49 protein-coding genes (2 of these 49 only partly in view) are annotated in these 57,671 nt (G+C 68.3%); 22 read left to right on the top strand and 27 right to left on the bottom strand.

Translation table 11 applies throughout. From position 1 onward, the window contains the following. On the bottom strand, nucleotides 1-529 hold the 5' portion of the coding sequence (locus OG474_RS27645) for a FadR/GntR family transcriptional regulator (RefSeq protein ID WP_405056499.1). It extends 173 nt beyond the left edge of the window; 529 of the gene's 702 nt are visible here — the first part of the coding sequence; its start codon is at nucleotides 527-529; the stop codon falls past the left edge of the window. A 76-nt stretch (nucleotides 530-605) separates the two neighbouring features. Between OG474_RS27645 and OG474_RS27640 the strand changes: the two genes are divergently transcribed. Together OG474_RS27640 and OG474_RS27635 are read left to right on the top strand one after the other, a co-directional pair. Continuing rightward, on the top strand, nucleotides 606-1,853 hold the full coding sequence (locus OG474_RS27640; RefSeq protein ID WP_405056498.1) for an SLC13 family permease: 1,248 nt from the start codon (nucleotides 606-608) through the stop codon (nucleotides 1,851-1,853). Next, nucleotides 1,850-3,235, top strand: coding sequence for a carboxyl transferase domain-containing protein (locus tag OG474_RS27635; RefSeq protein ID WP_405056497.1), 1,386 nt, complete (start codon nucleotides 1,850-1,852; stop codon nucleotides 3,233-3,235). Before OG474_RS27640 ends, OG474_RS27635 begins: the two co-directional genes overlap by 4 nt. On the opposite strand, the gene OG474_RS27630 is transcribed toward OG474_RS27635, so the two are convergent. Beyond that, nucleotides 3,216-3,893 (bottom strand): alpha/beta fold hydrolase, encoded by a 678-nt coding sequence (locus OG474_RS27630; RefSeq protein WP_405056496.1) that lies wholly within the window; start codon nucleotides 3,891-3,893, stop codon nucleotides 3,216-3,218. The genes OG474_RS27635 and OG474_RS27630 overlap by 20 nt on opposite strands. Before the next feature lie 114 nt (nucleotides 3,894-4,007). On the opposite strand from OG474_RS27630, the gene OG474_RS27625 reads away from it, so the two are divergent. The 5 genes from OG474_RS27625 (at nucleotide 4,008) to OG474_RS27605 (ending at nucleotide 18,955) form a co-directional block, all read left to right on the top strand. Beyond that, entirely contained in the window at nucleotides 4,008-6,980 is a 2,973-nt protein-coding gene (locus OG474_RS27625) for a BTAD domain-containing putative transcriptional regulator (RefSeq protein WP_405056495.1), read from the top strand. 98 nt (nucleotides 6,981-7,078) lie between these two features. Continuing rightward, on the top strand, nucleotides 7,079-10,018 hold the full coding sequence (locus OG474_RS27620) for a BTAD domain-containing putative transcriptional regulator (RefSeq protein ID WP_405056494.1): 2,940 nt from the start codon (nucleotides 7,079-7,081) through the stop codon (nucleotides 10,016-10,018). Beyond that, entirely contained in the window at nucleotides 10,015-12,981 is a 2,967-nt protein-coding gene (locus tag OG474_RS27615; protein WP_405056493.1) for a BTAD domain-containing putative transcriptional regulator, read from the top strand. Before OG474_RS27620 ends, OG474_RS27615 begins: the two co-directional genes overlap by 4 nt. Nucleotides 12,982-12,995: 14 nt before the next feature. Continuing rightward, nucleotides 12,996-15,968, top strand: coding sequence for a BTAD domain-containing putative transcriptional regulator (locus OG474_RS27610; RefSeq protein ID WP_405056492.1), 2,973 nt, complete (start codon nucleotides 12,996-12,998; stop codon nucleotides 15,966-15,968). Nucleotides 15,969-15,982: 14 nt separating this feature from the next. After that, nucleotides 15,983-18,955 carry a BTAD domain-containing putative transcriptional regulator gene (locus OG474_RS27605; protein WP_405056491.1) on the top strand — a complete coding sequence of 991 codons (2,973 nt, stop codon included), beginning with the start codon at nucleotides 15,983-15,985 and terminating at the stop codon, nucleotides 18,953-18,955. On the opposite strand, the gene OG474_RS27600 is transcribed toward OG474_RS27605, so the two are convergent. From OG474_RS27600 to OG474_RS27585, 4 genes are all read right to left on the bottom strand, one after another. Beyond that, nucleotides 18,945-19,511: a DUF3105 domain-containing protein gene (locus OG474_RS27600; protein WP_405056490.1), complete on the bottom strand. Its 567-nt coding sequence runs from the start codon at nucleotides 19,509-19,511 to the stop codon at nucleotides 18,945-18,947. The two genes, OG474_RS27605 and OG474_RS27600, sit on opposite strands and share 11 nt — an antisense overlap. Continuing rightward, nucleotides 19,508-20,677, bottom strand: a complete 1,170-nt coding sequence (locus OG474_RS27595; RefSeq protein ID WP_405056489.1) for a hypothetical protein — start codon at nucleotides 20,675-20,677, stop codon at nucleotides 19,508-19,510. Before OG474_RS27595 ends, OG474_RS27600 begins: the two co-directional genes overlap by 4 nt. Continuing rightward, entirely contained in the window at nucleotides 20,674-21,765 is a 1,092-nt protein-coding gene (locus OG474_RS27590) for a HesA/MoeB/ThiF family protein (protein WP_405056488.1), read from the bottom strand. Before OG474_RS27590 ends, OG474_RS27595 begins: the two co-directional genes overlap by 4 nt. A 333-nt stretch (nucleotides 21,766-22,098) precedes the next feature. Beyond that, complete coding sequence (locus OG474_RS27585; protein ID WP_405056487.1) at nucleotides 22,099-23,178, bottom strand: aldo/keto reductase; 1,080 nt, start codon at nucleotides 23,176-23,178, stop codon at nucleotides 22,099-22,101. A gap of 111 nt (nucleotides 23,179-23,289) precedes the next feature. On the opposite strand from OG474_RS27585, the gene OG474_RS27580 reads away from it, so the two are divergent. The 10 genes from OG474_RS27580 to OG474_RS27535 all read left to right on the top strand — a co-directional run bounded on the left by OG474_RS27580 (nucleotide 23,290) and on the right by OG474_RS27535 (nucleotide 32,456). Then, on the top strand, nucleotides 23,290-24,177 hold the full coding sequence (locus OG474_RS27580; RefSeq protein WP_405056486.1) for an AraC family transcriptional regulator N-terminal domain-containing protein: 888 nt from the start codon (nucleotides 23,290-23,292) through the stop codon (nucleotides 24,175-24,177). A gap of 128 nt (nucleotides 24,178-24,305) precedes the next feature. Next, nucleotides 24,306-25,430 (top strand): inositol-3-phosphate synthase, encoded by a 1,125-nt coding sequence (locus OG474_RS27575; protein WP_405056485.1) that lies wholly within the window; start codon nucleotides 24,306-24,308, stop codon nucleotides 25,428-25,430. Further along, entirely contained in the window at nucleotides 25,424-26,311 is an 888-nt protein-coding gene (locus tag OG474_RS27570; RefSeq protein WP_405056484.1) for an SCO3242 family prenyltransferase, read from the top strand. Before OG474_RS27575 ends, OG474_RS27570 begins: the two co-directional genes overlap by 7 nt. Further along, a complete protein-coding gene (locus tag OG474_RS27565) occupies nucleotides 26,308-27,132 on the top strand; it encodes a sugar phosphate isomerase/epimerase family protein (RefSeq protein WP_405056483.1) in 825 nt (274 codons plus the stop codon). Before OG474_RS27570 ends, OG474_RS27565 begins: the two co-directional genes overlap by 4 nt. Continuing rightward, nucleotides 27,129-27,680 (top strand): EboA domain-containing protein, encoded by a 552-nt coding sequence (locus OG474_RS27560; protein ID WP_405056482.1) that lies wholly within the window; start codon nucleotides 27,129-27,131, stop codon nucleotides 27,678-27,680. The genes OG474_RS27565 and OG474_RS27560 overlap by 4 nt, the downstream gene beginning before the upstream one ends. Before the next feature lie 8 nt (nucleotides 27,681-27,688). Beyond that, nucleotides 27,689-28,540 (top strand): TatD family hydrolase, encoded by an 852-nt coding sequence (locus tag OG474_RS27555; RefSeq protein WP_405056481.1) that lies wholly within the window; start codon nucleotides 27,689-27,691, stop codon nucleotides 28,538-28,540. Continuing rightward, entirely contained in the window at nucleotides 28,537-29,682 is a 1,146-nt protein-coding gene (gene eboE / locus OG474_RS27550; RefSeq protein ID WP_405056480.1) for a metabolite traffic protein EboE, read from the top strand. Before OG474_RS27555 ends, eboE begins: the two co-directional genes overlap by 4 nt. Further along, a complete protein-coding gene (locus OG474_RS27545) occupies nucleotides 29,679-31,046 on the top strand; it encodes an alkaline phosphatase family protein (RefSeq protein ID WP_405056479.1) in 1,368 nt (455 codons plus the stop codon). Before eboE ends, OG474_RS27545 begins: the two co-directional genes overlap by 4 nt. 152 nt (nucleotides 31,047-31,198) lie before the next feature. Beyond that, nucleotides 31,199-31,519, top strand: coding sequence for a hypothetical protein (locus tag OG474_RS27540; RefSeq protein ID WP_405056478.1), 321 nt, complete (start codon nucleotides 31,199-31,201; stop codon nucleotides 31,517-31,519). Nucleotides 31,520-31,634: 115 nt separating this feature from the next. Beyond that, nucleotides 31,635-32,456 carry a hypothetical protein gene (locus OG474_RS27535; RefSeq protein WP_405056477.1) on the top strand — a complete coding sequence of 274 codons (822 nt, stop codon included), beginning with the start codon at nucleotides 31,635-31,637 and terminating at the stop codon, nucleotides 32,454-32,456. Nucleotides 32,457-32,502: 46 nt separating this feature from the next. Here OG474_RS27535 and OG474_RS27530 read toward each other — a convergent pair whose 3' ends face one another. From OG474_RS27530 to OG474_RS27515, 4 genes are all read right to left on the bottom strand, one after another. Next, complete coding sequence (locus tag OG474_RS27530; protein ID WP_405056476.1) at nucleotides 32,503-33,567, bottom strand: hypothetical protein; 1,065 nt, start codon at nucleotides 33,565-33,567, stop codon at nucleotides 32,503-32,505. 156 nt (nucleotides 33,568-33,723) lie between these two features. Beyond that, a complete protein-coding gene (locus OG474_RS27525; RefSeq protein ID WP_405056475.1) occupies nucleotides 33,724-35,019 on the bottom strand; it encodes an FAD-binding oxidoreductase in 1,296 nt (431 codons plus the stop codon). 92 nt (nucleotides 35,020-35,111) lie between these two features. Beyond that, the gene (locus OG474_RS27520) at nucleotides 35,112-35,642 is read right to left on the bottom strand and encodes a HutD family protein (protein ID WP_405056474.1); all 531 of its coding nucleotides are present in this window, start codon (nucleotides 35,640-35,642) and stop codon (nucleotides 35,112-35,114) included. Nucleotides 35,643-35,659: 17 nt separating this feature from the next. After that, nucleotides 35,660-35,842, bottom strand: a complete 183-nt coding sequence (locus tag OG474_RS27515; protein ID WP_405056473.1) for a hypothetical protein — start codon at nucleotides 35,840-35,842, stop codon at nucleotides 35,660-35,662. A 108-nt stretch (nucleotides 35,843-35,950) separates the two neighbouring features. Between OG474_RS27515 and OG474_RS27510 the strand changes: the two genes are divergently transcribed. Then, nucleotides 35,951-37,423, top strand: a complete 1,473-nt coding sequence (locus OG474_RS27510; protein WP_405056472.1) for a hypothetical protein — start codon at nucleotides 35,951-35,953, stop codon at nucleotides 37,421-37,423. A gap of 74 nt (nucleotides 37,424-37,497) precedes the next feature. On the opposite strand, the gene OG474_RS27505 is transcribed toward OG474_RS27510, so the two are convergent. From OG474_RS27505 to OG474_RS27495, 3 genes are all read right to left on the bottom strand, one after another. Further along, on the bottom strand, nucleotides 37,498-38,955 hold the full coding sequence (locus OG474_RS27505) for a PQQ-binding-like beta-propeller repeat protein (protein WP_405056471.1): 1,458 nt from the start codon (nucleotides 38,953-38,955) through the stop codon (nucleotides 37,498-37,500). Beyond that, nucleotides 38,952-39,383 (bottom strand): hypothetical protein, encoded by a 432-nt coding sequence (locus OG474_RS27500; RefSeq protein WP_405056470.1) that lies wholly within the window; start codon nucleotides 39,381-39,383, stop codon nucleotides 38,952-38,954. The genes OG474_RS27505 and OG474_RS27500 overlap by 4 nt, the downstream gene beginning before the upstream one ends. 271 nt (nucleotides 39,384-39,654) lie before the next feature. Beyond that, nucleotides 39,655-40,767 carry a sugar phosphate isomerase/epimerase family protein gene (locus OG474_RS27495; RefSeq protein ID WP_405056469.1) on the bottom strand — a complete coding sequence of 371 codons (1,113 nt, stop codon included), beginning with the start codon at nucleotides 40,765-40,767 and terminating at the stop codon, nucleotides 39,655-39,657. Between the two features lie 174 nt (nucleotides 40,768-40,941). Here OG474_RS27495 and OG474_RS27490 point away from each other — a divergent pair, with 174 nt between their 5' ends. Both OG474_RS27490 and OG474_RS27485 read left to right on the top strand, forming a co-directional pair. Further along, entirely contained in the window at nucleotides 40,942-41,721 is a 780-nt protein-coding gene (locus tag OG474_RS27490; protein WP_405056468.1) for an SDR family NAD(P)-dependent oxidoreductase, read from the top strand. A 19-nt stretch (nucleotides 41,722-41,740) separates the two neighbouring features. After that, a complete protein-coding gene (locus tag OG474_RS27485; RefSeq protein ID WP_405056467.1) occupies nucleotides 41,741-42,319 on the top strand; it encodes a nicotinamidase in 579 nt (192 codons plus the stop codon). On the opposite strand, the gene OG474_RS27480 is transcribed toward OG474_RS27485, so the two are convergent. From OG474_RS27480 to OG474_RS27445, 8 genes are all read right to left on the bottom strand, one after another. Beyond that, nucleotides 42,312-43,844: an AbgT family transporter gene (locus OG474_RS27480; RefSeq protein WP_405056466.1), complete on the bottom strand. Its 1,533-nt coding sequence runs from the start codon at nucleotides 43,842-43,844 to the stop codon at nucleotides 42,312-42,314. The genes OG474_RS27485 and OG474_RS27480 overlap by 8 nt on opposite strands. Before the next feature lies 1 nt (nucleotide 43,845). Beyond that, entirely contained in the window at nucleotides 43,846-44,748 is a 903-nt protein-coding gene (locus OG474_RS27475) for an alpha/beta hydrolase family esterase (RefSeq protein ID WP_405056465.1), read from the bottom strand. Nucleotides 44,749-44,869: 121 nt separating this feature from the next. Continuing rightward, on the bottom strand, nucleotides 44,870-45,598 hold the full coding sequence (locus OG474_RS27470; protein WP_405056464.1) for a creatininase family protein: 729 nt from the start codon (nucleotides 45,596-45,598) through the stop codon (nucleotides 44,870-44,872). 11 nt (nucleotides 45,599-45,609) lie between these two features. Then, a complete protein-coding gene (locus OG474_RS27465; protein ID WP_405056463.1) occupies nucleotides 45,610-46,305 on the bottom strand; it encodes a FadR/GntR family transcriptional regulator in 696 nt (231 codons plus the stop codon). A gap of 47 nt (nucleotides 46,306-46,352) precedes the next feature. Beyond that, nucleotides 46,353-47,249 (bottom strand): DUF222 domain-containing protein, encoded by an 897-nt coding sequence (locus OG474_RS27460; RefSeq protein WP_405056462.1) that lies wholly within the window; start codon nucleotides 47,247-47,249, stop codon nucleotides 46,353-46,355. 107 nt (nucleotides 47,250-47,356) lie between these two features. Then, nucleotides 47,357-48,829: a M1 family metallopeptidase gene (locus OG474_RS27455; protein ID WP_405056461.1), complete on the bottom strand. Its 1,473-nt coding sequence runs from the start codon at nucleotides 48,827-48,829 to the stop codon at nucleotides 47,357-47,359. A 71-nt stretch (nucleotides 48,830-48,900) separates the two neighbouring features. Next, a complete protein-coding gene (locus tag OG474_RS27450; protein ID WP_405056460.1) occupies nucleotides 48,901-49,551 on the bottom strand; it encodes a response regulator in 651 nt (216 codons plus the stop codon). After that, nucleotides 49,548-50,660 carry a sensor histidine kinase gene (locus OG474_RS27445; protein ID WP_405056459.1) on the bottom strand — a complete coding sequence of 371 codons (1,113 nt, stop codon included), beginning with the start codon at nucleotides 50,658-50,660 and terminating at the stop codon, nucleotides 49,548-49,550. Before OG474_RS27445 ends, OG474_RS27450 begins: the two co-directional genes overlap by 4 nt. A 112-nt stretch (nucleotides 50,661-50,772) precedes the next feature. Here OG474_RS27445 and OG474_RS27440 point away from each other — a divergent pair, with 112 nt between their 5' ends. Beyond that, nucleotides 50,773-51,021, top strand: coding sequence for a PLD nuclease N-terminal domain-containing protein (locus OG474_RS27440; RefSeq protein ID WP_405056458.1), 249 nt, complete (start codon nucleotides 50,773-50,775; stop codon nucleotides 51,019-51,021). Here the strand turns inward: OG474_RS27440 and OG474_RS27435 are convergent. Genes OG474_RS27435 through OG474_RS27425 form a run of 3 tightly spaced genes read right to left on the bottom strand, consistent with a single transcriptional unit; the run spans nucleotide 51,018 to nucleotide 54,303 of the window. After that, the gene (locus OG474_RS27435; RefSeq protein WP_405056457.1) at nucleotides 51,018-51,857 is read right to left on the bottom strand and encodes a hypothetical protein; all 840 of its coding nucleotides are present in this window, start codon (nucleotides 51,855-51,857) and stop codon (nucleotides 51,018-51,020) included. The two genes, OG474_RS27440 and OG474_RS27435, sit on opposite strands and share 4 nt — an antisense overlap. Beyond that, complete coding sequence (locus OG474_RS27430; protein WP_405056456.1) at nucleotides 51,854-52,423, bottom strand: RNA polymerase sigma factor; 570 nt, start codon at nucleotides 52,421-52,423, stop codon at nucleotides 51,854-51,856. The genes OG474_RS27435 and OG474_RS27430 overlap by 4 nt, the downstream gene beginning before the upstream one ends. A 35-nt stretch (nucleotides 52,424-52,458) precedes the next feature. Then, nucleotides 52,459-54,303 (bottom strand): bifunctional metallophosphatase/5'-nucleotidase, encoded by a 1,845-nt coding sequence (locus OG474_RS27425; RefSeq protein ID WP_405056455.1) that lies wholly within the window; start codon nucleotides 54,301-54,303, stop codon nucleotides 52,459-52,461. Nucleotides 54,304-54,396: 93 nt separating this feature from the next. On the opposite strand from OG474_RS27425, the gene OG474_RS27420 reads away from it, so the two are divergent. Continuing rightward, entirely contained in the window at nucleotides 54,397-55,170 is a 774-nt protein-coding gene (locus tag OG474_RS27420; RefSeq protein WP_405056454.1) for a polysaccharide deacetylase family protein, read from the top strand. Here OG474_RS27420 and OG474_RS27415 read toward each other — a convergent pair. From OG474_RS27415 to OG474_RS27405, 3 genes are all read right to left on the bottom strand, one after another. Continuing rightward, nucleotides 55,167-55,769 carry a hypothetical protein gene (locus OG474_RS27415; protein ID WP_405056453.1) on the bottom strand — a complete coding sequence of 201 codons (603 nt, stop codon included), beginning with the start codon at nucleotides 55,767-55,769 and terminating at the stop codon, nucleotides 55,167-55,169. The two genes, OG474_RS27420 and OG474_RS27415, sit on opposite strands and share 4 nt — an antisense overlap. Before the next feature lie 37 nt (nucleotides 55,770-55,806). Then, nucleotides 55,807-56,424 carry a hypothetical protein gene (locus tag OG474_RS27410; RefSeq protein ID WP_405056452.1) on the bottom strand — a complete coding sequence of 206 codons (618 nt, stop codon included), beginning with the start codon at nucleotides 56,422-56,424 and terminating at the stop codon, nucleotides 55,807-55,809. A gap of 240 nt (nucleotides 56,425-56,664) precedes the next feature. Beyond that, nucleotides 56,665-57,671: the 3' portion of a homogentisate 1,2-dioxygenase gene (locus tag OG474_RS27405; RefSeq protein ID WP_405056451.1), read on the bottom strand. Its footprint extends 190 nt past the window's final position; only the last 1,007 of its 1,197 coding nucleotides appear in the window; the start codon falls outside the window, past its right edge; it ends in the stop codon at nucleotides 56,665-56,667.

Below are 57,671 nucleotides of genomic sequence, written 5' to 3'. Positions count from 1 at the left end.
GGATCAGGTCGTGGATCGTCGCCATCATCCGGGCCAGCAACGACGAGCGAGCCGCCGCGGTGACCGCGCCGTGGAACGCCTCGTCCGCCTCTACGCCGCGTCCGCCGGCGGCGATGTCGCGCTCCATCGCCACCAGTGCGGCGCGGATCGCGGCCAGGTCGGCATCGGTACGGCGGGTTGCGGCGAGCGCGGCCAGCTTCGACTCGAGCGCGTCGCGGGCGTCGATGATCTCCGGCAACCGATCGGTGTGCGCGCGGATCGCATCGATCACCGGACCGGTCCGGGCGCGCTCGGTCAGCACCGTCCCATCACCGTGCCGGACCACGACCGCGCCGATCACCTCCAGCGCCACCAGCGCCTGGCTCAACGTCGCCCGGCTCACCCCCAGCCGCTGCGCCAACTCACGCTCCGGCGGCAGCCGGTCCCCCGGCCGCAACCCGTTCTCACTGATCCACGTGCTGATCTGATCCGCCACCTGCTCGTACAGGCGGGAGCGCGGCACCGGACGGGGAGGTGGCGGCAAGTCCATGGAACCCACTGTATTGACAGATGGCTCATTGGACTATTGGCTAGGCCACTCAGCCAATACTACTGTGAGGTAGCTCATGGGACCTGAGTGGGTTGCGATCCTGGCGCTCATCGCGCTGTTCGTCGTGGGCACTGTGCTGCCGATCAATATGGGTGCCCTCGCGTACGTCGCCGCGTGGCTCGTCGGCATGTACTCGCTGCACCTGTCGGAGAAGGAGATCCTGGCCGGGATCAGTGGGGATCTCGTCCTCACGCTGATCGGCGTCACCTTCTTGTTCGCGATAGCGCGGAACAACGGCACCGTGGACCTGATAGTCGCGGGCGCCGTGCGAGCGGTCCGCGGCCGGGTCGCGCTGATCCCGTGGGTGATGTTCGCGGTGACCGCCATCCTGACCGCGATCGGGGCCGTCAGCCCGGCCGCGTGCGCGATCATCGGGCCGATCGCGCTCGGCTTCGCCGCGAAGTACAAGATCAACCCGCTGATGATGGGCATGCTCGTCGTCCACGGCGCGCAGGCCGGCGGCTTCTCGCCGATCAGCATCTACGGCACGATCACCAACTCGGTGATGGCCGACAACGGCCTCCCGAACAGTGAGCTGACGATCTTCTTCTCCAGCCTGGCGGTCAACCTGGCGCTGGCGGCGATCCTGTTCGTGGTCCTCGGCGGGCGCAAGCTCCTCGGCCGGCGGGCCGAACAGATCGAGCCCACGGACGGCGAGAAGAAGCGGGCGAGCCGCGACCAGATCCTGACGCTCGTGGCGTTCGTCGGGGTCGCGGTCGTCGCGCTCGCCTTCGACAAGAACATCGGCTTCGTCGCGATCACCGCCGCCGTCATCCTGGCGATCGTGTCCCCGGTCAAGAACAAGGACGCCGCCAAGCAGGTCGCCTGGCCGACCGTCCTCCTGGTCGCGGGTGTCAGCACGTACGCCGCGATCCTGACCGAAGCGGGATCGCCGCAGTTCGTCGGCAAGTGGGCCGCCGGGCTCGGCGCGGCCGTGCTCGGTGCGCTCGTGCTCTGCTACGTCGGTGGTGTGGTCTCCGCGTTCGCCTCGTCGGCCGCTCTGCTGCCGGTGATCATCCCGATCGCGTTGCCCCTGATCGCCCACGGGCATCTGAGCGCCGGCCTGTTCGTCGCCGCGCTCGCGGTCTCGTCGACCATCGTCGATGTCAGTCCGTTCTCCACGAACGGCGCTCTGATGCTCGCGAACCGGCCGGACACGATCGCGGAACCCGTGTACTACAAGCAGATCCTGACCTACAGCGTGATCGTCGTACTGGCCGGTCCGATGCTGGTCTGGGCCGCGCTCGTGGCTCCGGGATGGTGAGCGCTGCGCTTGGGCTGATCGATACGTTCCTGGATACCGACTCGTTCGAATCCTGGGACCAACCCGCGGTCCAGGTCGCCGATCCGGAGTACCAGGAGCAGTTACGCCGCGCGGCCGAACGAGCCGGTACGGACGAAGCCGTGCTGACCGGGCGTGGCAGCGTGCACGGACGGCCGGTCGTCGTACTGGTGAGCGAGTTCGCGTTCTTGGCCGGCTCGATCGGGCGCGTTGCGGCGGAACGCATCACGGCCGCGATCCGCCGGGCGACCGCGGAGCGACTCCCGATCGTGGCGTCGACCGCGTCCGGTGGGACGCGGGTCCAGGAAGGGGCACCGGCGTTCGTCGAGATGATCTCGATCTCGACGGCGTTGATGGCGCACAAGGCGGCCGGGCTGCCGTATCTCGTGCATCTGCGGCACCCGACGACCGGTGGCGTGTTCGCCTCGTGGGGTTCGCTCGGCCATGTGACCGTGGCCGAACCTGGTGCGCTGACTGGGTTTCTCGGGCCGAAGGTCTTCGAGGCTCTGAACGGCCGCCCGTTCCCTGAAGGCGTGCAGACCGCTGAGAATCTGGCTGCCCATGGGGTGATCGATGGAGTCGTGGCGACGGCCGAGTTGCCGGTGCTGCTCGACCGGGCACTCGCCGTACTGGTCGATCCCCCGGTCGCTCCGCAGCTCCCCCGCCGTACCGGGTCGATCGATCCTGGTGATGCCTGGACGTCGGTACTACGCACGCGCCGACCGGAACGCGCGGGCGTGCGCGACCTACTCAGGTACGGCGCCACCGGGACCGTGCGGTTGACCGAGCCGGACGCGAGTGTGCTGGTCGCGTTGACCCGGCTCGATGGTCAGCCGTGTGTCGTGGTCGGCCAGGATCGTTCGCAGTCCAAGCCGATGGGGCCTGCCGCGCTCCGGCAAGCTCGCCGCGGGATGAACCTCGCCGAGTCGCTCGGCCTGCCTCTGGTGACCGTGATCGACACCGCCGGCGCGGAGCTCTCCCCCGCTGCGGAGGAAGGCGGCTTGGCCGGTGAGATCGCGCAGTGCATCGCCACCTTGGCCACGCTGACCGTGCCGACCCTCGCGATCCTGCTTGGCCAAGGCACTGGTGGCGGCGCGCTCGCGCTGCTGCCGGCGAAGACCGTCATCGCCCCCGAACACGCCTGGCTCGCGCCGCTACCACCCGAGGGCGCCAGCCAGATCGTCCACCACGACCTCGATCACTCCGCGGCCATGGCCAGGCAGCAACGCATCACCGCGCTCGACCTGCACCTCAGCCGCACGATCCACCAGCTCATCCCCGAGAACGACTCCGACACTGCATCGGATCTGGCGATCGCGGTCGTCGCCGAGGCCGCCGTACAGCTCAGCCGATCGACTTCGTGATGATGGCGGCCAGCTCCTTCGGCCGCGACAGGAACGGCGAGTGCCCGGAGGCCAGTCGCTCGACGCGACCCGCGCGCTGCGCCATCGCCTCCTGCGCAAAGACCGGAATCGCGTTGTCCTGCTCACAAACGACGTACGTGCTGTCGATGTTGCGCCAGGCCGCCGCGCTCAGTGCTTCCGTCGCCACCGCATAGCTCTGCGTCTCCAGCTGCCGTACGGCGTCCGCGGGATCATCGATGTCGTTGAAGAACACGGTCTCCGGTGTCAGCGGCGTGAAGGTCTCGCCGTCGACCTGCCACCACGGCGGCGGCGTACCGCCGATGGCCGCCAGCAAGGACTCGCCCGCGTCCAGCAGGAACGCTGCCACGTAGACCAGCCCCTGCACCTCCGGCAGCCCCGCGGCGCCTTCCGTGGCCGGCTCACCGCCGTACGAGTGCGCGACCACAACCACCGGCCCGCCGATCGCGGTGATGGCCTCGCGCACGGCCTTCGCGTCATCGTGCAACCCGTACCTCGTCGCACCCTCCGGAGCCACGCTCGGCAGATCGACCGTCTCGACCCGCCAACCCTCGTCGGTCAGCAGCGCACGCAACGGCTCCCAACACCACGATCCATGCCAGGCGCCATGCACCAGCAACAAAGCAGGACGACCGGACATCACGCTCTCCATTCACCAGGTTGCCCCAGTGCACTCCCCCACCCACCCCACAGCAACCCTTCCCTTCCACTCAGCGAAATTGCCGCTGCTCCCACCGCAAGGCACACTGCTCCCGTGACCGGCCCGCTACGCATCGAGATCCTCGGCCCCCTCCGAGTCCTCCATCAGGGTGCCCCGATCACGGTGGGGCCGCATCGGCTGCAGGCGTTGCTAGCCGTTCTGGCCCTCCGCGCCAACCTGGTCTGTACGCCGGAAGACCTCCTCGATCTGGTCTGGCACGACAACCCGCCCGGCACGGGTCTCAAGGTTCTCCCGCCGTACATCTACCGCCTCCGCCGCGCCCTCCCTGAGGACGTCGTCCACCGCACGTCGAACGGCTACATCCTTCGTCTGCCGGCCGACGCGCTCGACATCACCGAGTTCGAAGCGATCGCCGAGCACGCGAGCCAACTGCGCGATCGGGGTGAGCTCGACGCGGCCGCATCGGCGTACAGCCAAGCTCTGGCTCTCTTTCGGGGTGAACCGCTGACGGGCCTCCCGGGCCAGTACCTCGCGACCCAACGCACCCGTCTCATCGAACGCCGGGACAAAGTGTTCGCCGACCGCCTCGACGTCGAACTGCATCGGGGGAACGGCGCCGACCTCATCGCCGAGCTGGTTCCCGCCGTCGCCGCCAGGCCCTTCGACGAACGGTTGGCCGGCCAGCTCATGCAGGCCCTCGCCGCCGACGGACGCCAGGCCGAGGCCCTCGACCTCTACACCGCCACCCGCCAGACCCTCATCGACCAACTCGGCGTCGAACCCGGCCACAATCTCCGCGAGATTCACCGATCCGTCCTCCGCAGCGAGTCGGCGGCCGGCACCCGCGACGAACTCCCCTACGCCGGCGCCGTCTTCGTCGGCCGTACCGCCGAGCTCGACCGGCTCACCAGTGCGCTCGGAAGCCGCAGTACGTCGGCGCCACCGGTCGTCGCCATCGACGGCATGGCCGGCGCCGGGAAGACGGCACTCGCCCTGCACGCCGCGCGACGTCTGGCGGATCAGTACCCCGACGGTCTCCTGTTCGCCGACCTGCACGGTCATACATCCGGGCGCCGCCCGCGCGACGTGAAGTCGGCGCTCGACCACCTGCTCGCCGGTGCCGGAGTCACGGCGACAGCTATCCCGCCCGGTCTCGAGGAGGCACAGGCCCTCTGGCGGACCACAGTGGCCGGCCGGCACCTGCTGATCGTGCTGGACAACGCCTGGGACAGCAGTGCCGTGACACCGTTGCTGCCCGGCTCGCCGACCTGCAGCGTGGTCATCACCAGCCGCGCTCAACTGACCGGACTGGACGTCCGCGAGCGGATGCATCTCGGTCTACTCACCCAGGTCGATGCGACTGCCCTGCTCACCCGGCTGGTCGGCAGCGAGCGCGCTTCCACTGATGTTGCCGCCAGCAATGGTCTGATCGAGCGCTGCGGCAACCTCCCGCTGGCACTCCGGATCGCCTGCGCCCGCCTGCGGTACCGACCGCTGTGGACCGTTGCCCATATCAATGACCGTCTGGACCAGGTCGGCCGCCGGCTGCCCGAGCTCAGCGCGGACGGCCTCGCCGTCTCGGCCGCGTTCGAGCTCTCCTACGAACAGCTGCCGCCGGACCAGCAGCGCTTCTTCCGCCTGCTCGGCCTGGTCCCGGGCGCCGACCTCGACCAGTACGGCGCCGCCGCGCTGACCGGGCTCGACCCGTCCGAGGCGTCGGATCTGGCCGAATCCCTGGTCGATGCCAACCTGCTGCTCCAGCACTCGCCCGGCCGTTACGAGTTTCACGACCTGCTCCGCGAATACGCCCAGCGCCTGGCTGTGGACGCCGACGCACCCTCGCTCCGCAACGCAGCCACGGACCGTCTCCTCGAGTACTACCTGCAGGCCAGCTTCCACTCCTTCGCCACGGAAGAAGGCCAGCGGTACTTCGACCCCGGTCTCCGCACAGCGCACGCCGTACCGCGGCACGCGACGCTCAAGGAGGCGAAAGCCTGGGGCGACGCGGAGGCTGACAACCTCGGTGCCGCAGTCGAGTATGCGGCAACGACCGACGACCACACCCGCACCTGGCAGCTCGCGCTGGCAGTCGTGGGTTACCTGGAACGCCGGGGCAAGATCCAGCAGCAGGATCGGATCCTGGCGATCGGGCTGGCCGCAGCGGAGACCCTTGGAGACAAAGAAGTCCAGGCCAGGGTTCTGCTGGCTACCGGCGCACTGAACCGGTCACGGCGCGGCGTCCAATTCGCTGCTGAGAAGCTCCGGCTCGCGCTCGAGACACTGCCCGCGGACGGCGACCTGCTCCTTCGCGGCCTCTTGCATTCCGCGCTCGGAGCGTCGCTGCGCCACCTCGATCCCCTCGGCGAAGCCTTGACGAACCTACAGGAGGCGACCCGGATCGGCCGGGAACTGAAGCACGAGCTACTCATCGCGCAGAGCCTCAGCAACACCGGAATGCTGTACACCAATGCCCCGGACCACGCAGCAGCCGTCGTGGCCTACGTGGAGGCCATCGAGATCCTCAACCGGATCCAGCGCGGCGGCATGATGTCCGAGGCACTCAGCGGGCTGACCAACAGCTACCTGGCGCTGGGCCGGATCCAGGACGCGGTCGTGACCGCGACCGCCGCTTACGACCTCTCCGTCGAGCTCGGCAACAAGATCAGCTTGCCGTGGGCGCTCGGCGCCCTGGGGAGCGCCCACCGGGCGAACGGCGATCTCGAACGCGCGGTCGCGATTCACCGGCAGGCCGTCGCAGCGGCCGCCGAGGTCAAGATGGTGCTGGCCACCTGGTCTATGCAGCAGTCTCTGGGCGAGAGTCTGCTGGCCATCGGCGACACCGACGGAGCGTTCGCCTGCTACCAGCCCGTCCTGACCGAGTCGATGGCCGCGAAGGACTACATCTACGTGGTGGAATCACTCGATCTCCTGGCGGACCATGCCCTGGCGGTTGCCGACCGGGAGGCCGCCGTCGGCTACCTCACCCAAGGTCTCGCGGTTGCTGACGAGCACACCCCGAGCCGAAGTCCAGGTCTCCGCGAGAGGCTTGCAGCGCTCACTGGGTGAGACGTCTTGCATGTTGATGCAGGTGCTTTGCCGGTGGACTCGTGGGCAGGCAGACTGCTGGGGTGACCGGGCAGCTACGCATTGAGATCCTCGGACCGATGCGAGTGCTCTGGAACGACCAACCGGTCGCGATCGGAGCTCAACGGCTGCAGACGCTCCTCGCCGTACTGGCGTTGCGCGCGAACCAGGTCTGTCTGCCCGAGGAACTGCTTGACCTCGTTTGGCATGACAGTCCACCCGGTACGGGTCTGAAGGTGCTGCCGCCGTACGTCTATCGTCTCCGCCACGCGCTGCCGGCCGACGTACTGGGCCGGACCTCCGACGGTTATGTCCTTCGGCTGCCGGCGGGAGCACTCGACAGTGGAGACTTCGAAACCGCCGCCACTGAAGCCACGCGACTCCGTGACGTCGGCGATCTCGACGCCGCCGCTGCCGAATACTCGCGAGCCCTCGCTCTCTTCCGCGGTGAGCCGCTGACCGGACTACCTGGCCCGTACGTCGCTGCGCAGCGACGCCGCCTGGTCGAACGTCGGGACCGTGTCTTCGGTGATCGCGTCGACGTCGAACTCGACCGTGGCCGGGCCGCCGAGCTCGTGACCGAACTGGTCGAAGCCGTCGCCACCAAGCCCTTCGACGAACGGCTCGCCGGTCAGCTCATGCGCGCCCTCGCCGCCGACGGCCGCCAGGCGGAAGCACTCGAGGTCTACACGCGCACCCGCGAAACCCTCATCGACGAGCTAGGCGTCGAGCCCGGCCCCGCACTCCGCGAGGTGCACCAGGCAGTCCTCCGCAACGAAGGTGCCGCCCGCGCCCGCGATGAACTGCCGTATGCAGGTGCTGTCTTCGTCGGGCGGGAGGCCGAGCTCGGTCGGCTGGCTCAGGCTCTCGGGGGCAGCGGCGCGTCTGCACCGCCGATCGCAGCCATCGACGGGATGGCGGGGACCGGGAAGACCGCACTGGCGGTACATACCGCGCGTCGACTGGCCGGGCGCTACCCCGATGGACTGCTGTTCGCCGATCTGCACGGTCACACGCCGGGGCACCGGCCGCGCGACGTCAAGTCGGCGCTGGACCACCTGCTCGTCGGCGCCGGTGTCGGTGCGACCGCGATCCCGCCGAGTCTTGAAGAAGCGCAATCATTGTGGCGAGCGACAGTCGCCGGCCGGCGGTTGCTCATCGTGCTGGACAACGCCCTCGACAGCAACGCGGTCACCGCGCTCCTGCCCGGCTCGCCGACGTGCGGCGTACTGATCACCAGTCGCAGTCAGCTGACCGGACTCGACGTCCACGAACGACTACATCTCGGGCTGCTGGACGCGACCGACGCGACCGCACTCCTGACCCAACTGGTCGGCAGCGACCGCGCGGCCGAAGATGTTGCCGCAAGCAACGGTCTCATCGACCGCTGCGGGCATCTCCCGCTCGCCCTGCGGATCGCCGGTGCCCGCCTGCGGCACCGGCCGACCTGGTCCGTCGCCCACATCAACGACCGGCTCGACCGCGTCGGCCGCCGGCTCACCGAACTGACCGCCGACGGGCTCGGCATCTCCACCGCCTTCGCCCTCTCCTACGAACAGCTGCCGACCGACCAGAAAGACTTCTTCCGGCTGCTCAGCCTGCTGCCCGGCCGCGACCTCGACCAGTACGGCGCCGCCGCGCTGACCGGCCTCGACCCGCTCGAGGCCTCGGACCTGGCCGAATCCCTCGTCGACGCCAACCTCCTGCTCCAACGGGCTCCTGGCCGCTACGAGTTCCACGACCTGATCCGTGAGTATGCCACCCAGCTGACCGAGTCCACCGATGCACCCGAGCTCCGGACGGCTGCCCGCGACCGCCTTCTGGAGTACTACCTCCAGGCCAGCTTCCATCCGTTCTACGAGCAGGAGGGGATGCGTTATCTCGATCCTGGCCCGCGCTCGCCACAGGCCGCTGTCCCACACCACGCCACGCGGAAGCAGGCCAAGGCCTGGGCCGACGCGGAGGCCGACAACTTCGCGGCAGCGGTCGAGTACACGGCCACGACCGACGATCACGACCGGACGTGGCAACTGGGACTGGCCGTGGTCAGCTACCTGGAGCGCCGCGGAAAGATCCAGCAGCAGGACCGGGTCTTCGACCTTGCCTTGGCGGCCGCGGAGACGCTGGGCGACCGCGAAGCCCAGGCACGGGTCCTGCACGCACGCGGCACCCTGATCCGTGCACAGCGTGGGGCTCGTCCGGCCGCCGAACAGTTGCGGCATGCTCTGGATCGCCTGCCCGAGGACGGTGACCTGCTGCTGCGGGCTCGCATCCTGTCCGCGCTGGGGACCGCATTGCGGACCCTCGACCCGTACGGCGAGGCGATAGCGGTCCTGGAGGAAGCAACCCGGCTGGCCCGGGAACTCCGGGCCGACCGGCTGCTGGCCGGCTGCCTGTCTTCCCTTGGCATGCTGCACGGCAACGCCTTCAACTTCGAGGCGGCAGTCGCAGCCCACGAGGAGTCTGTGGCCGCTTTTCGCCGCTTCGAACCCATTGGCCTGCTGGCCGACACGTTGAGCGCTCTCAGCGTCAACTACCTGGCCCTGGGCCGGGTCGACGATGCCATCGAGACCGGGACCGCGGCGTACGAGCTTGCCGTCGAGCTGGACAACGAGTTCAGCCTGCCCTGGGTTCTGGGCGCGCTGGGTGCGGCCTACCGTGACAGCGGACGCGATGTGAACCGTGCCGTCGATCTGCATCGGCAGGCCCACGCGGCGTCTCGGAAGACCGGCTCGAAGCTCACCATCTGGGCGATGGAGCTGCACCTGGGGAACAGCTTGCTGGCGGCCGGCGACACGGCCAGTGCACCGGGGTGGTTCGAACCGGTCCTCGAGGGAGCAATGGCGGACAAGGACCACGTATACGTGATCGCCGCGCACGAAGGCCTGGCCGATCATGCCGCGGCGACCGGCGATCCGCAGACCGCGATCGATCATCTCCGCCAGGCGCTCGCTCTGGCCGACGAGTACGTCGCGCCGCGAAGCCCCGGCCTCCGCGAGAAGCTGGCCAAGCTCACGTGACCGATCCGCTGCGGATCGAGATCCTTGGACCGCTGCGCGTCCTCGGGGACGGCGAACCGGTCGCGATCGGCGCTCATCGCCTGCACACCCTGCTCGCTGTTCTCGCGTTGCGGGCCAACCAAGTCTGTACGCCGGAAGAGCTGCTCGACCTCGTCTGGCACGACAACCCACCGGGTACCGGGCTGAAGGTCCTCCCGCCGTACATCTATCGCCTCCGTCGGGTGCTGCCCGACGGGGTCCTCGACCGCACCTCCAACGGGTATGTTCTCCGGCTGCCGGAGGGCGCGCTCGATACCGCTGACTTCGAGGCCGCAGCCACGCAGGCAGGTCGGCACCGGAAGAACGGCGATCTCGATGCCGCGGCCGCGGCGTACCGGCAAGCCCTGGGTCTCTTCCGCGGTGAACCGCTCGCAGGTCTCCCCGGCCCCTACCTCGCGGCCCAGCGACGCCGCTTGACCGAACGCCGCGACAAAGTCTTCGCCGACCGCGTCGACCTGGACCTCGACCGGGGGCGCGCGGCGGAGCTGATCGCCGAGCTCGTCCCAGCCGTCGACGCGAAACCCTTCGACGAACGCCTCACCGGTCAACTCGTCCGAGCCCTCGCCGCCGACGGCCGCCAAGCCGAAGCCCTCGACCTCTACACGCGCACCCGCCAAACCCTCATCGACCAACTAGGCGTCGAACCCGGCCCCGCGCTGCGCGAAATCCACCAGACGGTCCTCCGCAACGAAGAGGCCCCTCGCACCCGCGACGAACTCCCTTATGCAGGCGCGGCCTTCATCGGTCGTGCCAACGAGGTTGCCCAGCTGACGCAGGCCCTCAGCGAACCCGGTACGACGCTCCCGGTCGTCACGATCGACGGCATGGCCGGCGTCGGCAAGACGGCGCTGGCTGTCCACACAGCCCGCCAGCTCGCCCACCGCTACCCCGACGGTCTGCTCTTCGTCGACCTCCACGGCCACACAGCGGGTCAACCCCCACGCGATACCAAGGCCGCGCTAGACCACCTCCTCGGTGCCGTCGGGATCAGTGCGCGGGCGATCCCGCAGTCCCTGGACGATGCCCGAGCCCTGTGGCGTACGACGGCGACCGGCCAACGGCTGCTCGTCGTACTCGACAACGCGGCGGACAGCGACGCCGTCCTCCCGCTACTGCCAGCATCACCGACCTGCGCCGTCATCGTCACCAGCCGCAACCAACTGACCGGCCTGGGCGCGCGCAGCCGCCTGCACCTCGACCTGCTCGCCCACGCCGACGCGACCGCCCTGCTGTCCCAACTGGTCGGCGACCAGCGATCCACCGATGACGTTGCCGCCAGCAACGGCCTGATCGACCGCTGCGGCCGCCTCCCGCTCGCCCTCCGGATCGCCGGCGCCCGCCTCCGCCACCGCCCGACCTGGACCGTTGCCCACATCAACGACCGCCTGGACCGCGTCGGCCGCCGCCTCACCGAACTCACCACCGACGGCCTCGGCCTCGCCGCCGCCTTCGAACTCTCCTACCAGCAACTCCCGGAGAACCAGCAACGCCTCTTCCGCCTCCTCAGCCTCCTCCCCGGCCGAGACCTGGACCAGTACGGCGCTGCCGCCCTAGCCGACTGCCCGCCGGAAGAAGCCGCCGCCCTGGCCACGTCCCTCGTAGACGCCAACCTCCTCCTCCAGCCCACCCCCGGCCGCTACCAGTTCCACGACCTCATCCGCGACTACGCCACCGCGCTAGCCGCCACGGACCCGATCGACACCCGCAACGCCGCCACCGACCGCCTCCTCGAGTACTACCTCCAGGCGAGCATTCATCCGAGGCGATTCCAAGTCGGTGCGCGGTACTTCGAGCCAGGCCCTCGTCCCGCCCGCGCGCTGCCGGAGTTCACCAGCCAGGACGACGCCGTCGCCTGGGTCGATGCTGAGGCCGACAACTTGGCCGCCGCGATCGAGCACACGGCGACGGTCGGGAGTCCTGTGCGCACCTGGCAGCTCACGCTGGCCGCCGTCGGCCACCTGTACGTCAGAGGCAGACTCCAGCACCAGGAGCGCATTCTCGAGCTTGCCCTGACTGCCGCTGAACAGCTGGACGATCGCGAGGCGCAAGCCCGGGTTCTGTACGTTTCCGGACAGATCATTCGCGGCCGGCAGGGTTCGCGGGCGTCGGCGGATCAGCTGCAGCACGCCTTGGACCGTCTCCCGGCCGACGGCGACCTGCTGTTACGCGGCAACATCTACTCCGCCCTCGGCCACGCCCTGCAGACGATCGACCCGTACGGCGCCGCGCTGCCGGCACAGCGGGAAGCGACCCGACTGGGGCGCGAGTTGGAGGACGAGCGGCTGATTGCGAGGAGCCTTGCCTACACCGGAATGCTTCTGACCAATCAGTTCGAGTACGAGGCTGCCATCCAGGCCTTGGTGGAATCCGTCACGACGTTTCACCGGTTCGGCCCGACCGGCCTGACCGCAGACGCCCTCAGCGCCTTGTGTACCTGCTACATGCGGACCGGAGAGCTCGACGCCGCGATCGAGGCTGCCACCGCGGCCTTCGACCTCGCCACCGAACTGCAGAACATCCTCAGCATCCCCTTCGCCTTGCACTCGCTCGGCATCGCCCATCGGGAGCGCGGCGAACGGAAGCTCGCCGTCAGCATCCACCGGCAGGCGCTGGCTGCCGCCCAGACCAGTGGAATGCGCTCCGCCCAATGGACGACCAGGCAGGATCTGGGCGACAGCCTGTTGGCGGCCGGTGAGCTCGACGAGGCAGGCGACTGTTTCGCGAAGGTGCTCGAGGAAGCATCGATCGACAAGGATGTCGGCTACATGGTGGACGCCTGGGAGGGGCTCGCCAACCACGCGGGCGCGACCGGCGATCCGGAAGCGGCCATCGGCTACCTCACCCAGGCCGTGCAAGCCGCCGAGGAGTTCTACCCCGGCCGAGCCCCTTCCTTGCGTGCGCAGCTCGATGTGCTGACTGGGTGAGGCAGACTGGGGTGGTGACTGGGGCGCTGCGGGTTGAGGTGCTTGGGCCGCTGCGGGTTTTGTGGGAGGGCGAGCCGGTTGGGGTCGGTGCGCATCAGATGCAGACTTTGCTGGCTGTGCTGGCGTTGCGGGCAAATCAGGTCTGTCCGTCGGAGGAGCTGCTGGACCTCGTTTGGCATGACAAGCCACCGGGTTCCGGGCTGAAGGTGCTGCCTCCCTACATCTATCGCCTCCGGCGTTCGCTGCCGATCGACATCCTCGACCGGACGTCCGACGGGTACATCCTTCGGCTGCCGCCGGGCTCCCTCGACGTCACCGAGTTCGAGACGTTGGCCGCCCGCGCGAGCGCCCTCCGCGACAACGGCGAGCTGGACGCGGCGGCGTCGGCGTACAACCAAGCTTTGACGCTCTGCCGGGGTGAGCCGCTCAGCGGCCTCCCCGGCCCCTACCTCGCCGCCCAGCGCCGGCGACTCACCGAACGCCGCGACAAGGTTTTCGCGGACCGGGTGGATGTGGATCTGGACCGCGACCGTGCCGCCGACCTCGTCGCCGAGCTCGTCCCCGCCGTCGCTGCCAGGCCCTTCGACGAACGTCTCGCCGGGCAGTTGATGCGGGCCCTGTCCGCGGACGGCCGACAGGCTGAAGCTCTCGAGGTCTACACCCGCGCCCGCGACACCCTGATCGACCAGCTGGGTGTGGAGCCGGGACCGGCCTTACGCGAGGTGCACCGGACCATTCTGCGCAACGAGGCCACCGAGTCGGTTCGAGACGAGCTCCCGTATGCCGGTGCGGTCTTCGTGGGACGGCAGGTCGAACTCGAGCGACTGGACCGGGCACTGATCACGACCGGAGCAACCGCACCACCGGTCGTCACCATCGACGGAATGCCCGGCACCGGGAAGACCGCGCTCGCGGTGTACGCCGCACGCCGGCTCGCGGGGCGGTACCCGGACGGGATCCTGTTCGTCGACCTGCACGGCCACACACCGGGCCGGCAACCACGCGCTACGAAGTCGGCACTGGACCATCTGCTCGTCGGCGCGGGCGTCGGGGCCGGCTCGATTCCGCACAGTCTCGAAGAGGCACAGATCCTGTGGCGTACGACGGTCGCGGGGCAGCGCCTGCTCGTCGTCCTCGACAATGCCGCGACCAGCACCACCGTGGCCAGACTCCTGCCCGGGTCGCCGACCTGCGGAGTGCTCGTCACCAGCCGCAACCAGCTCACCGGCCTGGACACCGGCCACCGCCTGCACCTCGGCCTGCTCCGGTCCGAGGACGCGGCCGCATTGCTGGCTCGGCTCGTGGGTGCGGAGCGCACTGCCGCAGATGTTGCTGGCAGCAACCACTTGGTCGACGCCTGCGGCCGGCTCCCGCTGGCGATCCGGATCGCCGGCGCACGCCTCCGCCACCGGCCGACCTGGAGCATCGCCCACATCAACAAGCGCCTCGACCGGACCGGCCGTCGCCTGGCGGAACTCACCGCCGACGGGCTGGGAGTCATCACCGCATTCCAGCTCTCCTACGGCCAGCTGGACGCCGACCAGCAACAGCTCTTCCGCCTGCTCAGCCTGCTACCCGGCCGAGACCTCGACCAGTACGGCGCCGCAGCCCTGCTCGACCGATCTCCGGACGACGCGTCCGACCTGGCCGAGTCCCTCGTCGACGCCAACCTGCTGCTCCAGCCGATGCCGGGCCGGTACGAGTTCCACGACCTCATCCGTGCCTATGCCACCGAACTCGCCGAAGCCACCGATTCTCCCGAGTCGTTGGAAGCCGCTACCGACCGGCTCCTCGAGTACTACCTGCACGCGAGTATCCATCCGAGGGCATTCCATGTTGGCGGGCGATATGTCGAGGTCGAGTCACCCCCCACCTGCGCGCTTCCCGTGATCGACACCCGGGACAAGGCCAAAGCCTGGGCAGATGCCGAAGCCGACAACCTGGTCGCTGCGATCGAGCGGGCAGCAAGCACCGGAAGGCGCCGGCAGACCTGGCAGTTGACGCTGCTGTCGATCGAGTACCTGTCGTTCCGCGGAATGATCCAGCAGCGGGATCACGCCCTGGAGCTCGCCTTGGAGGCCGCACGCGAGCTGGCCGATCCCGAGACCGAGGCCCGGGTGCTGCACGCCACCGGACGAGTCATTCGCGAACACCACGGGTTCCGTGCCGCGGCCGACCGTCTCCAGCAGGCTCTGCAGGTGCTGCCTGACGATGGTGATCGGCTGCTGCGCGGTCAGATCTTCGCCGGGCTCGGACAAGCCCTGCAATCGAACGATCCCTACGGTGCGGCACTTCCCGCACTGCAGGAGGCCGTGCGAGTCGCGCACGAACTCGGGCACGACCGCCTGCTCGCGCAGAGCCTGGCCTACATCGGGATCCTGCTCGCCAACGAAGCCGACTACGAGGCCGCGATCGACACCCTGAGAGAGGCGATCGCGGTCTACCAGCGGTTCGGTCCAACCGGGCTCACCGCTGATGTTCTGAGCTCACTTTCGCACAGCTGCCGGCATCTCGGCCGGACCGACGAAGCCCTCGACTCGGCCACCGCAGCACTCGATCTCGCCGTCGAACTCGGCAATGCCTTCAGTGTGACGATGGCGTTGGTCGCGCTCGGTTCCGCGCACCGGCAGCGCGGAGACATCGACCGCGCCGTCGATGTTCACCGTCGAGCGATCGCCGCGGGCGACGCACTCGGCATGCAGGTGCCCCATTGGGAGTCCAGCCTCGAGCTGGCCAGGAGCCTGGTCGCCGCCGGCGATCTGGACGATGCTTTCGCCCTCTGCCAGGCGGTGCTCGAAGAAGCTGGCGCGGTCCAGGACAACTTCTACATGGTCGAGGCCTGGGAGACCCTGGCGAGCCACGCAGCTGCGGGCGGCGATCGGCAGGCGTCCGCGGCGTACCTCAGCCAGGCGATGAGCCTCGCCGACGAGTTCCTCCCCGGTCGGGTCGCTTCCTTGCGTGCTCAGCTCGATGTGCTGACTGGGTGAGGCAGACTGGGGTGGTGACTGGGGCGCTGCGGGTTGAGGTGCTTGGGCCGCTGCGGGTTTTGTGGGAGGGCGAGCCGGTGGCTGTGGGGGCGCATCGGAATCAGACTTTGCTGGCTGTGCTTGCGTTGCGCGCCAATCAGGTTTGTACGCCGGAGGAGCTGCTGGATGCCGTTTGGCAGGACAATCCGCCGGGGACCGGGCTGAAGGTTGTGCCGCCGTACATCTATCGGCTGCGGCAGGCGTTGCCGGAGGATGTGTTGGGGCGGACGTCGGACGGCTACATCTTGCGGCTGGCGGAAGGTGCGCTGGATGTCAGCGACTTCGAGGCTGCGGCTGCTCAGGCTCAGGTGCATCGGGCGAACGGCGATCTCGAGGCCGCGGCGGGTGAGTACGCGCGGGCGCTCGGGCTGTTTCGCGGTGAGCCGTTCGCCGGGCTTGCGGGTCGGTATCTCGAGGCGCAGCGGCATCGGCTCGCGGAGCGCCGGGACAAGGTGTTCGGCGACCGGGTAGACCTGGATCTCGAACGCGGCCGCAGTTCCGAACTCGTTGCCGAGCTGGTCCCGGTCGTCACTGCCAAGCCGTTCGACGAACGGCTCGCCGGTCAGCTGATGCGCGCGCTGGCCGCCGACGGCCGGCAGGCGGAGGCTCTGGAGCTGTATACCCGCACGCGCGACATCCTGATCGACCAGCTCGGTGTGGAGCCGGGCGCGGCGCTCCGGGAGGTGCACCGGACGATCCTGCGCAACGAGGCCGCCGAGTCGGTTCGCGACGAGCTTCCGTACGCCGGCTCGACCTTCGTCGGGCGGGAGGCCGAACTGGCCCAGCTCACGCGGGTGCTCGCCGGCACTGGGGCTTCGGCTCCGCCGGTCGTCGCCATCGACGGGATGGGCGGCGTCGGCAAGACCGCGCTCGCCGTACACATCGCTCGTCGGTTGGCGGGGCAGTACCCCGATGGTGTCCTGTTCGTGGACCTGCACGGCCATACCCCGGAGCAGTCGCCCCGCGACGCCAAGGCGGCCCTCGACCACCTTCTCGTCGGCGCGGGCGTCGTACCCAAGAAGATCCCGCAGGACTTCGAGGAGGCGCGTGCGTTGTGGCGGACGACGGTTGCCGGGCGCCGGCTCCTGATCGTTCTGGACAACGCACCGGACAGCGGCACCGTCGCTCCACTACTGCCGGGCTCACCGACCTGCGGCGTACTGATCACCAGCCGTAACCAGCTGACCGGGCTGGATGTCCGGGAGCGGCTGCACCTCGACCTGCTCACAGCGTCGGACGCCGCGGCGCTGCTGGCCGAGCTGATCGGCGACAACCGGTCGGTCACAGATGTTGCTGCTGGCAACGGCCTGATCGAGCGGTGCGGCCATCTGCCGCTCGCCCTGCGCATCGCCGGTGCCCGGCTCCGGCACCGCAAGTCCTGGACCATTGCCCACATCAACGATCGCCTCGACCGGGCCGGTCGCCGTTTGTCCGAGCTCACCGTCGACGGAGTCGGCGTGACGGCCGCCTTCGAGCTCTCCTACGAGCAACTGAGTCCGGAGCAACAGTCCTGTTTCCGGCTGCTCAGCCTCCTCCCGGGCCGCGACCTCGACCAGTACGGCGCGGCCGCGCTGCTCGACTGTGAGCCGGACGATGCATCGGACCTGGCCGAGTCGCTCGTCGACGCCAATCTGCTGCTGCAGCCGCGACCGGGCCGGTATCAGTTCCACGATCTGCTCCGTGAGTACGCGAGTGAGCTGGCGCAATCCGCCGAGTCAGCCGAATCCCGGGACGCTGCCACCGACCGCCTACTCGAGTACTACATCCAAGCCGCTATCCATCCACGGAGACTGCAGGTTGGAGCGCGATACCTCGAGCGCGACCCGGAATCCGAGCATGCGACGCCAACGCTCGAGACTCGGGATGAGGCGGTGGCTTGGGCCGACGCCGAGGCTGACAACCTGACCGCCGCGACCGAGCTGGCCGCCAGGACCGGGCGGCATCACTACACCTGGCGACTGGTGCTGGTCTCGACCGAGTACCTGCAGGCTCGCGGCAAGGTCCACCAGCTGTACCGGGGCCTTGATCTCGCACTGGCAGCAGCGGAGCAGACAGGTGATCGGGAGATCCAGGCGCGCGTCCTGTATGCGACCGGCCGCATTATTCGCGCCCGGCAGGGCAGCCGGGCCGCCGCGGATCGTCTCAAGCAGGCCCTCGCGACCCTTCCGCCGGATGGTGAGCTGCTGCTGCGAGCCAAGATCACCTGTTCCCTCGGACAGGCACTGATACCGATCGACCCCTTCGGCGAAGCGCTCCCGACACTGCAGGAGGCCGCGCGACTGGCAGAGCTGGCCGGCAACGACCGCTTGGTCGGCGACAGCCTCGCGTTCGGCGGCCTGCTGTATGCCAACGAGCAGGAGTTCGAGAAGGCGGTGCCCATTATCGAGCGGGCCATTGTGTTCTACCGCCGATTCGATCCGAGCCGGATGACTGCCGGTACCTACAGCACCCTGTCTTACTGCTACCGCGGACTCGGACGGACCGCCGACGCGCTCGACGCATCGAGGGCCAGCCTCGAGATGGCCACCGAGCTGGGCGACTCCTATTGCACAAGCTTCGCGCTGGCCACACTCGCAGCTGCCCACCGGCAGCAAGGCGAGCTAGTGCTTGCGGTCGGCACCGCTCGCCGCGCGCTGCAGGCCGGCCGCGACAGCGGTGTCATATCCGCGCAGTGGGCGGCGCGGCTGGAGCTCGGCAACAGCCTGCTCGCGGTCGGCGACCACGACGCAGCCCGCGAGCAATTCCACCAGGTTCTGGAAGAGGCGATCGAGTACGACGACAACGCGCACCTGGTCGAGTCCCGGGAAGGCCTCGCGTCGGTTGCCGCCGCGATCGGAGACCTGGACACCGCCACCGAATACCTCACGCAGGCCCTGGAGATCGCCGAGAAGTTCCTGCCGAGCCGCGTGGGCTCACTGCGCAAGCAGTTGGCCGAGCTCACGGGGTGACGCAGTCGGTGGCTCCGTTGCGCCATTGGTGGTTGTAGCGGCCGGCGACCTTGGTGACGAACGACTCGATGCGGTCGTTGTCGACGGCATCCAGTTTTTCGAGACGTTGCCAGGCGGTGAGGGCGATGCCGGTGGACAGTTCCGGGTACGGCGCAACGATTACGTCCCGAGGGTGTTTGCGGCCGAGGCGCTCCAGCCGGTCGATGTCGGCCGGCGAGGTGGACGCGGCGTACTGGAGGAGGACGTGGCCGTGTTCAAGGATGTGAACCTGGAGTTCGGGCGGAATCGGGGCCCGATAGATGCCGGGGATCACAACTCGGGGCGAGTGCGGGCCTGAGGTGGGTGGCGTGGTCTTGTAGGGGTCGTGCGGGGCGTTCTGGTAGGCGAGGTGCCGGTTGCCCTCGAACGCTTGCGGAGTGCCGGGAACCTCGTTGCAGGACAGGGCTTTGCGGTCGTTGAACTGCCCCAGCAGAACGCCGAAGGCGAAGCTGGACATAGTGAGAACGCTCAGGGTGGTGACGAGGATGCCGACGATCAGGCCGGTGCGCTTCTTCATGCTGCCGCCCTCCGGCGGTTGCGGATCCAGACGCCCAGCGGCAGGAAGACGTTCAGGGACGTGAACGCGAGCAGGATCAGGCCTTCACACCAGTACAGGCTGAAGGGCGGGGCCTGCAGCAGTACGCCGAACGCCCAGCCGAAGGTGACTTTCGCGCTCGGCACGAGGAAGTGGATGGCGAACCAAACCATCCAGATCAGCCCAGTGATGTACAGCAGCCGGTACCAACGGGCCACCCGGAGATCGCGCTCGTGGGCGGTACTCAGCACATTCAGCTCGGCCGGAGTGAGGCGGCGTACCAGGCGTTTCAGCGACAGCCGCGTGACCTGATGCAGGTTGCCGCAGCCGGTGGCGGTGGCCATCACCAGGTACATGTCGGTGCGGAGATAGGCCAGGGTCTGGAAGGCGAGCTTGGCGACCTGGCTCAGCACGACCATGGCGAGGATGCGGATCAGCATCGGCGAGAGATCGATCCAGCCGCGCGACCAGGCGTAGCGGGGTGCGACGGCAAGGAACAGTACGACGCTGTCGATCGCCATCCCGGCCAGGAACGGGCCGTAGCGCTTGCCCGGCGGCAGCGCCCACAGACCGGACAGGTCGGTTTCGAGCACGGGAAAGATGCCGCGGCGCTCCAGCCTGAGCCGAGACGGCACGCCGACGGCCGCGCCTGCGAACGCATGCCAGCTCTCGTGCAGGAAGGTCAACGCGACAACGACCACGTTGGTCACCAGCAGACTGAGCACGATGTCCGGGAAGACGAACGTGTCCTCGTACGTCGGTCGCAGCGCCGGCTCGATCACGAACATCACCAGCGTCGCGGCCAGGCAAGCGCCGTACACGATCCAGGCGGTCGGGCCGAAGAACGGGCGCACCCAGCGGGCCGGGATCCGCGAGATCGACCAATGATGGGACTCTTCGGGGGATCGGACGATGCCGGCCTCGATCAGGATCTCGGCGAAGTCCGCCGCGTCGATCGGCTCACCCGTCGCGCGCTCGATTTCGGTCGCGGCCTCCTCGACGGTGTGGCCGGCCATGAACAGCTCGACCAGCCGGGCCCCGATCTCCGGTACGACGACGAAGTTTCCGCTGGCCGGATCACCGACGACGTACTCGTCCTCGGCCTCCTGGCGGATGACGACGTGGGCCAGGTTCAGGGTCTGGCTCATGTCCACCCGCAGGTCGGGCAGGTGCGGCCGGGCGTCGGGCGGACGGTGTAGTGATAGGTCAGATCGGTCAGGCTGAGGTGGAACATCAGGCCGCGGGTCGTGGTCGGGATCCCGCCGAGGTGGTAGACCGCATCCAGCGCGGCGAGGTGGCCGGTCAGGTTGGCGGTCGGCGCGATCACCGCATGACCGGTGAACGGGAACAGGTCCTCAGGCTCCTGACCATGCTGGTCACGCAACCGGTCGCGAACACTCGGCAAGCAATCCGGACAGCAGGTCTCGCCAGGAACGAAGAGGCCGACGACAGCCATCGGACCGGCGTACTGGGCGAGCATCCACGGCGTCCCGGTCCGGAGCGCGGCCTCGTTGGTCCACTCGCGGATCGTGTGCATCGGCTGGTCGGCGCAGAGGATCATCAGGTCGGCCTGTTCCATCAGGTAGGCGACCGCGTCGGTCGAATCGACCTTGATCTCCTCGCCGGTGACCACGGCATGCTTGTTGATCTTGCTCAAACGCTCGACTGCCACCGGGATCTTCGGCTTGCCCAGATCGTCCTCGGTGTAGAGCAACTGGCGGGTCAGATTGCCGGCCTCGATCACGTCGAAGTCGGCGCAGTGCACGGTTCCCACGCCGGCGGCGACCAGCGAGGCGGCGACTGCCGACCCAGTGCCACCAAGACCCAGTACGACGACTTTGCTCGCCTTCAACCGGGCTTGGACGTCGTACCGGGAGGGGCGCGGGGTGAGGTCGACCCAGGCGTAGTACGTGAGGGCGCGGTCGTAGCGGTCGATCTCCTCCGGGCTCAGACTGCCGGGTGGTGGCGCGGCGGCGTCCTCGACGTACCCGGCATCGATGATCACCTGCAGCGCTTCGGCCGCCTCGTCCGCGGCGAGGCCGGAATGCGAGGCACACAAGGCCGAAACGATCTCGGCGCGGGTCCGGCTGCCGTCCATCAGGCCCAGCAACCGCCAGACCATGCCGTCCTCGTCGTCGATCTCGGCGCCGATCCCCTGCTGCCGGCCGCCGACCGAGACGAGCGTCGGCGTGAGTCGCGTCGGTTTGTGGATAGGTTTCACCCGCGGTCGATCCATCGAGCCCCTCCCCGGAAGCGCGAACCGGGACGTGGTCGCGCCACGTCCCGGTCCGCAGTGAAATGCTGTCGACTAGCCGCAGAGCTCGTTACGGCAGCCGGGGTCGGTGACGATGACCGCGGTGGTCTCCAGCTTCTCGAGCCGGCGCACCATGATCTTGCGCGGTTCCGGCTTGGTCTCGACCTTGTCCATGACGGTTTCCCCTCTTCTTCGGGCGGCAACTGCAAGGAAACGGCGGGCCCACCGCGAGCCTCAGTAGAACACCGATCTCCGGGCAGCGGGATGGGGGAAATCCCCATGATTTCCGGCCCTTTTCAAACCCTCGAATGAGAATCAATACCGTTCGGCCGCGGCCAGCGACGGATAAAGGGAATGCGCGACCCCGTCGACGGTCGCACCGGCGAATTGCAGCATCGGCGCCAGCTCGGCATTGTTCTCGGCCGGGAAGTTCAGCTGCGGAGCGGAAAGGTCGTCCAGCCGCGCGCGAGCATCGGCGGGCAACTCGACGGTGAGGGACCGCAGGTTCGCACGGAGCTGTTCGGGCCGCCGGGCGCCCAGGATCGTGGACGTCACCCCGGGCGTCCCGCGCACCCAGGCGAGCGCGACCTCGGCGGGCGTCGTACCCAGGTCCTCGGCAATCGCGTGCACCGCGTCCAGCACCGGGTACGCCGACAGCGGTGGCCGGCGGTCCTGGCTTCGAACCGTGTCCTCTGGCTCGCTCGCCCCGGTCCGGAACTTGCCGGACAGCCAACCGCCCTTGAGCGGCGACCACGGCAGTACGCCGGCGCCCAGCGCCCGGGCCATCGGCAGCAGCTCGCCTTCCGCGGTCCGCTCCAGCAGCGAGTACTCGGCCTGGATCGCGATCACCGGTGCCCAGCCGTGCGACCGGGCCAGCACGATCGACTCGGCCGTGGCCCACGCCGGTACGTCCGAGAACCCGACGTACCGGACCTTGCCGGCGCGCACCAGGTCGTCGAGCGCGCGCAGCGTCTCCTCGCGTGGGGTGGCCGGGTCGAAGTTGTGCAGCCAGTAGAGGTCCAGGTAGTCGGTGCGAAGGCGGCGGAGCGAGTCCTCGACCTGGTGCAGGATCGCCTTCCGGCCGGCGCCGCCGCCGTTCGGGTCCCCTGGGTGCAGGTTGACGAAGAACTTCGACGCGAGGACGAGCCGGTCGCGCAGCCCGGGGTGGGCGGTCAGCCAGTCGCCGATGATGACTTCGGAGTGGCCGTTCGTGTAGATGTTCGCGGTGTCGATCGAGTTGCCGCCGGCGTCGACGTACTCGTCGAGCATCCGCTCCGAGTCCGCGACCGAGGCACCCCAGCCGTGGTCCTCGCCGAACGTCATGGTGCCCAGCGTCGCCGGGCTGATCCGCAGTCCCGAACCGGGAACAGTGAGATAGGAATCCAAGGTGGTCATGTCTTCGAGTCTTCGCCCGCGGCGGCGGTTTCCGTAGCTCGATCCGACCGGCTTCTTGCCTGATCCGCTCCGGTCCGGCCCGGATCGGGCAAGGCGAGGTTTACTGGAAACGTGGACGCCTTGACTTCGCTACGGGACCTCGTGCTCTCGATGACCGGCGCCCCCGATCGGCGGATCGAGGTCGACGGGATGATCCTCGTCCAGAACTCGCGGACCACCGAGTCGATGGGCTCGACGACCAATCCGACGGTGGCCTTCGTGCTGCAAGGTGCCAAGCAGTCGACTGTCGGGGACCAGATCTACGACTACCGGGCTGGTCAGTTCCTGATTGTGACTGTCGACCTGCCGATGATCGGGCGGGTCACCGAGGCCTCGGACGAGACGCCGTTCGTCGGGTTCGGGATGCCGTTGCGGCCCGCGCTGGTCGCCGAGCTGCTGCTCGAGGGGCCGGCCGAATTCCGCCGGTCGCCGGCCCGCGCCGTACCGGGCCTCGCGGTCAGCACCGCCGATGACCACTTGCTCGATGCGATCACCCGGCTGCTGCGGCTGCATCGTCGCCCGGCCGACTACCGCGTGCTGGCGCCCGGCATCATCCGGGAGATCCATTGGTGGCTGCTGACCGGTTCGCAGCAGTCGCTGGTGCGGCAACTGGGCGACACCGAGTCCGGTACGACGCTCGTCGCCGCGGCCGTGCGGTGGATCCAGCAGAACGTGGACCAGCCGCTCCGGGTCGATGAGCTCGCCGCGGGGGTCGGGGCGGGCGTCTCCACGCTCAACCGGCACTTCCGGGCGGTGACTCAGCTGAGCCCGCTGCAGTACCAGAAGGCGCTCCGGCTGCAGCGTGCCCGGCTCGCGCTGCTCTCGACCCGGACCGAGATCGCCCGGATCGGTCACGAGGTCGGCTACCAGTCGCTGTCCCAGTTCAGCCGTGAGTACCGGCGGATGTTCGGCGTACCGCCGTCGGCCGACCGCGCCGGTGCAGTGCCGCTGCCCGGCTGACCCTTGAATTCGGCGGTTGCCCCAACAAAGTCGGGACAAACGCTTCCCAGGAAGCATTCCCGGACCTTAGAGTCGCGCTGCCACGGATAGTCCGCCGTCCATCACCATCCGTGGCGTGAGGAGCTTCCATGCGTCCACGCGTTGGTGTCTGGTTGTTCGGAGCCCGAGGATCGGTCGCGACCACGACCGTGGCCGGTGCGGCCGCGCTCGCTCACGGCGCGCCACCGGCGGGCGTCGTCACGGCCGGACCTGCCTTCAGCGGTGCCGGACTGGTGCCGATCGAGAGCCTGGTCTTCGGTGGTCACGACATCACCGACACCCCGCTCGCCAAACAAGTCGAACGGCTCGCCGCCGGTGGGGTCCTGCCGCCGGGGCTGGACGGGCTGATCGCCGCGGAGCTGGCGGCGGCCGAGAGGAACCTGGTGGTCCTCCCGGTCGCTCCCACCCAGGCCGAGGTGATCGCGCGGATGGCCGCGGACATCGGCGAGTTCCGGGAACGACATTCGCTGGAGCGGGTGGTCGCGATCAACGTGGCGTCGACAGAGCCGCCGTACGAGGTCCTGTACGACGACTTGGCCGGGCTGCGGGCAGCTTTGGCGGCTGGGAGTCCGTTGCCGGCGAGTTGTGTGGCCGCGCTCGCCGCGTTCGAGGCTGGGGCGTCGTTCATCGACTTCACGCCGTCGACGTCGATCCGGCCGCAGGTGATCCGCGACTGGGGCGTTGAGAGCGGCCTGCCGTTCGGTGGGCAGGACGCGAAGACCGGCGAGACGCTGGTGAAGAGCGTGCTCGCGCCGATGTTCACCGCGCGAGCGCTGCCGGTGCATGCCTGGTCCGGGACCAACCTGCTCGGTGGTGGCGACGGCGCCACGCTCGCCGATCCGCGCGCCGCCGAGTCGAAGAACGTCTCCAAGGAGCGCGGTCTCGCCGACATGCTCGGCGAGGACGTCGCCGGCCAGGTCCACATCGACTACGTGGATCCGCTGGGCGACTGGAAGACCGCCTGGGACCACATCCTGTTCTCCGGCTTCCTGGGCGTCCGCATGACCCTCCAGTTCACCTGGCAAGGCTGCGACTCCGCCCTGGCCGCTCCCTTGGTCCTGGACCTGGCCCGCCTCTCCGCGCTGGCCCTCGATCGCGGCCACATAGGCCCCATGCCCTTCCTCGGCTTCTACTTCAAAGACCCCATCGACTCCACCGAGCACTCCCTTTCCACCCAGTACGACGCCCTCGTGCAATGGGCCCAGACATGTTGAGGGCGTTGGTGGAGTTGGTGCGGGCGCCGGCTGGGTTGACCGTGCCGGGGGATGTGCTGGCGGGGGCCGCGGCGGCTGGCGATCTGCGGGTTGGGCGGGCGGTGGGGTTGTCGGCTTCTTCGATCTGCATCTACTGGGCCGGGATGGCGTTGAACGACTGGGCCGACCGGGAGCTGGATGCGGTCGAGCGACCGGAGCGTCCGATCCCATCGGGGCGGGTGCCTGCGCAGACTGCGTTCAATCTTGCGGCTGGGCTGACTGTGGGCGGGCTGGTTCTGTCCGCGCTCAGCGGTGGCCGGTCGACGCTCGCCACGTCGACTGCGCTGGCCGCGACTGCGTGGAGCTATGACGTGGTCGCGAAGAATTCGGTCGCTGGACCGGCGGTGATGGCAGCAGCCCGCTCTCTCGACGTACTGGTTGGTGCTGGTCCGCAGCGGCGGCGGGCGCTGGCTCCGGCGCTCGCGATCGGTGCGCACATCCTGGGCGTCACCACGCTGTCACGCGGAGAGGTCCACGGCGGTACGCCGACGCCGGCTCGGCTGAGCCTGGCGGTGAGTGCGGCGCTGACCGCGGGTGCCGCCGGCCGGAAGTCTGACGCGGGCTGGAGCCGGTTCGTCTGGCGGCAGCGGAGCACTGTTGCTGAGGTGACGACGGCTGCGCTCGCGGGCTGGTTTGCGCGCGGGGTGGTTCCGGCTCAGCTCGCCGCCGCTCGCGAGCCGGACGCCTCGAACATTCGGACCGCGGTGGGTGCGGGCATTCACGGGCTGGTCCCCCTGCAGGCGGCCTGGGTGGCTCGGGCCGGAGCGCCGCGGTTGGGCGCAGGGCTGGCGCTCGCGTTCCCGCTGGTGAAGGCGTTGGCGAAGAAGGTGTCGTCGACATGAGGCTCGGTTATGGGACCAACGGGTTCGCGAACCATCGGCTGGCCGATGCGCTCAGTGTGATCGCGGACCTCGGGTACGACGGGGTCGCGCTGACGCTGGATCACAACCACCTGGACCCGTTCGAGCCCGGTCTGCGCGAGCGAACCGCCGAGGTCGGACGGCTGCTGGAGCGGCACCAGCTGGGCGTGGTGATCGAGACCGGCGCGCGGTATGTGCTGGATCCGTTCCGCAAACACGCCCCGACCCTGCTGCACACCGACGGCGCCGACCAGCGGATCGACCTGCTGAAGCGGGCGATCCAGATCTCCGCCGACCTCGGCGCCGACGCCGTCTCGTTCTGGTCCGGCATCCTCCCGCCCGACGTCGAACCAACCGTCGGCTGGCAACGCTTGGTCGCCGGGTGCGAACAACTCGCCGGGTACGCCGCCGACCGCGGCGTGCGGCTCGGATTCGAACCGGAGCCCGGGATGCTGGTCGACGATCTGGCCGGCTATCTCAAACTGCGGGCCGAGGTCGGCAGCGACGCCCTCGGGCTCACGCTCGACATCGGCCACCTGGTCTGCAACGAACCCCAGTCGCCGCCCGACTGCATCCGCACCGGAGCGCCGTACCTGGTGAATGTGCAGATCGACGACATGGTCCGCGATGTCCACGAGCACCTCGAGTTCGGGACCGGCGAGGTCGACTTCCCGCCGGTCTTCGACGCGCTGCGCGAGGTCGGCTACACCGGCCTGGTCGCCGTCGAACTCCCCCGGCACTCACACGCCGCCCCGAACGTCGCACGTGAGTCGCTGACCTTCCTCCGGGAGGCACAACGATGAAGGCCGCCGATCTTCCTGTTGATGTCTCCGGCCTCCGCGATCGGCCGCTGGCCGAGGTGTTCCCCGCTGTTGGCCGGATCGTCGGTCGTGAGCTGCTCGGCAACGGCTGGACCACCGACGAGGCCGCGCGGGCAGTGCTGCTCGCCACCGCGAGCGCCGCCGAGATCACCGAGATCTACCGGTACGGCGACGCCGCCGAGAAACGTGCGGTGCTCAAGGCGCTCGCCTTGGACGAGGTCGCGAGCACCCTGGGCGCGCAGGGCGTCGACCTGCTGGACGACGCGATCCGCACCAATGATCCGAGGCTGATCACCGCCGCGCTCGGATCCGGTTACGCGACCGAGAAGTTGCCGATGGCAAGTTTTCGGCAGGCGGTGCTGAAATGCGTCTTCTCCGGAATCCCGCTGGCCGAGGTCGACGGCCTGCCGGACCGGGCGGACGCCGAGCTGGTCCGCATGATGACCGACTTCGCCGCCGAGCGGACGGCCGCAGGCCGCGCCGTACCCGCTGATCTCACGCCGTACCTCAGCAGTCCAGACGAGAGGTGACTCGACCGATGCGCATCTTCGATCCGCACATCCATATGACGTCCCGGACCACCGACGACTACGCGGCGATGGCCGCGCACGGCGTCCAGGCCGTGGTCGAACCGGCCTTCTGGCTCGGCCAGCCGCGGACCAGCGCCGCCTCGTTCGTCGACTACTTCGACGGGCTGATCGGCTGGGAACCGTTCCGCGCGTCGCAGTACGGGATCAAGCACCATTGCACGATCGCGCTGAACCCCAAAGAGGCGAACGACCCGCGCTGCCGCGAGGTCCTCGACGTACTGCCGCGGTACTTGGCCAAGGACGGCGTGGTCGCGGTCGGCGAGGTCGGGTACGACGCGATGACCCCGGCCGAGGACGAGGTGTTCGCCACGCAGCTGGAGCTCGCCGTCCGGTTCGAGCTGCCCGCGCTCGTGCACACCCCGCACCGCGACAAAGCGACCGGTACGGCGCGGACGCTCGACGTGGTCCGCGAATCGGGGATCGCGGCGTCGTTCGTCGCCGTTGACCACCTGAACGAGGTCACCGTCGAGCAGGTCGCGGAGTCGGGCTGCTGGATGGGCTTCTCGATCTACCCGGATACCAAGATGGATCCGGATCGGATGGTCGCGATCCTGCAGCGCTTCGGGACTGAGCGGATCCTGGTGAACTCGGCCGCCGACTGGGGACGCTCCGATCCCTTACGTACTTACGCGACCGGGCAGGCGATGCTCGCCGCGGGCTTCACCGACGACGACGTCGACCAGGTGCTGTGGCGGAACCCGGTGGCCTTCTACAGCCAGTCCGGACGGCTCGACCTGACCTCGGTCGAACCAGCCGACACGTACGCCGGCAACTCGATCCTGCGGGGAGCTTCGACATGAGGTTCCGGCATCCCGACGGCTCGCTCATCCACCTCGCGTACTGCACGAACGTTCACCCGGCCGAGGACCTCGACGGCGTGATCGCACAGCTCGACACCTGCTCCGCACTCGTGCGCAAGGAGCTCGACGTACCGGTGCTCGGGGTCGGGCTCTGGCTCGCGTACCGGCTCGCGGATCAGCTGGCCAACTCCCCCGACGCGTTGCATCGGCTGCAGGTTGCGTTGGCGCGGAACGGGCTGGAGGTCGTGACACTGAACGGCTTTCCGTACGCCGGGTTCCATGACGAGGTGGTCGGGAAGAAGGTGTACCTGCCGGACTGGACTCAGCCCGAGCGACTCCACTACACCCGCAACCTGGTCGACGTACTGGCGCAGTTGCTGCCCGCGGATGCGGCGTACGGCTCGATCTCGACACTGCCGCTGGCCTGGCGGGAGCCGTGGGGGGTCAAGCAGGACACCCGCGCGCGAGCGGCGGTGAGTCGGCTGGAGATGCACCTCACGCAGACGGAGGAGTCGACCGGGCGGCGGATTCGGGTGGCGTTCGAGCCGGAGCCTGGGTGCGTGATCGAGCTGGTGCCGCAGGGTGCGGAGTGGCTTGCCCCGTACGCCGAGGGCGGGCGGATCGGGTTGTGCCTCGACACGTGTCACCTGGCCGTGCAATTCGAGGAGCCGGCGGAGGCGTTCGCCGTACTGGATCGTTTTGGTGTGCCAGTGGTGAAAAGCCAGGTGTCAGCGGCGCTGCACGTGGCTGACCCGGGTGATGCCGAGGCACGGCGGTTGCTGGCGGAGTTTGCGGAGCCGAAGTTCCTGCATCAGACGCGCGAGCGCGGTGGTCGTGGGATCGACAACCTGGATGCGCTTGATCAGCTGGCGGGCTCAGATGCGTGGCGGGTGCACTTCCATGTGCCTGTGCATGCGGCGCCGCGACCGCCGTTGAGCAGCACGACCGACGTATTGGAAGAGTCGCTCGGCTATTTGGTCGGGGGTGCGCAGCCGCGGACTCAGCACCTGGAGTCCGAGACCTACACGTGGTCGGTGCTGCCGTCGTCACCTCGCGACACGGCCGAGCTTGCCGAGGGGATCGCCGGTGAGCTCGCCTGGCTGCGTTCCCGCATCACCGCTCTTGGACTGGAGACCGCATGAGTCGGCAGGTAGTTGTGATCGATGTCGTCGGGCTGACCCCACGGCTGCTGCGGAAGATGCCGCGGCTGCGGTCGTTGCCGTTGACCAGGAATCTGGACACGGTGCTGCCGGCCGTCACGTGTTCGGCGCAGGCGACGTTCCTGACCGGCACGTTGCCCTCCGAGCACGGGATCGTCGGGAACGGCTGGTACTTCCGGGATCTCGGCGAGGTGTTCCTCTGGCGGCAGCACAACCGGCTCGTCCAGGGCGAGAAGATCTGGGACATCGCGCGGCGGAGCGAGCCGTCGTACAAGGTGGCGAACGTCTGCTGGTGGTACGCGATGGGCGCGGAGACCGACCTGCTGGTGACGCCGCGTCCGATCTACTACGCGGACGGGCGGAAGGCGCCGGACTGCTACACGCGGCCGGTCGCGTTGCACGATCGGCTGACGTCGAAGCTCGGGGCCTTCCCGCTGTTCAACTACTGGGGTCCGACGGCGAGCATCAAGTCGAGCCAGTGGATCGTCGACGCGGCTCGGGAGATCCTCGCGACGGATTCGCCGGATCTGCTGCTGACTTATGTGCCGCACTTGGACTACGACCTGCAGCGGTACGGCGGTTCCTCGGTCGAGGCTACTCGAGCGGCGATCGAACTGGACGCCGTACTGGCGCCACTGCTCGATGACGCGGAGGCGCGGGGAGCGACGGTCGTCGTGCTGTCGGAGTACGGGATCACGGATGTCAGCCGGCCGGTCGACATCAACCGGCTGCTGCGGCGCGAGGGGCTGCTGGAGGTGCACACGCAGGACGGGATGGAGTACCTCGACCCGTGGGCGTCGCGAGCCTTCGCGGTGGCGGATCATCAGATCGCACACGTGTACGTTCGCGATCCTGCGGACGTTGAGGACGTCGCGAAGCTGTTGGCCGGGCTGCCCGGGGTGGCCGACGTACTGGATGCCGAAGGCAAGAAAACCCACGGCCTCGACCATGAGCGGGCCGGTGAACTGGTCGCCGTCGCCGAGCCGGACGCCTGGTTCACGTACTACTACTGGCTGGACGACGACCGGGCGCCCGACTTCGCCCGCGGCGTGGAGATCCACCGCAAACCCGGCTACGACCCGGCCGAACTCTTCTTCGACCCCAGCGACCCCCTGGTCAAACCCCGCGCCGCCTCCTACCTCCTCCGCAAGAAACTCGGCTTCCGCTACGCCATGCAGGTAGTCCCCCTGGACCCCTCGATCGTCCGAGGCTCCCACGGCCGCCTCACCACCGACCCCGAAGACGGCCCCGTCTTCCTCAGCACCGACCCCGACCTGGTCGGGGAAGGCACGGTATCCCCGACCGCCGTCCGAGACCTCCTGCTCAAGGCAGCCGGTCTCGACTGACAGCGGACCTGCGCCACTCACCAAGTGCCATCGGCGGCGGTTCGGGCCGGCGGCCGAGCGTGGCGGCGCAGGGGTCAGGGAGGTTGGTGAGTGGGGGCGGTCCGCCAATCAATCTCGGCGAACTGTCCGCACCGGCTGCCATGCTTCCCCCCGTGACCAACACCAGCAAGCTTGTGCGCGACCGCATCCCGGAAATCATCCGTTCGCACGGCGAGGACCCCACCTACTACCAGGCCGACCCCGCCGAGTACCGCAACCGCCTCCGCGCCAAGCTCACCGAAGAGGTCAGCGAGTTCCTCGCCGCCACCGAAGAAGACGCCGTCGAGGAGCTCGCCGACATCCTCGAGGTCGTCTACGCCCTGGCCAACGACCTCAACACCTCGGCAGCGGAACTCGACGAAATCCGGCACCGCAAGGCAGCCACGAACGGCGCGTTCGCGGACCGGATCGTCTGGACGGGCGTCCGCGACTGACGGCGGCAAGACTTCGGTTGGCGCCGGGTGAACCGGGTCCCGGCGGCGGACGTATTAAGGGCACCCTTATCCGACGACCGGCTGGGGCCGGTCTGCCTGATTGGATCTGCCGCCCATGAAGATTCGTTCTACTGTCATCTGCCTACTTGCGCTGGCCGCGGCCGCGACCGCGCTTCCCGCGGAGGCTGCCGGCCGGCCGGCGTCGATCGCTTGCCCGTCGAATGTTTGTCAGGTTGTCGCTCGTGATCTCGGGCAGACCGAGAACGCCGTGGAGGACGGGCAGGGTGGACTGCTGCTGAGTGCTTCGAACGGGACGTTGCGCCGGCTGGTTCTCGCGACCGGCAAGGTCAGCACGGTGGCGACCGGGCTCGGGAACCTGCGGGGTCTCGCCGCTGACGGTCAGGGGAACGCGTTCGTCGCCTCGTTCGACGGTTCGTTGCAGAAGGTGAATGTCGCGACCGGCGCCACCAGCACGGTCTTCCGCACCGGTACGGCGTTGATCGCGGTCGCCTCCGCCGGAGGATCGACGTACGTGACGTCTCATGGCGGTCAGCTGTGGGAGATCCGGGACGGCCAGGCGCCGCGGAGTGTGACGACCGGGCTCGGGTACACCGACACGATCGCGCTCGACGGACGCGGGAACGCCTTCACGGCCGACATGATGACCCAGCGGATCCAGCGCACGAACCTCGCCACCGGTGCCACCACCCTGATCGCGACGACCACCTACGAGATGACCTCGCTCGCCTTCGGACCGGACGGGAACCTGTACTTCGATCTCGGCGGTGACGTCTGGCGGCTGAACCCGGTCAGCGGGCAGAAGGCACCGATCGCGTCGCTGCCGACCGGCACCTTCTACTGGGATCTCGCGGCGGACGGCAGCATCTACACGCCTAACTCGACCATCCACCGCATCACCGGTGTGACCACCCTCTAACGGGCTCGGGGCCCGCACCCGTAAAGGCGTGGGCCCCGACCTTCCATTAAAGGATGGAGTTCGCGCTGATGGTGAACCCGGTGTTGACCGGGGCACCGGCGTTCGTGAAGCAGTTGACGTCCCGTACGACGAGGTCGGGGCCGGACGACATGTTGAACCAGAAGGTGTTCAGGCCGCAGAAGTTCGAGTTGGAACCGTAGGCGGTGACCTGGACGGTGTTCTGCGGGAAGGCGATCTTCGGGAAGGTCACCAGGGACAGCCCGGTACCGGCCGCGAGGATGGTGTTCGCACCGAGGCCCATGACCGAGTTCAGGTTGGTCGAGGCCGGACCGGCGGGCGGCTGGTTGAGGAAGTAGCCGTAGTACTTCGGCGGGACGGCCGCGCCGTACAGGGAGACCTTGTACTGGTAGGTCACCGTGAAGCGGGTGTTCACCAGGGCACCGGCGCCGTTGAAGCAGAGCACGTTGACGTCCTGGCCGCCACCGCTGGAGACCCAGTTGCGGATCTTGCAGCGGACGCCCAGTTGCGGGTGTACCGCGGTGACCTGCACGCTGCCGTCGAGGGTGCCACCGGCCACCAGGCCCGGGAACTTCACCTGGTACTGCCCCGGGCCGAGGTTGGTCGAGGTGTTGCCGGCGCCGACCGAGTTGTACTGGCTGATGATCCCGCCGCCCGCGGGCGAGTCGACGTACCCGTACGGACCGGGCGCCGGCCCACCGGACGCGCGGACGAAGAAGACGCTGAAGCTCGACCTGTCCAGCGCGCCACCGGCCCGGTAGCAGGCGACGTTGACGATCTCGTCAGAGCCGGACTGCCCCCAGCTCTCCGCCTGGCACCAGTGCGGGGCGTTGTTGATCGCGGTCACGTGAACGACACCCTGCGGCGCGCCCTGACCGACGAGCTTGACCTGGTAGCGACCCGGCGACGTCGGAATGACCGAGCTCCCGGCCGGCCAGGTCCCGCTCGGGACCACCGCCGCGCCGGGGTCGTTCCACAGCGCCCAACCCTTGCGGTCGGGCACCGCGGCGTCCGCGGGTGAAACAACAGCGAGGAAACCCGCCAGCATCAACAGACTTGCTGCGAAGCGGGCGGGCAAAGACAGTCGTGACATGGGATTCCCCCCTTTGGGAAAGAGCGATCGATTACTGGGGGAATGCAAGCACGCACACTCAGCACAGAGCAATAGCCAAATGTCAGGAATTGTTTACGCAGAGCGTTTGTTTGGGGAATTCAAGAATGCAGCACAAAGCCGTCGGCGACGGCCGACTCAATTGTCGGAGTGCGTACCCATGTCTCCTGATACACCGGCCGGCAGGGCGATCGCGGTGAACACCCCGTGCGGGTCCAGCCGGTGCTTGATCCGGAGCAGCCGGGTGGCGTTCGGGCCGTACGCCGCCGCCACCTGCTCCCGGTCGTCGGCGCCGAGGAGATTGGGGTAGCCGCCGGGCAACGAGTAGGGCGCCAGCAGCGTGCTCGCCTCGCGCGGCCAGTTGCCATCGGCACCGACCTCGATGAGCTCGACCATGAAGTGGTCCTGGCGGACGCCGAAGGCGGCACTCTCGATCGGAGTGCGGGTGGGGACGCCGTGGAAGTGATGGATGTTGACGAACGTTCCGGGTGACTGGCGGGTGGCATAGCCGTCCAGCAGGGCGGCGACCACCTCCGGGGTGTAGCCGGTGACGTTGCGCGTCCGGATCGAGTAGCGAACGCCGTCCGGGAACGCGCCGTCGAACTCGCGCAGCTTCTCGAGCGGGGACTTCGCGGTGATGGTCGCGCTCAGCGGCGTACCCAGCCCGGCGAACTTGTCGAGGACGGCCTTCCCCTCGGCGAGGTCGCCAGACCAGGTCGGGGCCACCGAGATCAGCGGGGTGCCGTCGGGACCGGCGACGATCGCGATCACCGAGGTGAGCTCATCCGGTCCGCCGTCGAGGAGTTCGCCGTACCCGCGAAAGACCTGCTCGGCCTCGTCATAAGGGAACGCGAAGGAGCCGACGAGCACCTGGGTCAACGGATGCAGGCGCACCTGGGCGGAGGTGACCACGCCGAAGTTGCCACCGCCGCCGCGCAGCGCCCACAACAGTTCGTCGTCAGCCTGTACGACGCTGCCGTCGGCCAGCACGACCTCTGCCCCGAGCAGGTTGTCGGCCGCCAGACCGAACCGCCCGCTGAGCGGCCCGTAGCCTCCGCCGAGCGTCAGCCCGAGCATGCCGACCGTGCCAACCGTCCCGGTCGCCACCGCGAACCCTTGCCGATCCGCAGCCTCGGCGACGTCCGCAGCTGTGGCGCCACCGCCGACGGTGGCCACGTCGCCCTCGATCGAGACCTGCCGCATCCGGGTCAGGTCGATGACCAGACCATCGGCCCGAAGCGCGCGGCCGGCCCAGTCGTGGCCGCCACCGCGGACCGACAGCGGCAGCTCGCGCTTGCGCGCCACGGAGATCGCTTCCTGTACGTCGGCGGTCGTCGTACACAACGCGACCACCACCGGCCGGGACGTGACAGCGCCGTTCCAGATCGCCACTGCCGCGTCGTACTCGGGTCCTTCGGTGACAAGTTGAACCATGCTTCTCAACCTAGCCACGTGGGGACCCGGTCCCCAGGCGATCGACGAGGTGTGCCCGGAGAGTCCGGAGGGTCTGCCCGAAGTCCTCCGACCTACGGATTGGGGCTCAAAGCAACCACTGCCACCATTGCGTCGCCACTGACCGCAACGGCCGGGTCTCGCACCACGTCGCGCGGACCGAGCACCTCGCCATCGACCGTCAGCGACCCCTCCAGCACCACGAGAAAGCCGCTGGTATCGATGCTCGCCTGACCAGCGATCCGCCGGCACACCACCTCGGCCGCGGTGCGACCCCGCCGCGTCATCACGTTGAAGTTGACCGTCGCGGTGGACGTCTCGGCCCAGACCTCGGCCTCACCAGGAAACGCGAAGGGCTCGAACGGCCGCAGTACCTGCTTCGCCTCGCCAGGCATTGTCAGCTCGAGCTGATCACCGGACACCAGCGTGATGATCCGATCGACCTCCGGAAAGCTGGAGAACGGGCCCGGCCGGTCGACCTCGGCGAAGCTCAGCCGCCAGTCGAAGTCCGCGTCGCCCGACTGCGCGACCTCGTACGTGACGCCGAGCCCGTTCTTCCACGGCACCCGCCGATGGTCAGCACTGCGTAGTACCGGCAATCCCATCCACGGAGCCTACTGAATCAGTACTTCGACACCCGCGGCCGCTGCGACCGGCGCACGAACAGCGAGCGGACGAAGGTGACGACCAGGATCGCGGGCAGGAAGAACGCCTGGAAGAACATCCAGTAGCTCTCGCCCTGGAAGACGAAGGCCAGATAGAGGCCGTGGGCAAGGAACGCGATACCGGCCAGCGTCGGGGACACCGAATTGCAGCAACGTGCAACGTGAACAGCTGGTGGCGAGGCTCCGCACCGATGACACTGTCCGTCGATACTGTCGTCACTCACCGTTCGACGACCTAGGGGTCTGAAATGAGCGAGCCCGATACCCAGCCGGCCAGGCGCGCCTCGAAGAAGCGTCGCATCATCATCATCGGTATCGCGATCGCAGTCGTCCTTGCCGCCGCCGTACCGACTGCCTTCTGGGGCTGGGGACGCTGGTCGGACCGCTGCGTGGCGCATGTCGCGGAGACACCGGCCAAGGCGCTGCGCAGTCTCCACGCCGACCCGGTGGACCAGGCCGACCTCGGCCCACTGAGCGCCGGCAAGGACATGCTCATCAACGCTGACCGGGCCCGCGCCGTACTGGCTGCGGCCCGCAAACCTGGCGGTGGCTTCCAGCCGGCCGAGCGCGTGCTCGTGTCCGCGACCGACTCGGTGCAACCGGTCGGGACCGTCGACGGCAACCCGGTCCTCGCTGTTGGCCCGGACACTTGGGTCGGCATGGCGTTGCAGGGATCCCTTGTCAGCATGGATCGCACCACCGGCCAAGCCACCTGGGGCCGCGAGTACTTCGGCGACGGCACCCATGGCGAGCAACTGCCTGGCCAGACCATGGTGCTCCAACTGACCTCGCGCCCGATGGCAGCCTCGTTCGCCGACGCCGATGGACGGCTCCAGTGGTGCACCTGGATCGGCAAGGACGCGATCACCAGCTACGAGCCCACCTTCGAGTCCGACACCACGGACGACAAGCAGCTGTACGTCGTCCGCGCGGCGGCCGAGAAGGCCACCGACCGGAGCGTGCTCCTGAGCCGCATCGATGCCGGCACCGGAAAGATCGCCTGGGAACAGCCGATCCAAGGCACCAACTACGTGAGCGATCTGGACACCTTCGGCGACCAGATCCTCCTGGATCAGGCGTCCGGCAAAGACTTCGGCTCCCTGTGGGACTCGAACCGGCCGCCAGGCTCCGGCGCGCTGATCGCCCGCTCGGCCGCAACCGGCGCGGCCAGCTGGACGTACGCCGGCCCTGACCAGTCCAGCTGGGGCGTCACCGTCATCGGGGTGCGCGGTGACACGGTGATCGTCGCAGCCCGCCAGGCGAACAAGAAGGTGGCCAAGTACGCAGAGCCCGTCCAGAGCTGGCTGATCGCCCTGGACCGGGCCGGCAAAGAACGCTGGCGCCAGGACCTCGGCAGCGACTCTCTCGCCTTCGACCTGACCGAGCAGGCCAAGGTCGCGGGCAACGTCGTACTCACCGAGCAGCGCATCCCCCGGCAGGAGCCGAAGCTCGAGGCCCGCGACCTCAGCACTGGCAAGCTCGTCTGGACCCGGGTCCGGTCGATCCGGACCCCCGAACTCCACCTGGAAAAGGCGGCCGTCGTCGACAACCACCTGGTAGCCGCCGCCTACGGCCCCCAGTACGGCGTGCGCTCCCTAGACCTTGCCACCGGCAACGAAACCACCGTCCTCGCCAACGGCAACGTCCGCACCCTCGTAGGCGACGACAAAGCCATCACCCTAACCTCCGAAGGCCTACTCCTGACCCTCAACCACCCCTGAAGCACCGCGACAGTCAGAAAGCGCGGTCGAAGATGATGAAGAGGCTGGGGAGTCGATGATGACGACCCGCCACTTCATCGCGGTCCCCGTTCAAACGTAAGGATGAGCCCCGCCGCCTGAGCCACAACCACCCGACCATCAACCTTGACGTCCAGCACGGGACGGCGTGGGTGGTCGGTCAGCAGCGGCCGAACCGCGCCCGATATCAGGTCGACCGAGACCAGGTTCGGCGACTGCGCGATCAAAAGCTTGCCATCGGCAACCGCAACGTGCTCCTGGTCGAACGCCTGGTCGCCGTCGACCGTCTTGGACCAGCGCACCTTTCCGGTGGACGCGTCGCGGGCGACGACGGTCTGAGTACTCGTCGTCGCGTCGAAGGTGCTCTCGAATCTCAGGACGACATCCCCGGCCATCCTGATGCCGCTGTTCGAGTGGCCGGAGATCTGGTTGCCGAGATCCTGGCGCCAGCGCTCCGTGCCGTCAGGTCCGAGACCGATCAGCCAGTTCTGATCTTTGCGTGTCCACGAATGTTCGGGAACGGGTGAACGGCGTGCGAGGACCACCGCCGTCGCGTCAGCAACGCCGACGACCGACATGGCCCAGTCGTTGTGGTCCGGCCCGGCGTACTCCCAAGCCGCTCGCCCGTTGTCGGCATGGAATGCCCGCAACGAACCACCGTCGGTCTCCACGCCGCCGGTCTCGTTGTCGGCCTGCGGGATGCCTACGGAGTCATCGACCTTCGTGCCCCATTGGGTGACCAGAACCTTGTCACCGAAGACGTCCACGGTTCCGAGATCATCGAAGCCGCCGAGTCGGGCCCTCCACCGCGTCTTGCCATTGGCGGGGTCCAGCGACCTCAGCGTCGACGGCCGATCTCCCAGGGTGTGCTCGACTCCACTCAGTACGAAGAGTCCGCTGTCCCCCGTCGCAACCTCTGCGGACGTGTACTCACCGCCGACCGGAACGCACCAGTGAAGCTTGCCGCTGCCCGGATCCACGGAGGTGACCTGGGGAACCTTGCCGTCCGGCCGTTGCGCGAGCACCAGACCGTACGGCGTCTTGACCGCCTCCAGGTCGGAGCCGTTGTACCAGCGGGCCCAGTCAGTCCCGCCCGCTTCACCGGCGAGCCGGGTCAGCGCCCCGGCCCTCACCTGCAGCTTTCCGCGCAGCTCTCGCTGATCGAACAGGACCAGCGGCGCGCCGTCCGCGATTCCGACGACCTCCTTGGGATCTCGCGGCGCGAGGGACTCTTCGTCGGCGGCAACCGCCACACTGCGCAGGACCCCCAGCTCCGGGGTGCGCGCCGCCTGGGCGAGCACATCCCGCGCATAGCCACGAAGGTCCTCCGCCAGCGGCTGGAGGTTCACGTCCGCGGGTTTGACCGCATGCACCGACGGCACCTTCTGGCTGGCCGGCACCGGGCCGACCATGGCCTCGCAGCGCTCGCCCCACCAGCGGACACCTGCGAAAGCGCCCGCGGAAGCGACCAGGAGGAAGGCGACGCTGCCGGCGACAATCTTGCGGCGGGTCAAGCGGGTGCACCGGTTGTTCGGGCTGGCTGGGTTGACCAGCCGGCGAAGGAGACGCAGACGGCCACTACCCAGAGGACGACCGCGAGAGCTGGCAGCGCGCTCCAGTCGGCGTGGGCGACGCCGTACGGAATCGTCGGGGTTGGGTCCGGCTTGACGATGATGAGCAGGACTGTGGTCGCGAATCCTGCGCAGCTGGCTGCCACGGCAGCGATCGTTGCCGGGAGCACCAGGCAGACCAGTGCCAGCAGGAGATAGATCCGGAACAGCCAAGTGCCCGAGTCGCCCAGCGGCGAGCCGGCGTTGGACAGGAGGTTCGTCAGGGTGAGACCGCCGTAGGTCCGCGGCGGCTTCAGGAAGCTTTCGTTCCAGGTTGTGAGCCAGCGAAAGCCCAAGAGAACCAGCAGGGCAAGCGATGCGACGACACCCACTAGTCGGAAGTCTCGCTTTTTCTCGTCTGCACTACGCATCGAAGCCCCGTCCCCAGTCGTCTGTCGCAACATCCTCCCAGTCCTGAGGTCGAGCACCGACCACAAACCCGTCGACTGCACCAACCTGCAACACCCGAGGCACGAACGACAGCAGGAGGTCGGCGGTTGGTTGGCCGGGAGGGTTCGGGGAGCGTGGGCGGCGCTCGGCCGAGTGTGCACCTGCTGTCGTTGATGTCGGTACGCCACCGATCAGCTACGGCTCCACAACACGTCAGCGGCGGTAGATGGTCAGGTCGGACATGTTGGTGTAGCTGGAGGCGGCGAAGTTCAGCGACTGTGCCGGAATCGCCGAGCCGCCGGAAGCGTCGTCGTGCTCCCAGTTCGCGTGGTGGAGGTTCGGTTCGCCGATGGTCTGGAAGAACTGCTGGAAGTTGATGTCGCCGTCGCCGAGCGGGACCATGTCGTACCCGTCGGGAACGGCCAGGTTGCGGTCGCCGTCCTTGGCGTGGAACAGCGGGAACCGGGTGGTCCGCGGGGCGACGGTCAGGATCGGGTCGAACAGGTCGGTCTGCTGGTTGCCTCGCCGGTCGATGTACGTCTGGTGCTTGAACCTGGCCACGTACGCCCAGTAGATGTCCATCTCGAAGAACACATAGCGCGGGTCGGCCTTGTCGAAGAAGTACTCCAGCCGGCGCACCCCGGACGACCGGGTCGGCTTGCCGGCCGCGTCCAAGGGGCCGGCGTCCAGCAGGAAGTCGTAGGCGGTGTCGTGATTGTGGGTGTACAGCCGCAGGCCACGTGCCTTGGCGCGACGGCCCAGCTCGTTCCAGACATCGGCGGCGGCGTCCCAGTCGGCTTTGTACGCGCTGTTCGTGGGGTCGCCGCCGGTGCCGATGTGTTTCATGCCCAGCTCCTGGGCGATGTCCATCTCCCGCTCGAACGTGTCCGGGCTGATCTGGGTATGGGTGCCGTTCGCGATCAGCCCGTTGTCGTCCAGGATCTTCCGGATCTCCTTGGGCGTGATCTGCCGGCCGAGGATCGCGGTGTTCTGGGTGTAGCCGGCGAACTCGACCTCCTGGTAGCCGATCTCGGCCAGCCGGGCCAGCACCCGCTCGAATCCGTACGGCACTCCGGTGGTGTCCGGCGTCGCGCCGATCCGGTCGCGGACGCTGTACAGGATGATCCCGCGGTTACGGGACGGGATCAGCGGCTCGGCCCGCAGGCCACCACCGTGGCCATGGCCGCCGCCGGTGGCGAACGCCGGAGCTCCGGTGGCCACAATCGGCAGTCCGGCCGCGCCGAGCGCGGCAGCGGCGCTCGCGGAGGCCCTGAGTACGTTGCGACGGGTGAATCCGGCCGGAGCCTGCTCTTCGTTGTCATGCATGGAGTCGCGCCTTTCGACTGGGGCGGGAAAGAGTCGACGGTGCTAGGTACACGTGACAGAGTCAGGAAAACCTTTGCAGAGGCGCGCCGAAGTTTCTACTCGACACTTGCGCTGATTTAGTTAGTCGGCTAAATTTCAGACGTTAGCCAACTAACTATCTCATGGAGTGGGTTCATGGAGCTGGGTTTGCAGGGTTCGGCCGTACTGGTGACCGGTGGATCGTCCGGGATCGGGCGGGCGGCGGCGATCGCGTACGGGCGCGAGGGGGCTCGGGTGGCGATCACCTACGGGTCGCGGAAGGAGGCTGCCGCGGAGGTGGTTGCCGAGGTCGAGGCGGCCGGTGGGGAAGGGTTCGCCGTACCGATGGATTTGAACGATGCGAGGTCGATCGAGGCTGCGGTGGCGGCCGTGATCGAGCGGTGGGGTGGGCTGGATGTCGCGGTGGGGAACGCGGTGAACTGGGGCAGTCTGGGGTTCCACGGGCGGCCGGAGAAGATCGAGGACGCACCTGAGGACTGGTGGACCGAGGTACTGCGGGCGAACCTTGAAGGGAACTTTCGGTTCGTGCAGCAGGTGGCGCCCGCGTTGCGGCGGTCAGCGGCTGGGCGGTTGGTGCTGGTGTCGACGGATGTGACCACAAGGCCGCTGCCGGGGTCCTGGCCGTACGGCGCCGCCAAGGCCGGGCTGCACGGATTCATGACTGCCCTGAGTTACGACCTGGGCGCGGACGGCGTACTGGTCAATGTGGTGATGCCGGGGATCACGCTCGAGGACGGCAAGCACCGGGTGATTCCGCAGGAGGCGACCGACGAGATCGCCAAGGCCTTCAGTGCGCGGCGGTTGCCGCACACAACCGAGGTGGCCGACACGATCCTGTTCCTGACATCGCCGCGGACGCCTGCGATCCAGGGCGAGATCATCCGCGTCACCGGAGGTGCGCTACTCCAGCAGTAACCGGCTGTACCGTGGGGACATGACTCGGGCACTGATCGTGGTGGACGTGCAGAACGACTTCTGCGAAGGCGGAAGCCTGGCTGTCAGCGGGGGCGCGGACGTCGCCTTCCGGATCGGCGAGCTGGTGCACAAGTGGCACGAGGCCGAGCCGGACGAGCGCCACTACCAGTACGTCGTGGCGACCCGGGACCATCACATCGACCCGGGCGACCACTTCTCCGAGGAGCCCGACTTCGTGAACTCGTGGCCGCGGCACTGCGTGGCCGGGACGGACGGTGTCAGCTTCCACCCGAATCTGGACCCGCAACCGTTCGACGCGATCTTCGACAAGGGCGAGTACGCCGCCGCCTACTCCGGCTTCGAGGGCAAGTCCCACGAGGGCGGGCGTGGCCTTGCCGACTGGCTGCGCGAGCGCGGCGTCAGCACCGTCGACGTGTGCGGGATCGCGACCGACTACTGCGTGCGGGCGACCGCGCTGGACGCCCGCGTCGAAGGATTCGGTACGACGGTCCTCACCGGACTGACGGCCGGAGTGGCCCCCGGCAGCACGGAGCAGGCCCTGAGCGACCTGCGTGCTGCCGGGGTCACCCTCACCTGACCGGAGCCCCGGGGCCCAGCGGGATCCCGAGCGCCCACCAGACCAGGAACAGCGCGGTCCAGGCGAGCGTCATCGCGATCGCCAACGGCACCGTGTACGACGCGAGCGTGCCGACGCCGGCGTTCTTGCGGTAGCGCTGCAGGAAGCCCAGTGCCATCACGAAGTACGGGCTCATCGGGGTGATCGCGGTCGAGCCCGAGTCGGCGATCCGGAAGAGCGCCTGGGTGGTCTCGGCCGGCACGTTCAGCAGCATCATCATCGGGACCAGGATCGGCGCGGTCAGCGACCACATCGCCGACCCACTCGTGACGAGAATGTTGATCAGCGTCAGCAGCACCAGGATGCCGAGGAAGATCACGATCGTCGGCGCCCCGAGATCGCCCAGCCAGCGGGCCGATTCGGCGGACAGCAGGTCGCCGATCTTGCTCCAGCTGAAGTAGGCCAGGAACTGCGCGATCGCGAAGAACAGCACCAGGACCGGTGCCATCTGCTTGATCCCCTCGCCCATCAGCTTCGGTACGTCGGCCGCGCGCTCGATCGCCTTGACCGTCACGCCGTACGTGATGCCGACGAGGCCGAACAGCACCGCGACGACCATCGCGATCCCGTCCAGGAACGGCGACTCGACGATGCTGCCGTTCTCGCCGCGCAACGGCGAGTTGTGCGGAACCAGCAGGGCGACGATCGCGACCGCCGCGATCCCGAAGACGATGGTTGCCCGCAGCAACCCGGTCTTCTCAGCCGCGGACAGCGTCAACGCGTCCGGGTCGTCACCGGGTGCGTCCGGATCGGCGTCGAGGTCGTCACGCTTGCTCAGCACGAGCCGGGTGACGAGGGTGATGACGAGCGCGAGCAGTACCGACGACGCGATGTTGAAGAACCAGTTCGACAGCGGTGAGATCGAGGCGTTCGGGTCGATCGTCTTCGCCGCGGCCTCGGTGATGCCGGCGAAGATCGCGTCGTTCGGCGTCGGGATCGGACTGGCGTCGTACCCGGAGGCGATCGCGGTGTAGGCGACCACGATGCCGAGGATCGGCGACTTGCCGACCGCCCGGAACGCCAGTCCACCCAGGGGAACCAGGATGATGTACGCCGCCGCCGACGCGACGTGCGCCATCGTGCCGGCGAACGCGACCGCGAAGACCACCATCGAGGTCGGCACCCGGGAGACGCTGACCTTCATCAGCGACTGCAGGAACCCGGTCCGCTCGGCCAGCGCCACTCCCATGATGACGACCACGATGGTGGCCATCGGCGGGAAGGTGGCGAAGTTCGAGATCGCTGTGGACACGGCCATCTGCAGCCCGTCGCCGGACAGCAGGTTCTGAACGGCGACCTCCTTGCCGTCCTTCGGCGAGATCACCGAGACGTCCAGCGCGGCCAGGATCGCGCTCACCACCGCGAGGATCCCGGACAGGATCCAGAACAGCCAGAACGGATGCGGCAACGCGTTGCCGGCCCGCTCGATGACGGCCATCGCCCGGACCAGGCGTGGCAGCTCCTTCGTATCGGTCGTCGTGGTCATGTCAGCTCCTCAGCCTGTGGGCCTTGAAGAAGGCGCCGATGAGCTCGTGCGCTTCGAAGGTCTGGGTGACATATCCCGGTCCCGACGTGGCGTCCGAACCCGGCCAGGTGTGCCCACCATCCGTCACGGCGACATGCACCACGTCAGCGTCGCATCCCTTGTAGGTGTACTTCAGGACGTCATCGCCCTGCTGTGACACACGCGGGTCCTGATCGCAATGGTTGCGTACCGTCCAGTCCCGGACCCACGTCTGTACGTCGGGCAGGTCGCGCTGCCCGTCGCCGCCGTACGGGATCGTCGTGTCACCGGTGCCGTGGATGTCGAGAACGGGGATCGGCCGGCTCGGTGCGCAACGGCCGCCCTCGATGTAGAACGCTCCGGAGTCCGGCGCGATCGCGGCGAACCGGTCAGCCATCTTGCAGGCAAGGATTCCGGTGAAGCCGGCACCGTTCGACTTGCCGGTCGCGTAGACCGTGCGGGTGTCGACGCAGTAGTTGGCTTCCAGCTGGTCGAGGAGGTCGGCGGTGAACTTCACGTCGTCGACACCCTTGGCCGCGTACGGCGCTCCCTGCCAAGCCTGCTTGGCTTCGTCGCCCAGGACTCCGTTGGGGTAGGCAACGACCGCGTCCAGCTTCGACAGATCGGAGAAGGCCTCGGTCTGCGCACCGGTCTTACCCCGGCCGTGGAAGACCAGGATGAGCGGATACGCCTTGGACGGCTTGTAGTTGTCCGGAACGTGCAGCCGGTAGGTGCGCGTCAGACCGCCGCTGACCACGGTGTAGTCACCGGTGGCCGCGGCCTTGCCACAACCCGTCGTACGGGACTCGGTCGTTGCGGTTGCCGTGGGCAACGTGGTGGCGGCCGTCACCAGGCCGGCCGCCGCCACGATCGCAGCTAGAGCCACAGGGATTCTGCTCAGTGGGCGTGCGAATCTCATCAGGGGTGCCTCCTCAGGCAGGGGTTCGCGAGCGGGCAGGCTCGCGCCTGGAGACGCCTCGGGCGCGTCCAGTCAGAAGGAGTTCGGATCAGGCCGAGAGCAACTCGTCGGCGAAGGCGGCTATGCGGTCGGCGGCGGTCTCGACGAGAAGCCGGCCGGTCTCGGCAGTGGCGGTCCGGGGGTCTCCCAGGACGCCACGCTTGTGGTACTCGTCGAACCCGACGGACAGCCGCGGCCCCCGGCCACGACGCGCCAGGCGAGCCTGGACAGAGAGCTCGTCGAGCGTGATGGCGCCCGGTTCCAGGCGGTCGGCCTGCACCATTTCCGGCGCCAGATACAGCATCTGTGCGGTCTCGGCCTCCCCAGCGTGGCCGTGCACCTCACTGACACCGGTGATCAGATCGGACACCACTTCGGTGACCGGGGTCCAGGTGAAGGTCAGATCCTCCCGCAGATACTCCTGCGAGAGCACGGACAGCGCGGCATTGTTGCCACCGTGCCCGGTCACCACCAGGAACTGCTTCCAGCCATGGAGGTGCAGGCTGGAGATCAAGTCCCGTACCACCTGCATGAACGTTGCCGGCGACAACGACATGGTGCCGGCGAACGCCAGGTGATGCGGAGAAACGCCATACGGTACGACGGGTGCCACCACTGCTCGCCCGCCCAGCCGCTCGGCCACGCGGTCGGCGACCCCGACCGCGCGCACGGTGTCGGTGGACATCGCCATCCCGCCACCATGCTGCTCCTGTGCACCGACCGGAATGATCACGAGCGGCGAACGACGGACCGCGGCGGCGGCCTCGTCGGTGGTCATCTCGGCGAGTCTCATGGCTGCCCCCAGGCGTCAGCGGACTCAACGGCCGCGCGGATGTTGTCGAGGTGTTCGCGGGTCAGGCGTTCGGCACGCGCGGAGTCCTGCGCGCGGACCGCCTCGACGATCGCCTGGTGCTCCTCGTGATCGCGCGTGCGGTTGTCGTACAGGGCGCGGATCTGCTGCTGCTCGCGGACCCGGACCTTGAGCAGCGAGGCCAGCACCTCCTGGAGCAGCGGATTGCCGGAGGCTCCCGCGAGCTCGATATGGAAGTTCAGCGCGAACGACGGTCCGCCGGGCGGGACGAGCGCGTTGGTGACCGCGGCCTCGAGCCGCTCCAGGTTCTCCGGCTGTCGCGCGACCGCCGACTGGGCGGCGATGGCCGGCTCCAGAACCAGGCGGGCGCTGATCAGCTGCAACACCGACTCCTTGGTGATCGGCGGCCGGTGCGGATTGGCCAGGACCACGTTGTTGATGGTCGGGCCGACGTACGTGCCGGAGCCGTGCCGGAACTCGACCGCACCGGTCGCCTCGAGCTTCCGCAGCGCCTCCCGGATGGTCGGCGTGGTGATCTCGAAGCGTTTCGCGAGCTCGCGCGCCGACGGGATGGCGTCACCTGGGCCCAGCCCGCCGTCCCGGATGATGCCGAGAATCGACTCGGTCAACCGGTCGGACAGGCTGGGTGGCGCTTCGGACGCTGAGTAAGTCACAAAGTGACTAAATCACTTAGCCCCTCACTGGTCAATACCGCCCGAGGTCAAGACCTCAGCAGGTCACGACTTCGGAGCCGGGCCGACGGCGGCGATCCGCCCGGCGAACTGGATGTAGAACGGCGGAGTGCGCGATGGTGCGCAGCACACAACAACGCGAGGTTCTGCAGACTGGTCGCGCCACCGTCGGCCCAATGGATGACGTGGTGGGCATGACACATCCACGGTGGCGCCTTGCACACCACACAACCCTTGTCACGCTTGTTCAACGCCCGGCGGATATACCTGTTCACGAACCGCTGCTCGGTGCCGACGTCCAAGGGTTGCGAATCACCACCGAGAACGATCGGGAGGACTGCGGCGTCGCAGGCCAGGAGCCGGACTGCGGAGGCGGACAGGTTGCCGCCGAAGAACAGTTCACCGACCGCACCTGCCGCACCTGTTCCGTCGCTGAAGGCTTCCGGGGTATTCGTGACGGCGTTCTTGAGGTCGTCGTAGTCGATGGTGACGGTCAGGTGCGGCACACCGGGATAGTCGGGGTTGCCGGCTGCCGCGTCCAGGATCACTGCCAAGGCATCGACGTGGCGCACTTCCAGGGACCGCGCATCACGCTCACCGTCGACGGTCTTGTGTGGCTTGGACAGCGCGTGGAGTTGCGTGGTGAGCTGTTCGCCGGTCGCACCGGGCAGGAACCCGGAGACCTTCACACCACCGTCGACCTGCCGCACCCGCAGCGACCGCTTCGCGTGAGCCTCATCTTCGGCCGGTTCCGCGCCGTCGGTGTCGAGCCTGGCGAGGACATCGCGGCCGACGGTGGCGAGTTCGCGGGGACGGTGTCGAGCAGCGCTTTGGCGGCCTGCGCGGCATCCAGACCAGCCACCAGCCCGCTGACATTCAGCGAGTGCACCGGGGGCAACGCCAAGATCTCCATACCCCAAAAGCATAGCCAACCCCACCGACAGTTTTCGAGCTCAGAACCCCTTATTTGCAAGGGAAAGTGTGGGCAATTTGGGGGCTGGTTGCAAACTCAACTTGCCCACACTCAGTCGGCCTAGGCCGGACCGGGCTTCCAGTCCGGGTGCCCCGGCATGGCGGGGAGCGTCTTGCCGTAGAGCCAGGAGCGGAGCAGCGGGCCGAGGTCCTGGTGAGCGACCTTCGCGGCCAGCGCGATGAAGTCCTCGGTCCCGGCGGTCGAGTTCGCGTAGCGCTGGACCCAGGCGCGCTCGATCGCCTCGAACGTCCTCGCCCCGACCGTCTGCTGCAGCGCGTAGAGCGTCAGCGCCCCGCCCTGGTACGCCGCACTGCTGTACGGCCGCAGCGGCGCCGAATCGCCCTTCCAGGTGCTCGGATCCGGCTGCGCGATCGGCCCGTTCACGAGCAGGTCGTTGCCCGCCTCCTCGTAGACGTGTCTCATCGACTCGGCCAGCGGCGAGTGGTACTTCTCCGCCACCCACTGGTTCTGGTAGAAGACCGCGTGCCCCTCGTTCAGCCAGAGGTCGGCCCAGCGGCGCGGCGAGACCGAGTTGCCGAACCACTCGTGCGAGACCTCGTGCAGTACGACGCCATCGGTGCCGTTGTTCTCGAATCCCTCCTTGGTCATCGCGTCGGCCGTCATCAGCGTCAGCCCCTGCGTCTCCAGCTCCCCGCCCATCGGCGTCACGAACGACCCGGCCACGTTCCCCGGGAATCGGCCCAGCCGCTTCTCCAGGAACCGGATCGAGGTGTCGAACGACTTCAGTTGCGGCTCGATCGCAGCCCGCTGCGCCGTCGGTACCGCGTACCGCAGATCCATGCCGTGCGGCCCCTTGGCGTGCAGCACGGTGAACGGACCGACCCCGATCTGCAGCAGCTCGGTGGCGATCATGCGCTGCTCCCGGAAGACCCGGGTCGTCGCCGTACCGGCCTTGCGGACGCCGATTAGCTTGCCGTTGGCAATGGAGTTGAGATTGGACGGTGCGGTCACGGAGATGGTGGCCGGAGCCTTCTGCACCGGATGGTCGCTGACGGCAAGGATCCGGCGGGCGCCCGACGGCTGGTTGATCGTCTGTACCCAGCCGTCGTGCCGGGTCAGCCCCGGCGGGAACACGGACTTCTCGGAGGCCTCCGGCAGGTCGTTGCGCACGTCGACCCGGACCACGAAGCGCAGGTGCTTGTGGACCGCCTTCGTCGGTGTGATCACCAATTCGCCTTGTGGGGTGGACTTCCAGGCCGCCGGTACGCCGTTCACCTGGACGCCGGTCACCTTCGGGCCGAGCAGGTCGAGGTCGAACGAGCTCAGGTTCTGGGTCGCTCGCGCCGTCAGCGTGGTGGTCGCCGTGTACGACGCCAGACCCTTGGGGAACCGCAGGTCGAGCCCCTGGTCGACGACGTCGTACCCGCCGTTGCCGAGCTCCGGCCAGATCGTGTCCCCGACCCCGATCGCGCCCGCCGTACCGGGTGGTGGTGCCGCCGACGACGGTACGGCGAGGCCGACAGCGGCCAGGGTGGTCAGGGCAACGGTTGCTGCGACGGGTCTCTTGAGCATGCCTCGAACCTAGGCACTCCGAGGCCGATCATCGTCGGACCTCGGGTGGGACCCCTTGTCATCCTGAGGTCTTAGACCAGGCCGATGTCGTGCACCAGCAGGGCCAGCTTGGTGCGGTTCGAGAGGCCGAGCTTGGCCATGATGTGGGTGATGTGCACCTTCACGGTCGACTCGCTGAGCTGGAGCTTGCCGGCGATCTCGGCGTTGCTCATCCCCTCGGCGACCTCGATCGCGACCTCACGCTCGCGCGGGGTGAGGTCCTGCAACGGGTCGTCGCCGACCGCGGCCGCGCCCGGCGCCGGGCGCGCGGTGTACGAGCTGATCAGCCGCTTGGTGATCCGCGGCGAGAGCATCGAGTCGCCCTTCGCCACCTGCTCGACCGCCTCGACCAACGCCCGCGGCGCGATGTCCTTCAGCAGGAACCCGGTCGCCCCCGCCTGCAGAGCCTCGTAGACGTACTCGTCCAGATCGAAGGTGGTCAGTACGACGACCGGCGGCGGATCCGGCAGCGCGGTCACCCGGCGGGTTACCTCGATCCCGTTCACCTGCGGCATCTGGATGTCGGTGAGCACGACGTCCGGCCGGTACTTCTCGACCAGCTCGACGACGTTCACCCCATTGGTGTCCTCGGCAACGACCTCGGCCGTCCCGCCGGCCTGCAGGATCAGCCGGATCCCGTTCCGGACCAGGCCTTCGTCGTCGAGCAGGAGCACCTTGATCATTCCGCTGCCGCCTTCACCGGGAGGTTTGCTTGAACTCTGAACACACCGTCGTCCCACCCGGTCTGCAGTGTGCCACCCGCCAACGAGACCCGCTCCTGCATCCCCAGCAACCCGTATCCCGACCCCGGCACCTCCGTGTGCTGGACACCGCGCGGGTTGCTCACCTCGACCGCCAGATTCTTCTTGTCTGCCGTGATAATCACGCTCACCACGACTCCCGGCGCGTGTTTGGTGGCATTCGTCAACGATTCCTGCACCACCCGGTACGCCGCTCGCCCGGCCGCCGGCGATACCTCCGGAACCGGATCGGGCAGCTCGAGATTGACCTTCAGCCCGGTGGTCACCGCATCCGCCACGAGGACCGGTACGGCGTCCAGCGCGGGCGCGACGTGTCCCGGTTCGCCCGGGAGTTCGTCGCGCAGCACCTGGAGGATCTCGCGGAGCTCGGTCAGTGCCGCCGTACTGGTCTTGCGAATCACTTCGGCAACCTCTTCGGTCTGCTTGTCCGGAGCGGTCATCGTCAACGCGCCGGACTGCAACGCGATCGCGCTCACCCGGTGCGCGACGACATCGTGCATCTCGCGAGCGATCCGGCGACGTTCGGCGACGACCACGCGTTCGGAACGCAGATCGCGCTCACGCTCCGCCTGCTCGGCGCGCTCCCGGAGCGCGGCGAGCAGGGCCCGCCGCTGGTAGACCCACAATCCGAGCAGCGTCGGGACCAGCACGAAGAACACGATGTAGCCGATATCCGCGCCGACCCCGTCCTCCCCCCGCTTCCCCGGCCAGAACACGATCACCGCACTGCCGTAGACGAACGAGACCGCGGTCTGCCAGTGCAGACCCTTGCGGCTGGCAACGGTGTACGCCGCGATCGTCACCTGCACGCTCGGCCACCACTGCGCGATCGGGGTGACGGCCATGAACAGCAGCGGGAACCGCCGCCGTACCAGCATCCCGAGGAACGGCACCGCGACGAGAGCGACCGTGTACCACCGCGTCTGCTCGTTCTTCGAGATCTCCAGCACGAGACCGCACGCCACCAGCACGGCGAACAGGACATCGAACGCCAGGATCCGGCGCTTACCGTCCCACCACGCGAGTGACATACCCAAACCGTAGCGTCACCGACGAACGGGCGAGCGTCTAACACCTTCGTACTACCGTGGATTGAGCTACTCGACCGATGTCTCAGCGGCGCCCGGCCGAGATGCTGGAGGCATGCTCACCCTCATCGCACACTCCAGCCCCTCGTCCGACCAGACCGTCTTCGCCTTCCTCGGCTTCGGCCTGCTGGCCGCCTATGTGCTGCTGGTGATCGGCGCCTTCTTCAGCGCCCTGTTCTCCGAGGCCTCCGGCGGCATGAAGCTGGTCTGGATCATCTTCATCGTGATGGCGCCGTTCATCGGCAGCCTGCTCTGGTTCCTGGTCGGCAAGAACAACGCCCGGGAACCGGCCTACCGCAGCTAGCGGTGGACGTAGAGCTTGACGTGGTGGTCGTTGGCGGCGTAGGCCACGGCCACCTTCCAGGTCATCGGCGGGTTCGGCACCGGCGCGTCGTAGCTCCCGTCCTTCAGGTACTCGACGGTGTAACCGCGCTTCGCGAGCAGCTTCTCGACCTGCGCGATCGTGCGGCCCCGGTAGCGCACCCCCTCGAGTGCCTCACCCCGCCCGCTGATGTCACGCGCGGCCGCGTAGGCCTCCCCCGGCTCGGCCGTGCGCCCGAAGGTCAGCTTGGTGGTGTCAGGGTAGTTGAGCGGAACGGTGAACTCCGGGACGCAGGGCACGTTCCGCTCGCGGCAGTCCGCCGGGTACAAGGTCGTGTTGAAAGGGTCGGGCATGGGCTCGTGCCCCGGCCGCGGCTTCGGGTGCGCGATGCTGATCGACTCCCCCATCTGCTCCCCTACCAGGCTGGGCGACGCGGGCCGCAGCTCCATCGTGATGTTGAGGCCGTGGGCCTTCAGCTCCTGGTTGAACCGCGCGGCCTCCGCCTGCGCGTCGAGCACCCGGATCTTGATCACCTTGCCCTCGGTGGCGAAGGCCAGCGCCGGTCCGAGCAAGGGCTGCTGCCCGCCGTTGCCGTCCGGCACCTGAAGAACGCCGAACGAGAGCACGGCAACCGTCGCCGCGGCGGCCAGCAGCGGCACAACCCGCCGCCGCGCCTTCCTGCGCATCGGAACGGCCGCGGTCTGCGCGGTGATCCCGCCGAGCAGGTCGGCCCGGGATTCGGGGCGGACCGCGTCGGCCGGGTCGGCCGTTGCCACCGGGTCGAGGCGGCGGAGGAGATCGATGGCGTTGTTGGTCATGACTGGTCTCCTCGGGTGGGAACCGGGTACGGGATGTTGTCCAAGAGGCGCTCGAGGCGGCCGCGAGCGCGGTGCAGGCGGACCGTCGCGGCGTTCGGCGAGCAGCCGAGGGCGGCAGCGAGCTGGGCGGCGTCCAGGCCCTCCCAGGCGACCAGGGAGAGAACCTCGCGATCGGTCTCCGACAGTTGCCTGAACGACTCCGCGGCGTGATGCAGCTCAGAGGCGGCGGGCTCCGCGGCAGGCGCTGTCCGCAGGTCGTCGCGGAGGCGGTCGGCGAGGCCGTGCCGGCGGGTTTCGCCTCGGCGATGGTTACCCAGGACGTTGCGGGCGACGCCGTACAGCCAGGGCAGGATCTCCTGCGCCGCTACGTCGTCCAGCCGGCGCCAGGCGACCAGGAAGGTCTCCGCCACCAGGTCGGCCGCGTCGGCGCGGATATCGAGCCGACGAACGAAATACCGCAGTACGTCGTCGTGGTGGCAGGTGAACAGCTCTTCGAAACGGGCCAACCGTGGGTCCGGGGGAGACTCGCTCACGTACGCGGCCTCCCCCGTCAGCATGTGCGTCATACCCGGTAGATGTCCGGGTAGCGCGCGTTCTTACCTCAAGGGTTGATGACGATGGGGGCACCGTTGGAGACAAGGGACCAGTCGACGGTGTGGAAGGTGGCCGGGTCGACCTCGCCGGTGGCGGTGACGTAGTCGATCATCAGCTGGCGGATCTCGACCTGGCGGTTGTAGACGACCGGCGCCTTCGAGACGTACGGGAAGTTCCCGCCGCCGGACTGGCGGTAGTTGTTCACCGCGACCACGAACTGCTGGTCGTCGGTCACCGCGACCCCGCCGTACTGGAGGTCGAGGATCCGGGAACCGGTCGCCTTGGCGATGTCGATCTTGTAGCTGAGCGGCTTGGTCAGGCCGCCCAGCACGTCGTAGTTGTAGTCCGGGGTCCCGGGCGGCGCGGTCGGCGTCGGGGCGTTGGTGACATCGCTCGACGGGAACGGGCCGGGGCCGCTGACCTGCTTGTAGTAGACCGCGGAGAACTCCAGGTACGCCTTGATCTGGACACCCGTCATCGTCACCGCGAGCAGCGTGTTGTCGAAGATGTAGAGCCCGGCCACATCGCGGACCGAGACGTCACCGGCGGGGATGTTGGCTGCCCGGTTGAACGGCGCGGCGATCGCGAGCACCGGCAGCGCGGCCTGCGGCGTACCGGCCAGGGCCTTGGAGACCGCGTCGGCCTGGACGAAGTTGATGAAGTCGAGCGCGGCGGTGTCCTCCCAGGGCGCGGTCGCCGCGGACATCGCCTCCTTGCAGGTGCCGATCTTGGAGTTCACATAGCCGACGACGGTGTCGTGGTCCTTCTGCAGGACCTTGACGACCTTCGGGTCGGCGGCGACCGTGTTCGCGTTCAGGACCTGGCTGTGCCGGCCGACGACCTTCCAGCAACCGCGGGTCTGCTGCAGATCGAGGTCGATCACGGACAGCCGCATCCCCCACTTCAGCGGCTCGGTCAGCACGACCTGCTGGCCGGTGACCTTGTTCGTCACCAGCCGCTCGGGGATCTCCTGGTGCGCGTGACCGACCAGTACGGCGTCGATGCCGGGAACGGTCTCGGCCATCAGCACGGACGCGTTCTCCGGCACCGGCAGCGCGTCGCCATACGAGGAGGAAAGGTCCATGCCCGAGTGGGCGGAGACGATCACCACGTCCGCGCCGGCCTTGCGGACCCGCGGGACCCAAACCTTCGCCAGTTCAACAATGCCGCCGAACTTGATCTTGTTCTCGACGTTGGCCTTGTCCCAGATCGCGATGCCGGGGTTCGTCAGGCCGAGGATGCCGACGGTGATCGGTGCGTGGCCCGGGACATGCACCCGCTTCAGCACGTACGGCGGGAAGACCGGCAGGCCGGTCGTCCAGTCCTGGGCGTTCGCCCCGAGCAGGGGGAACTTCAGCTGCCGCTGGAACCGGCGGAGGATGTCGAGGCCGTAGTTGAACTCGTGGTTGCCGAGCGCGGCGGCGTCGTACCCGATCTTGTTCATCGCGGCGGCCATCGGGTGGAGGTGACCGCCCGTGATGGGCTCGATCTTGGCGAAGTAGTACGCCAGCGGGGTGCCCTGGATGGTGTCACCGGCGTCGACGAGCAGCGGGCGCGGGGCGTGCCGGTCCTTGGCGACGCGCTCGCGGAAGGCGGTGACGAGCGTGGAGATCTTCGCCAGACCGATGTCGTTGTGCGCGGTGTCGTCGTACTCGGCGTTCTTGAAGTAGTCCCAGTTGAAGACGTTGCCGTGCAGGTCCGTGGTGCCGAGCACGCTCAGCCGCACGGTCTTGCCGTGGCCGTGGCTCCCGGTGGCTTCGGCAGGAACTGCCTGGAAGCCGGCTGCCGCGAGCGCCGCCGCACCGCCGATCGCCGTACGCCTCGTCACTGTCGTCCGCCCGTTGTCGTTCATTCTTCAGCCTCACGCGTCGTTGGGTCTGGCATCCGACACCATACGTCCGACCCGATTCGGAATTGGCCCCACGCCTGAGAGAGGATGCAATCCATGACCAAGCCGCCCGGCAAGCTCCTGCCGTTGGTCGCCGCCCTCCTCTGCGGTGCCGTTCTCGCCCAGGCCGCCCAGCCTTCCGACCACCCGGCGTCGGCCGGGGCGCCCACTGCCCGTACGACGACCGCCGGTTCGCTGAGCCCGATCGCGGCCGCGCCGGCCGGGCCTGGCCCGAAGCGTCAGGGCAAGCCGCAACACACCCAGCAGACCGACGACGACTGGAACCTGTCGAAGCACGGCAAGGTCCTGTACCTGACCTTCGACGACGGCCCGCACGCCGGCTGGACGCCGAAGGTGCTGCAGATCCTGCGCAAACACCACGCGCAGGCGACCTTCTTCGTCCTCGGGATGGAGGCGGCCAAGCGTCCGGACCTGGTCGAGCAGACCCGCGCCGCCGGGCATCACATCGGCAACCACACCTGGGACCACCCGATGCTGACCAAGCTCCCGGCGGCCAAGATGCACGAGGAGATCTTCTCCGGCGTGAAGTCCAAGTGCTTCCGCCCGCCGTTCCGCGACACCAACGCGGCCGTCGAGGCGACCGCCAAGGCCAACCACCAGCGCCAGGTGCTCTGGGACGTCGACACGAACGACTGGAAGAAGCCTGGCTCCGCCGCCATCGAACACGCCATCCTGGCCGGCGCCTACCCGGGCGCCATCGTCCTCATGCACGACGGCGGCGGCAACCGCGCCGAAACCGTCGCCGCCCTCGAGCGGGCCCTCACCAAACTGGAACGCAAGGGCTACACCTTCCGCGCCCTCCCCTGCTAACCGATCGCCGCGGTACCCCTGGAGAAGTAGCGGAGGGCTTGGTCGATGGCTGCGACGGGCTGATCGAGGGAAGCGACGCCGTAGAAGCCCGCCGACTTGACCCATTTGCCTGGTGTGAGGGTGGCGAGGGCGGCCGGTTGGTCCAGGCCCTGTACGCCGGGACTCGTCGGAGTGACGCCGGGCTGCAGGACGAGTTCCAGGATCGGCTGGCCGAGCAGGCGGCGGTGGCGTAGACCGCGGACCGCCGGCCAGGGCAGTACGACGGGGGCTGGTGCACCCTCGACTCCCAGCTCGAGCGTGGCCGGGGTCATTCGGAGCGCGTACGGCGGTAGGTCGGTGGCGTCGTACCAGCGCTTGACCTTGGCGCCGGTCTGAAGTCCGCGGACCGAACTGACGACCAGGATGAGCATCGATGCGATCATCAGCAGGCCGATGGCCCAGTAGTCGCCGAGCATCAGTGTGAGCGCGACCGCCAGCCCCAGGCCGATGCCGGACAGCACCAGCGTGACCGCGCCGCCGATCTGCCGCGTACGCCGTACGGTGGCCCGCCGGCGGAGCACTTCCGCCCGGTTGAGCCCGACCACGAAACTCTCGTCCATGCACCGAGCGTGGCAGCTCGGTGGGGTCAGGAACCTGTCAGCGGCGGATAGCGGCCGAGCCGGCGGAGTAGTGCTGGAGGGCCTGGTCGATGACGTGGACCGGCTGGTCCAGGGCTTTGACGAGGAACATGCCGATCGGGTGCAGGAGCGGGCTGGGCTTGACGACAGCGCGAACCGCGGGCTGGTCGAGGCCGCGGACGCCTGCCGTGGTGGCGCCGACGCCGGGGGCCAGCGACAGCTCGAGCATGTACTGACCGAAGAGCTTCTTCTGGCGGAAGCCGTTGACGGTCCCCCAGGGCAGCATTACCGGGTAGCCGGCACCGTCGCAGGCCAGCTCGAGGCCGCGCTCGGTCATCCGCATCGCCACGTCCTGGAGCGGGAAAGCGGCGTACCAACGCTGCCGCTCGGTGTCGAGGCGGAGGGCGAGGATGGTGCTGACGACCAGCGGCAGCATCGCCAGGATCAGCAGCACCGCGAACGGCCAGAGCCCCGAGAACCGCATCGTGATCAGTACGTAGAGCGCTCCGAGGATGCCGATCACGCCGATCACCAGCGTCGCCCAGGCACCCCGCCGCAACACCGTGCTGACCACCTCACGCCGCCGCATCATCGCCTGCCGATCAACCCCGACGACGAACCCCGCCTCCTCGCTCATCCGGTAAGAATCCCATCTCCCCGGCCCACCCCCGACATCCCCCACCACCTTTGAGCACCGTTCAGCCACGATCCCCCCGCGAAAACGGTCGATGGGTACTCAAAGCACCCGCCCGGCCTTGAGCACGGATCGTCCATTCTCCGCGCCGAAAAGTGGTTGATGGATGCTCAAGGCGCAGCGTTGAGCACGGGTCGACCATTTCGCCGGGGCGGGAATGGTCGAGGGGTGCTCAAAGGGGGGTCAGGGGTGGAGGCGGCGGCCGGCCCAGGTGTAGGCGTAGACGCCGTCGTCGACGGATTGGCCGCCTTCGCCTAGTTCCAGAGGGCGGAAGGTGTCGACCATGACGGCTAGCTCTTCGAAGCTCTCGGCGCCGAGGGAGGCCTCGATCGCGGCCGGTTGCGGGCCGTGGGCGTAGCCGCCGGGGTGCAGGGAGATCGAGCCGAGGCCGATGCCCGAACCCTTGCGCGCCTCGTAGTCGCCGCCGCAGTAGAACATCACCTCGTCGGAGTCGACGTTCGAGTGGTAGTACGGCACCGGCACCGAGAGCGGGTGGTAGTCGACCTTGCGGGGCACGAAGTTGCAGATGACGAAGTTGTTGCCCTCGAACACCTGGTGCACAGGTGGCGGCTGGTGGATCCGCCCGGTGATGGGCTCGTAGTCGCTGACGTTGAACGTGTACGGGTACAGGCAGCCGTCCCAGCCGACCACGTCGAACGGATGCGTCGCGTAGGTCATCCGGCTGCCGACGATCCCGCTCGGACCCTGCCCGCGGTGCTTCACCAGCACCTCGACATCGGTCCCCTCGACCGTGAACGGTTCGCTCGGCCCGTGCAGGTCGCGCTCACAGTACGGCGAGTGCTCCAGGAACTGCCCGTACCGCGACAGGTACCGCTTGGGCGGCGCGATGTGCGAGTTCGCCTCGATGCAGTACGCGAAGACGCCGTCCGGACCGGGCAGCCAGCGGTGCGTGGTCGCCCGTGGAATCAGCACGTAGTCGCCCTCGACCGCGCTCAGCACCCCGAACACCGTCTCGAGCGTGGCCGAGCCCTTCTCGATGTACACACACTCGTCGCCGATGGCGTTGCGGTAGTACGGCGACGGCTGCTCGGCGACGACGTACGAGATCCGGACGTCGCCGTTCCCGAGCACGAGGCGCCGGTGCTCGACCACGTTGGTGGCCGACGTGTCGGTGAACAGGTCGTGGAGCTTCAGGTGCCGTGGCGTCAGCGGGTGGTTCGCGACGGTGG

The organism is Kribbella sp. NBC_01505 (assembly GCF_045040285.1).
GTDB lineage: Bacteria > Actinomycetota > Actinomycetes > Propionibacteriales > Kribbellaceae > Kribbella.
The sequence above is the reverse complement of the archived record's forward strand: the minus strand, read 5'-3'. Positions and strand labels throughout refer to the sequence as shown.

What these genes read in the sequence shown, in the direction of transcription:
- OG474_RS27530 (WP_405056476.1), bottom strand. Translation starts at nt 33,567, where the DNA reads ATGTCACGACTGTCTTTGCCCGCCCGCTTCGCAGCAAGTCTGTTGATG.
- OG474_RS27575 (WP_405056485.1), top strand. Translation starts at nt 24,306, where the DNA reads ATGCGTCCACGCGTTGGTGTCTGGTTGTTCGGAGCCCGAGGATCGGTC.
- OG474_RS27450 (WP_405056460.1), bottom strand. Translation starts at nt 49,551, where the DNA reads ATGATCAAGGTGCTCCTGCTCGACGACGAAGGCCTGGTCCGGAACGGG.
- OG474_RS27630 (WP_405056496.1), bottom strand. Translation starts at nt 3,893, where the DNA reads ATGTCCGGTCGTCCTGCTTTGTTGCTGGTGCATGGCGCCTGGCATGGA.
- OG474_RS27520 (WP_405056474.1), bottom strand. Translation starts at nt 35,642, where the DNA reads ATGGGATTGCCGGTACTACGCAGTGCTGACCATCGGCGGGTGCCGTGG.
- OG474_RS27410 (WP_405056452.1), bottom strand. Translation starts at nt 56,424, where the DNA reads ATGAGCGAGGAGGCGGGGTTCGTCGTCGGGGTTGATCGGCAGGCGATG.
- OG474_RS27420 (WP_405056454.1), top strand. Translation starts at nt 54,397, where the DNA reads ATGACCAAGCCGCCCGGCAAGCTCCTGCCGTTGGTCGCCGCCCTCCTC.
- OG474_RS27430 (WP_405056456.1), bottom strand. Translation starts at nt 52,423, where the DNA reads ATGACGCACATGCTGACGGGGGAGGCCGCGTACGTGAGCGAGTCTCCC.
- OG474_RS27545 (WP_405056479.1), top strand. Translation starts at nt 29,679, where the DNA reads ATGAGTCGGCAGGTAGTTGTGATCGATGTCGTCGGGCTGACCCCACGG.
- OG474_RS27600 (WP_405056490.1), bottom strand. Translation starts at nt 19,511, where the DNA reads ATGAAGAAGCGCACCGGCCTGATCGTCGGCATCCTCGTCACCACCCTG.
- OG474_RS27455 (WP_405056461.1), bottom strand. Translation starts at nt 48,829, where the DNA reads ATGCTCAAGAGACCCGTCGCAGCAACCGTTGCCCTGACCACCCTGGCC.
- OG474_RS27560 (WP_405056482.1), top strand. Translation starts at nt 27,129, where the DNA reads ATGAAGGCCGCCGATCTTCCTGTTGATGTCTCCGGCCTCCGCGATCGG.
- OG474_RS27590 (WP_405056488.1), bottom strand. Translation starts at nt 21,765, where the DNA reads ATGGATCGACCGCGGGTGAAACCTATCCACAAACCGACGCGACTCACG.
- OG474_RS27570 (WP_405056484.1), top strand. Translation starts at nt 25,424, where the DNA reads ATGTTGAGGGCGTTGGTGGAGTTGGTGCGGGCGCCGGCTGGGTTGACC.
- OG474_RS27535 (WP_405056477.1), top strand. Translation starts at nt 31,635, where the DNA reads ATGAAGATTCGTTCTACTGTCATCTGCCTACTTGCGCTGGCCGCGGCC.
- eboE (WP_405056480.1), top strand. Translation starts at nt 28,537, where the DNA reads ATGAGGTTCCGGCATCCCGACGGCTCGCTCATCCACCTCGCGTACTGC.
- OG474_RS27445 (WP_405056459.1), bottom strand. Translation starts at nt 50,660, where the DNA reads ATGTCACTCGCGTGGTGGGACGGTAAGCGCCGGATCCTGGCGTTCGAT.
- OG474_RS27565 (WP_405056483.1), top strand. Translation starts at nt 26,308, where the DNA reads ATGAGGCTCGGTTATGGGACCAACGGGTTCGCGAACCATCGGCTGGCC.
- OG474_RS27555 (WP_405056481.1), top strand. Translation starts at nt 27,689, where the DNA reads ATGCGCATCTTCGATCCGCACATCCATATGACGTCCCGGACCACCGAC.
- OG474_RS27440 (WP_405056458.1), top strand. Translation starts at nt 50,773, where the DNA reads ATGCTCACCCTCATCGCACACTCCAGCCCCTCGTCCGACCAGACCGTC.
- OG474_RS27480 (WP_405056466.1), bottom strand. Translation starts at nt 43,844, where the DNA reads ATGACCACGACGACCGATACGAAGGAGCTGCCACGCCTGGTCCGGGCG.
- OG474_RS27585 (WP_405056487.1), bottom strand. Translation starts at nt 23,178, where the DNA reads ATGACCACCTTGGATTCCTATCTCACTGTTCCCGGTTCGGGACTGCGG.
- OG474_RS27460 (WP_405056462.1), bottom strand. Translation starts at nt 47,249, where the DNA reads ATGCTTTTGGGGTATGGAGATCTTGGCGTTGCCCCCGGTGCACTCGCT.
- OG474_RS27620 (WP_405056494.1), top strand. Translation starts at nt 7,079, where the DNA reads ATGCGAGTGCTCTGGAACGACCAACCGGTCGCGATCGGAGCTCAACGG.
- OG474_RS27435 (WP_405056457.1), bottom strand. Translation starts at nt 51,857, where the DNA reads ATGACCAACAACGCCATCGATCTCCTCCGCCGCCTCGACCCGGTGGCA.
- OG474_RS27510 (WP_405056472.1), top strand. Translation starts at nt 35,951, where the DNA reads ATGAGCGAGCCCGATACCCAGCCGGCCAGGCGCGCCTCGAAGAAGCGT.
- OG474_RS27595 (WP_405056489.1), bottom strand. Translation starts at nt 20,677, where the DNA reads ATGAGCCAGACCCTGAACCTGGCCCACGTCGTCATCCGCCAGGAGGCC.
- OG474_RS27415 (WP_405056453.1), bottom strand. Translation starts at nt 55,769, where the DNA reads ATGGACGAGAGTTTCGTGGTCGGGCTCAACCGGGCGGAAGTGCTCCGC.
- OG474_RS27470 (WP_405056464.1), bottom strand. Translation starts at nt 45,598, where the DNA reads ATGACCACCGACGAGGCCGCCGCCGCGGTCCGTCGTTCGCCGCTCGTG.
- OG474_RS27640 (WP_405056498.1), top strand. Translation starts at nt 606, where the DNA reads ATGGGACCTGAGTGGGTTGCGATCCTGGCGCTCATCGCGCTGTTCGTC.
- OG474_RS27425 (WP_405056455.1), bottom strand. Translation starts at nt 54,303, where the DNA reads ATGAACGACAACGGGCGGACGACAGTGACGAGGCGTACGGCGATCGGC.
- OG474_RS27490 (WP_405056468.1), top strand. Translation starts at nt 40,942, where the DNA reads ATGGAGCTGGGTTTGCAGGGTTCGGCCGTACTGGTGACCGGTGGATCG.
- OG474_RS27495 (WP_405056469.1), bottom strand. Translation starts at nt 40,767, where the DNA reads ATGCATGACAACGAAGAGCAGGCTCCGGCCGGATTCACCCGTCGCAAC.
- OG474_RS27525 (WP_405056475.1), bottom strand. Translation starts at nt 35,019, where the DNA reads ATGGTTCAACTTGTCACCGAAGGACCCGAGTACGACGCGGCAGTGGCG.
- OG474_RS27485 (WP_405056467.1), top strand. Translation starts at nt 41,741, where the DNA reads ATGACTCGGGCACTGATCGTGGTGGACGTGCAGAACGACTTCTGCGAA.